Raw genomic sequence first — 57,671 nt, 5'->3', positions numbered from 1 at the left:
CACATATCCCTGAAACGCCAGATAACCCGTGACAATCAACGCCAATACGACACACACAATAACAAACTGTTTCATGATATTCCTGATCGATTCTGGTTTAAGTGTCAAGGTATGGGTCAGACAAGACAGAAGCCGTAGAGTGTTGTTATACAGCCCTGAAAACCACATAGCGTAATAGAGACCAGAGTAGTATAAACTAGCCTGCTTTCTCAACACTAAACGAGTCATTCCACAGTGCTCAGCCCTCAACTCATCAACTGGCTGCTTCTCAGCTTTCTGGTTATCACCTGGGGCACCTCATTTATGGTGACCTCCATCGCCATTGCGGGCGGATTGTCACCGCTGACGATCACTCTGCTCAGGATCGCGCTGGGTGCAGGGGTGATTACGCTGTTTGCCTACTCCAGAGGTTTACGCCTCCCTTTCAGCGCCAAAAGCTGGGGAAGTTTTATGATTCTGGGGTTGTTTGGCAGCGCCCTGCCATTTCTGCTGATCTCCTGGGGGCAGCAAACAGTGCCATCGGCGACAACCGGTGTACTGATGGCGGTAATGCCATTTGTCACGATGCTGATTGCCCACTATTTTGTTGAGGGTGAGCGCTTCAACCGTTATAAGATGATGGGGCTGATTCTCGCCTTCTCCGGGGTAACCTTTATACTCAACCCCTTTGCCGCCGGGAGCGTGGACCTTTTGGGGGCGCTGGCGATTCTCACCGCCGCCAGCAGCTATGCACTGAATACGGTGCTGATCCGCTTACTCCCTAAATTCAACCCGCTGATTGCCGGTTCAGGTATGCTGCTGTGCGGCCTGCTGCTGATACTTCCTTTTATATTATCAGATGCACAGACTATCATTGACGAGCTGCGTTATGTCGCTGGGCCAGACGCTTTAATGGCCGTTATCTGGCTGGGCTGTATGCCCGCGGGTGTCGCCTCAATTGTCTACTTTATTGTCGTTAACCGGGCAGGCCCCAGCTTCCTCTCTAACTGCAATTTCCTGATACCGGTGGTGGCATATTTTGCAGGCACCCTTATTCTGGGAGAAGCGGTTTCCTCAAACAGCCTGATCGCATTGATCGGCATTCTCACAGGAATCGGGCTGACCCGGGTGAGCCGGTGACAGATGACGATAGATTAATGCCTCTTTATCACGAAATAAAAACCGCTGCTCAAGGGTTGCCCCCAGTGACTCCGCCAGTTTTCTCGAAGGCAAATTTTGCTCAAAGATCAGACTGATCAGGTGCAGCTGCGGAAGGCATTCAGCGGCCATCTGTCTGACCGCAAATGCCGCTTCGCGGGCATACCCTTTACCTGAATACCCCGGCACCAGCGACCACATAATCTCTGGCTCGGGCCAGTCTCCCGGATACCACAGGCCAACAACTCCCACCACAGCACCATTGTCTTTCAGTTTTAGGGTATAGGGGCCATAACCGTGAATCTCCCAATGACCAATCAGCGCAGCAACAATCCGCCAACTCTCCCCTTCACTGAGAGGATGTCCGGTGGTATAGCGGGTGGCTTCAACATCTTTATAAAAATTGTGCAGTGAAGGCCAGTCTTCAATGGTGACCTTTTCCAGACTCAAACGGGCGGTGTTGATCGATTCAGGAATACTATAATTCACTCTTACTCCTTACCACAGAGGTAATATGTCTGACGATGCTGTTTGCTCCCTACTCTACTAAAGAGCCAAATCCGGCACGAGCTTAATTTTAAACTTCACGCTTTAGATAACGGTATAATTATCAGTATCTGCAGCGTCTCTGCAATACAACACAGATTTTGCAGCAGTTATATGATAAAAAACAACTTTAAAGGACTAGAGATCGCGTTATGGCTCAGACAGCAGCACTGGTACAAACCCTGAAAAAACAGTTAAAGGCTCAGGGCAAAACCTATCTTGATGTAGCCCAGGCTCTGGATCTGAGTGAAGCCTCGGTTAAACGCCTGTTCTCTGAACACAACTTTACCCTACAGCGGCTTGAGATGATCGCTGAGCTGGCTGGGCTGGAGTTAACCGGGCTGTTCCGGCTGATGGCGCAGGAGCAGCAGCGGCTGACTCAACTAACCCGCGAACAGGAACAGGAGATCGCCTCCGATCTCGAATTGCTGCTCGTCACTGTCAGTGTTATCAATGGCTTTTCCTTCTGCGATATCATCTCTCACTACGATATCACCGAACACGAATGCATCCAGAAACTGGCTAAGCTGGACCGGCTACGGATTATCGAGCTTCTGCCAAGCAACCGAATAAAGCTACTGATCGATCCAAACTTTACCTGGCTTGCCAATGGTCCAATTCAGCAGTTTTTCCAACAAAAAGTAGAACAGGATTTCTTCCAGTCCCGGTTTGATAAAAAGCATGAAAAACTGATCGTACTCAATGGGGTACTGACACCGGAAGCCAACCTGGCGATGCAGAAAAAAATGGAGCGTGTTGCGGAAGAGTTTAACAGCCTGCTGCGTGATGACTCTCCCCTGCCAATCGATCAGAAACATGGTAACACCATGGTTCTCGCGATCCGGCAGTGGCAATACAGCCTGTTCAAAAACTATCGCAAGAGCTAGTCCATACTTTTTTCAGACGCGCTAATTCAACCACCCGTATCATTATCTGATACTTCAACGGTTTAACTACTTCTGCTGGCGCACTGCCGCCATTATCCCCTCTGACTTCCAACAAAGGAACTTCAGAGGACCGATATGAACATCAGAACATTCCTGGGCACCGCAGCCCTCAGCGCCATACTGACACTGACAACAGTGGCGGCACCGGCAGATGCTGCCGGGCTGCTAAAGCCGGTTAATTCATCTCTACCTGAACTCAGCATCCGTGAACACCATGTCAATGTCGTGCTTGAACACAGTTATGCCGTGACCACTGTAGAACAGATTTTTCATAATCCATCTGCCCAGGCGTTAGAAGCGATTTACAGTTTTCCGGTGCCGGACCATGCCGCCGTGGGTGAGTTCACCTACTGGATTGACGGTCAGCCGGTCACCGGCGAAGTGGTAAAAAAACAGCAGGCCAGAACCATTTACGAACAGGAGAAACAAGCGGGGCATGAGGCCGCCCTGGTAGAGCAAGACAGTTATAAAACCTTCGATATCAGTGTCACACCGGTGCAGGCCAACAGCGATGTTCGCATAAAGCTTGTTTATATTCAGCCAGCCCATCTGGATTCAGGTGTCGGCCGCTATGTATATCCGCTTGAGGATGGCGGTGTCGATACTCAGAAGAATGCTTTCTGGAGCCGCAATGAAGTGGTCGATGAAAAATTCAGCTTCAATATGCGCCTTGCCTCAGGTTACCCAATCGACTCTATCCGCCTGCCCCAGCACGCTGAGGCTGCAATTCAACAGATCACCCCCAACCAGTGGCAGGTCTCGATGGCCAGTCAGGGCGGAGCATTGCCAAAAACTGATCCGTCCTCTGACCCATCTGCTGATCAGATCCCGGAAGCATCCCAGCCACTATCCGCTGAACAGATCAGTGCTGCAGGCATTGTCCCTGCAGCAAGTCTGAACCAGGATATTGTCGTTTACTGGCGCCACAGCCAGAACCTGCCCGGTACACTGGACCTGATCAGCTATAAAAAGTCAGGCACCACACCCGGCACCTTTATGATGACCCTAACCCCGGGGGATGATCTCGGCGTGTTGCAGGGAGGCCGTGACTGGGTATTTGTTCTGGATGTGTCCGGATCGATGCAGGGCAAATACACGACACTGGTTGAGGGTGTTCGCCAGGGATTGGCCAAACTCCAACCCAATGACCGTTTTAAAGTGGTTTTATTTAACAACGCAGCCACCGATTTCTCCGGTGGATTTAAGCCCGCAACAGCAGAAGTGATTACCCCCCTGCTGAATAAGCTTGAACAGTATCAGCCTGGCAGTGGCACTGATCTCTATTCAGGTCTCGCGCAGGGCTTAAAAGGATTAGATACTGACCGCAGCACCGCCATGATTCTGGTCACCGATGGCGTTGCCAACTTAGGTGTCACTGAAAAAAAACGCTTTCTTGATCTGCTGGAAAAAGCAGATGTCCGACTATTCACCTTTGTCATGGGCAACAGTGCAAACCGTCCCCTGCTGAACCGTATGACGGAGGTATCCAATGGTTTTGCCATCAGTGTCTCTAATGCTGATGATATTGTCGGCCAACTGATGCTGGCAACCAGCAAGATGACCCACCAGGCAATGAGAGATGTTGAGTTGAAAATTGATGGCGGCCGGGTCACCGACCTGACCCCTGAACAGATCAACTCACTTTATCGGGGTGAGCAACTGACAGTCCTCGGCCATTACCGACAACCAGGACCGGTGCAGATCTCACTGACAGGCAAGGTTGGCGGTCAGCAGCGCCACTACACAACAGAGATAACCCTTCCCGGGGAAAGTTTACTGCACCCCGAACTGGAACGTATCTGGGCCTTTGCCACTCTCGAAAATATGCAGGCTAAAATGGATTACCTTGAAGAGGGTGACAGCAGCAATGAAGATACTAAACAAGCGATGACTGACCTGGCCGTTCAATATGATCTGGTAACCGACTACACCTCAATGCTGATCGTCAGGGACGAGGTGTTTAAACAGCTGAATATTGAGCGTAATAACCAGCAACGGGTTGCGAATGAGAACAACGCCCGGCAACAGCGGCTGCAACAACCGGTCACGAGTCAGCGGGCTGACAGCAAGAAACCGATGTTCAATCAATCTCATCACCGGGCATCACTGGGTGGCGGCGGCTCAGGTGCGATTGGCCACTGGATTCTGCTGTTAATCGGCGCATCGCTGTTGATTCAATACCGCAACCGTCGTCGGGCACCGTGAGATGCTAATGAACACTATATCAATCAAACCGTTCGCCAACCCAAAGCCTCCCGCGCAAGCGGGGGGTATCTTCCAGTTTCCCTGGATAACCCTGGTTCTGTTACTGTTGTGCCTGCCGCTGAGCCTGTCAGCAGAACTGTTTCAACTGGGCTATGCTGACCGTTCCCTGATACTGGAGGGTCAGCTATGGCGCTTAATAACAGGGCATCTTTGCCATACATCGCTCAGCCACCTGAGCTGGGATCTGCTGGCATTTACGCTTGCTGCGGGCTACCTGGAACTGAATTCACGCAGCGCATTACTGGCATCACTGTGCGTGGGAGTTGTCAGCGTCGATGCCCTGCTTCTCTCCCCCTGGTCAGGAGTGAGCAGCTATGCAGGGTTATCCGGGCTACTATTCGCGCCGTTGGTTCTCAGTTTGTTTATCTTTGCCCGGAAGCAGCAAGCGTTAAATGGCTGGTTACCCATGCTGATCTGTCTGGCAAAGCTGATATGGGAGCAGTTCAGTCAACAGGCGCTGTTAAGCCAGAGCCCCTGGCCACCGTATCCAGCGGCGCACCTGGCGGGTGCGTTGGCAGGGTTGTTCGTGCTGCTAGCATCGACGGGCACAGCAGCATTAAAACAGCGCTATCTCCGCCGCCGTTAAAAAGCGGAACTCACCCGGCCTGAGATCCGGATCCAGTGTTAAGGCGCCGATACTTTCCCGGTGTAACGCCGTTACCTCGTTATCAAAATAACCAAACATCCGCTTCACCTGATGATAACGCCCCTCATGAATTGCCAGACGGGAGTTATAGTCGTCAATTCGTTCCAGTTGCGCGGGTCGGGTGGTGATATTTTCATAACGGAAATAGATCCCCTTCTGAAACACCCCTTGTGCTTCGTCAGACACAGGATCTCTTGTCGTCACGCGGTAGACCTTGGCAACTTTTGATTCGGGTTGGGTGACTCTGCGGGACCAGTTGCCATCATTGGTCAACAACATCAGGCCGCTGGTTTTCAGATCCAGCCTTCCCGCCAGATGCAGGCCCTGGCGCAACGACTGAGGTAACAGCTCTATGACGGTTTTGTGTTCAGAATGTACTGTCGCACTGACGATACCAGCGGGTTTATGCAGCATCAGATAACGGCTCTGAGCCTCCTGAAGCAGCTTATTGTCCAGCTCAACCCGGATGAACCGATCAATCTCCCGATGCGCATCGGTGATAATCTCACCACCGACCCGGACCCTGCCCTGAGCCAGCAGCACTCTAACCCGCTGCCGGCTATAAGGCGTTTTGAGCTGTAAAAACCTGGAGAGCTGCATCGGCGCTACTCAGGAAAATGACTGAAAGATAACGGTATAAATCTAGGACGCAGTACTTTCTTCATTCGCCAGGAAGAACCAGGTTTCCAACACCGAATCAGGATTCAGAGAAACCGAACTGATCCCCTGCTCCATCAGCCATCTTGCCAGATCTGGATGGTCAGAGGGGCCCTGACCACAGATTCCGATATATTTCCCTTGCGCCTTGCATGCCTGGATAGCCATGGCCAACAGTTTGCGTACCGCATCGTTACGTTCATCGAAGAGGTGAGCAATCACGCCAGAGTCCCGATCCAGTCCAAGAGTCAGCTGAGTCAGGTCATTCGAGCCGATGGAAAAACCATCGAAATATTCAAGAAATTCATCAGCCAATAGCGCATTTGAGGGTATTTCACACATCATAATCACCCGCAAACCGTTTTCACCCCGGTTCAGGCCGTTTTCTGCCAGCAGGTCTACCACCTGTTTCGCTTCACCCACCGTGCGTACAAAAGGAATCATCACTTCGACATTGGTCAGCTTCATCACATCGCGTACCTGCTTCAGCGCCCGGCACTCAAGCTCAAAACACTGCCGGAACGATTCAGCAATATAGCGACTGGCTCCACGGAAGCCCAGCATTGGATTCTCTTCGTGGGCCTCATAGGCTTCACCACCGATAAGATGCCCATACTCGTTGGATTTGAAATCCGACATCCGCACAATCACTTTCTTGGGATAGAAAGCAGCGGCCAGTGTAGATATGCCCTCCACCAGCTTGGCAACGTAAAACTCTATCGGGCTTTCATAGCCCGCAATGCGGCGCTCTATGGTGCGCTGCAGCCCAGCGTCCTGCTGATCAAACTCAATCAGCGCTTTCGGATGGATGCCGATCATACGGTTGATAATAAACTCCAGACGCGCAAGACCAACACCGGCATTGGGCAACGACTGAAAATCAAATGCGCGGTCAGGGTTGCCAACGTTCATCATGATGTCGAACGGCAGAGGCGGCATAGAATCGATTTTGTTAGTCTGATGCTCGAAATCCAGGCAACCTTCATAGGCTCGTCCCGTATCACCTTCGGCACAGGAGACGGTCACCTCCTGACCTTCCGTCAGTCGTTCGGTGGCATCACCGCAACCGACAATCGCCGGAATACCCAGTTCACGGGCAATAATCGCTGCATGACAGGTACGTCCACCCCGATTGGTTATAATCGCAGAAGAACGCTTCATTACAGGTTCCCAGTCCGGGTCGGTCATATCGGTGACCAGCACATCACCGGGCTGAATCTTATCCATATCACTGAGACTTTCGACAATGCGCACCGGTCCACTGCCGATACGATGTCCTATAGAGCGGCCTTCCAATAAAACATTACCGGTTTCGGTGAGCAGATAACGCTCGATAACCGCGTTTTTATCCCGGCTCTTAACGGTTTCAGGTCGTGCCTGAACAATATACAGCTCACCATCATCACCATCTTTAGCCCACTCGATATCCATCGGACGACCGTAATGCTGCTCGATGGTCATCGCAATTTTTGCCAGTTGCTGCACGTCATCATCATTGATGGAAAACTTCATTCGCTCTTCAGGTGCCACACTGACAGTTTGAACGGCACTGGCGGTGGTACCTTCAGCACCGTATATCATTTTGATCGCTTTACTGCCCATACTGCGGCGCAATATGGCCGGAGCACCCTGTCTGAGAGTCGGTTTGTAAACGTAGAACTCATCCGGGTTAACAGCCCCCTGGACAACTGTTTCCCCAAGGCCATAAGCTGACGTGATAAACACAACGTGCTGAAAGCCCGATTCCGTATCCAGTGTAAACATGACGCCGCTGGCACCGGTTTCACTGCGAACCATACGCTGAACCCCGGCCGACAGGGCGACGTCGTGATGTTCAAAACCATGGTGAACCCGATAGGAGATTGCCCGGTCATTGTAGAGCGAGGCAAAGACCTCATGGATGGCCGCTTTAATATTTGCCAGACCACGGATATTCAGGAAGGTCTCCTGCTGACCGGCAAAAGAGGCATCGGGCAGATCTTCGGCGGTTGCCGATGAGCGGATCGCAACCGCCAGATCGTCGTGACCGCCCATCTCTTCATAGGCCTGTTCAATAGCCTGGTCGAGGGTTTCAGGAAATGGGGTTTCCAGGATCCACTGACGCACCTGGTTACCGGTCGCTGCGAGCGCATTAACATCTTCAGGATCAAGCTGAGCGAGTTTATCGCTGATCTTCTGGTCCAGATTATTGTGTTTCAGAAAGTCACGGAATGCGGACGCTGTGGTCGCAAACCCACCGGGAACCTTAACGCCTGCACCAGACAGTTCTGAGATCATCTCGCCAAGTGAGGCGTTTTTTCCACCTACCTGCTCAATATCATCCATACCCACCTGATCCAGACGAACGATATAATCCTGCAAAGCTCCGCACTCCTTCAAATTTTAGTGATTAAGGCGCATCATACTGTAATTCTTCGCTGAGGTCAGTGTGTTGACGAAGATCCTGATTGATTCATCGCTACGCTATACAGCACGCACAGATGCCGTAATAATACCCCCGGATAAATACATTTTTGTGACGCGAGACAGCTTAACCTTATGAAAAGAACAGCTTTTTTTATATCTGATGGTACAGGTATCACAGCGGAAGCACTGGGCAATAGTTTGCTCGCGCAGTTTGGTTCAATTCAGTTTAATAAAGTGACGCTGCCCTATATCGATACCATTGAAAAAGCGGTTGAAGCGGTCGACATTATCGACCAGGCGGGTAAAACCGACGGACAGCGACCGATAGTGTTCGATACGGTAGTGGATGAAGCCACCCGTGAAATCATCTCCACCAGCACCGCGTATAAGATCGATGTGTTTTCAGCGTTTCTGAAACCGCTGGAGCTGGAGCTGGGAAGCCACTCATCCTACAGCGTCGGTAAATCCCATTCGATTAATGAAGTAAACAAATATATGGACCGTATCGAATCGGTAAACTTTGCGATCGATAATGATGATGGCGCCCGCACTCAGCACTATGATAAGGCGGATATCATTCTCACCGGGGTCTCCCGCTGTGGGAAAACCCCCTCCTGTCTCTACATGGCACTTCAGTTTGGCATCCGGGCAGCAAACTACCCCCTGACCGACAACGACCTCACACAGACAACCTTGCCTGAAGTGCTGGAGCCCTTCAGAAATAAGCTGTTCGGTCTGACAATTGATCCGTTTCAGCTGGCGTCAATCCGCCATGAACGCCGTCCAAACAGTCGTTACGCGTCACTGGACCAGTGCGAAGATGAGGTGCGGATAGTCGAACGGATGTTCCGCAAGCAAAAGCTGGCGCACATCAATACCACTCACTTTTCAATTGAAGAGATAGCCACCCGTATTATCGCCCAGATGGGCCTTAAGCGACGGATTGGTTAACCCGCATCACGGTTAACCTTTCCCCGGCTATAGGAGAACCAGGCAGCCAGAAAACTGTAACCACAGGCGCTGGCAAAGCCGGCTTTCACGACAATCAGCAGATCCGGATAACGTTCCGGCATGATCTGTTCACTGCCCAGCAACACGCTCATCAGCAGCATGATAATCGCCATACTGAACATATTCCCACTGGTGCGGGACAGGTTCAGCAGCGCCGAAGCGATACTCAGGCGCTCTTTCGGCACCGAACCCAGCGCTGCATTATTGTTCGGCGTTGAGAATAATCCAAAGCCTACTCCCAGCAATACCAGCGCCACGATCACATGATTTAATGAACTGTCCGCCCGCAGAAATACCAGTACTGCAAATCCCGCACTAAAGAACAAACATCCTACCGTCGCAATCAGACGAGGCTCAAAACGATCCGACAGCCGACCGGCAAGCGGCGCCAGACATGCCATAATCAGTGCTTGTAACAGTATCATCTGCCCTGTTTCACTGGGTGACAATCCCTGCAGATATTGCAGATAGAGACTCAGCAGAAACAGTACCGGATAGTGCGCTGCATACATCAGAAAGCTGGCCATCAAAGAACGATTCATCACCCTGTTAGCAGCTAACAGCGAAAAACGCACCAGTGGAAATTCGCAGCGGTTCTGCTGTCTGACAAATACAAACACCAGGGCGATCCCTGCAATCAGCATCAGCCAGTTATACAGGTTTGGCAATCCGGATAAGCCGAACAACAACAGTGTGGACAGAGCAGCAAACAATAGCGAGCCAACCCAGTCCAATGGGTTAGACTGCTGTTCATCACTACTGTCATTCCTGATATAGATAACGGCCAGTATCAGCGCAACCATCGCCAGGATAACCGGCCCCCAGAAGACACTTCGCCAGCCGAGATGATCGGTCAGCCAGCCACCAAAAAGAGGCCCACAGGTCAGTCCCAGATAAACAGAGGTGGCCGTCAATCCCAGTGCGGTCCCCCGATTAGAACCACTGAAGACGGCAGCAATAATCGCCATAGCAGTTGCAAATACCAGACTGCTGAACAATCCCTGCAGCACCCTTACGAATAGTAGAAATTCAACAGAGTAGACGGCAAACACCAGCAGCGATGCGAGTGAAAAACCCAACGCACCGATCAGATAGATCGGCTTTCGGCCAATGGAGTCGGCCACTCTCCCCGCCGGCAGTAACAACACGATACTTCCCCACAACGTGGCGGTGGGAATCCAGCTCAGCCATACCGCATCAGCCTGCAAAGCATCAGCCATGGCTGGCAAGGCCATATTCACGGCAGACAGTGACATCGGCACCAGAAACAGCGCAATACAGATACTGATAAGCACATACCACCGAGCCCGGGGGTTATCCTGATAAAACGATGTTTCAGTATTTACAGTTTCGATATTCGCAGTCACGGTAGCACCTTTTAATGGGACCGGAAGTATAGCAGGTGATAATTAAGATATTCACTAATTTCCAGTGAACATTTCTAAAACGCAATGTAAAAATGACTCACCAATAGTCCATTTATTTAGCCGATTTTTCTGACAGAAACTTTATCGTGAAGCTTTCATAAGCGGCTTCTGAGAAGCGTTTTGTCAGACTCAGAATAGTCGCAGCGAGAGAGTATCAGACTATCGCTCATCAGTAGATTATAACGATGACTGCATACGAGATTAATCACATGTTAATGCGTTTAGCATGGGTGGCCAGATTCGCTGATATATTCAAGTCTGGAACGCCAAAATGTGGCGGGATATTACAAATCTGTGTAATATCCCTGTTCCAGAATCAGGCAGAAATCCTCAGCTTTTTTCCAGGCTTTTGCCTGGTGGTCTGCATTGCCGAACTTTTGGTAAACGCTGATATTCTGGAACGTTTTCATTAATCGACTTTTAGAGATACAGGACAGTTTGCAATGAGTCTTGCTGATAAGGTTTTGGCAGTAAACAATGATCTGCCGATCCGTACCGACCTACCGGTACACAGTGGTAAAGTACGTTCCGTTTACTGGCTGACCGAAGCCGACAGTCGACGTCTTATCCAGGAGAAAGGGTATGATGTTGCAGCCGATGCCCCCCTGGCGATCATGGTCATCAGCGATCGGATCTCCGCTTTCGAGTGCATCTGGCATGGCGAAGGCGGTATGAACGGTGTACCCGGCAAAGGTGCCGCACTGAATGCTATCTCCAATCACTGGTTCAAGCTGTTTCACGAAAACGGTCTGGCTGACAGCCATATCCTGGATATCCCCCACCCATTCGTCTGGATTGTTCAGAAAGCAAAACCCGTCATGATTGAGGCGATCTGCCGCCAGTATATCACCGGCTCTATGTGGCGTTCCTACGCCAAAGGTGAGCGTGAGTTCTGTGGCATTCAGATAGCCGACAACCTGCAGAAAGATCAGAAACTGCCTGAGCTGCTGATTACACCTTCCACCAAAGGTATTCTCAAGGGGATTCCTGGCGTGCCTGAAGTAGATGATGTCAACATCACCCGTGATGACATCATCAATAACCATGAAGCCTTTCAGTTCCGTTCGAAAGAGGATATCGCGGTTTACGAAAAACTGCTGAAAGAAGGCTTTGATGTCATCAGCTCTGAACTGGAAAAGATCGACCAGGTATTCGTCGATACTAAGTTTGAATTTGGTTACGTGACTGATGCCTCAGGCAACGAAAAGCTGATCTATATGGATGAGGTGGGGACACCTGATTCATCCCGCATCTGGGACGGCCCATCCTACCGGGAAGGCAAAGTCATCGAAAACTCCAAAGAGGTATTCCGTCAGGAACTGCTCAACTACTTCCCTGACCCGGATATCCTGATCAATAAAGATCGGATGGAAGAGCGTTACGCCCTGGCTAAGGACAACGCCCTCCCTGCAGAACTGTTACAGAAAGTATCTGACACCTATGTCGGCATTGCAGAGAAGATTATCGGCGAGAAACTACCGCTGTCTGATAACCCGAAAGCAGAGATCATTGAGATTCTGCGCGACCAGTACGCTCTGATCGACTGATCATCGTCCCCTGATTATCAGGGGGCCGCAAGACAGTAACGCCGCATAACGATATGCGGCGTTTTTTTATACCTCGTTTTCATCCTTCAGAGAGATAACAGGCTCCGTGCCTTCAACATCCAGCTCAACCATCATCGGCTTACAACACACCGAGCAATCTTCAAAATACTGCTGATTACCCGCTGTGCAATCCACAACTAACTCGACCGGTTCCCCACAGTAGGGACATGTACGGGACACCGCTTCCAGACTTTGCATGATTGACACCTCGCAATTCAAGTTAAGCTCTTAAGTCAGCTCTTAAGTCAGCTCTTAAGTCAGTTTTTAAGCCAGCTCTTAAGTTAGCAGACAGACTGAACCGTCAGCAGCTGACCAACAGGATTACTGGCCCCTGTCAGCACACTGCAATATAATCCCCCTATCAGCTTAGCTGGTTTTAAGCGGTTACGCTGAACCGAAATATTCCCACCCCATCACGATCAGGAATCCACTATGACCTTTACCGCCTGGCTTTCACTATTTGCAGTCTGCTGCCTGGGTGCAATGTCTCCGGGCCCCAGTCTGGCGGTAGTATTGAAGCAAACGGTCGGTAACAGCCGCCAACATGGTCTGGCTGCCAGCTGGTTTCATGCAGCGGGGGTTGGCCTCTGGGCATTCGCAACCATCTCAGGACTGGCTATTCTGGTAGCCCAGTCAGAGATCGCGTTTAAGGTGATCACCTGGCTGGGGGCTGGCTATCTGGCCTGGATCGGCCTCAAAGCGATCAGAGCCGGACGAGCTTCTTCCTTCAGCGTAAACCCTGGCGATAAAACCTCTGTACTGAAAGCCGGCATTGAGGGAGCGACCATCTCAGTGCTGAATCCTAAACTGGCGATCTTCTTTATCGCCCTGTTCTCACAGTTTGTCAGTCCGGATGCAACGATAGCCGATCAGATGATTATGACGGCGACGGCCACGCTGGTCGATGGCCTGTGGTACAGCGTCGTTACATTAGTGCTATCCCATGGCCCTATTCTTAAAACCCTGCAAAACCGCAGTCAACTGGTCAACCGCCTGACCGGTGGAATACTGATTGCGCTGGCCGCCCGGGTTGTGACTCTCTGACGCAGATAAAAGCCTTAGCCAGACCGCCGCGACGCAGCTGGTTAGTGGCTCGACGCGACTTCGTCGCTTGCTGGAAAAAGCGATGGTTCCGTGGATTGAGATGAGATATCAGGAAAGAGATAAACCCCTCCCCTTTTTCGTGAACGATGCGATGAAAAGGGCTTTATAAAAAGGGCTCTGACCCTGTGGTAGAGTTTATCACTCGCCCTGATTGTTGAGTCGTATAACCCACTCAGACCTGACGCCCGCATTTACGGTTGGTCTGGAGCACAGTGGAAAGCTAATCCGACAACCTGTCGCTTGTTAGAAAGTTACAGCACTAAACTGTAATACTACCGTGTAAATACTGAGCCGCATTACCTGATATTAAAACCCTGTCGCCAGAAACGACACAGTTGAGAACACCTCCACGACGGGAAGCCTGGTAGGCCACTAACTCCTTCTTACCCAGACTCTCAGCCCAAAGCGGAGCCAAACCCGTGTGAATTGAGCCGGTCACTGGATCTTCATCGCCACCATTCGCTGGCCAGAAGTACCTTGATATAAAATCATAATGACTGGATTCGGATCTGGATGTAACGACGACATCACGGGGCTTCAACCGCTTCAGGGTCTCGTTATCTCGTAGCACAGACAACACGTCAGATTCAGATTGATAAATCACGAAATAGGCTTGCGAGTTACAATAAACCTCCTCCGGTGGGATAGAGAGGCCGTCTATCAAGGCATCCGGGATAGACTCAACGCTCTCAGGTCTGGTATTCGGAAAGTCCATCTGCACCTGATCTGATTCGGTTTTCGTGACCAATAACTCCCCAACTGCCTCAGCTGAAAATATAAGACTCGTTAAGCCGGGACTTTTGTTAAACAACACAAAGGCTGAAGCCAGAGTTGCATGCCCACAAAAAGCAATTTCAGTCAGAGGTGAAAACCAGCGGATCTGGTACGCTGAGGGATCTGCTGATACCAAAAAAGCGGTCTCAGAGAGGTTGTTCTCCGCCGCAATTGACTGCATCAAATCGTCGGAGAGCCATTCATCAGTGATGATCACAGCGGCTGGGTTTCCACCAAACACAGCATCTGTAAAAGCGTCTACTACCGTTATTTCAAGTTCCATATTACTTCTCTGACTACAGTGATTTCTAACGTAAAGGGTTGGTAAAGCTGGAGTCAAAGCCACGATAGCGGCGACACCACAGTCACTTGTTATTCGCTAATTGTGCCATTCGTTAGTGTGACTCTTAGGCCTTATATCTTCGAGTTCGGGTAACTCGTTCACAGCTAATTTGCATTTCCTGCATTTCCACCCCCTGCTATTAGTAGTGACAGGTACAAAACCTCTTTGTATAAAGCAGAAGTAATGAGCATTGCATCCAGGGCACCTACTTTGGCTATGTTTCCACCATCTAAAATATAAGTAGACGAGAAAAAGTAAAGCCACAAGACCCAAAGGCGGAAATATTATTGCAGCGATTGACGATGGTATACCGACGACCAGAAAGACTTTGTTTAGCTTCTTCAGTTTGTCGTATTCCTCGACTATCTTCCGAAGACTATTTTCTACTTCAGGCATTCAACACCAGCCTATAACACCGTGTTAAGGTTCGACAAACAAGCGTGCCATACTTGAGCTAAGCGAAACCGGCACGCGTTTCGAGTCACTCTTAAACACTTTATTATGGCGCTGCACTCTGCGTTAGTTCTTGTATGTCGATTAGGTCGACTTCCCTACCCAATATTCGCTTGTACTCGATTAAGTGATGAACAGGGATCACTGACAGTAGGATGCCTTGATAGTCTTTTTCAACAGACGCTGAATAATCAATTTCAAGCTGATACCAAGAACCGTCTAAAGCCGATTGTATCTTTGTATTTTGAGATAAACCGATTTCAATTTTTTGATTTTGGTAAACCAACTGGAAATACTCCAGATCCCAACCGTATTCAGTATAACGGGTTAACGGTTTAGATATGAATTGAGATACGTGAGCCAAGACCCTGTTTGCATCAGAGTTATGGATATAAAGGTCAATGTCTGCAATTTCACGGCTGCCACCGTGAATAGTTGCAGCTAGCCCACCGACAATTTGGTACTCAATGTTTTCTCCATCCAAGAGCCCTTTCAGCCACTTCAAGGCTACTCTCACTTTCTCACTCATCTAATTCCCTTAGCTGCAATTAAAGGGCTTTGGGCCCTTTAATTTTGGTATTGGCTAACGCCTTGCTTTGGGGCAGCTGAAACATAGCGAAGCGGCGTGTAAGCTGTCCCAGCCACGAAGTGGCGACAACAGCGACTTGTTATGTGTTGTTGCCAAAGCCATGCTAAGAACTACCTTTTACTAGCCAACGCCAGCAATAATATATTGCGGCCAGCAAACCCAATGTGGCTATTAATGTTAATAGTGCGCCAGGAATCAAAACACCCGTTGCACACTCTGAGGCTGGAAGCGCATCACTACCAGACCTGTAAAAAGCAAAAAGACCAAACTCTTCTTTGTGACCACATGCGCCATCCCATACTTCGGATGAAACAGTAAATAAAACCATCAACGCAAATACCGCGATGATTGAGATTATTCCAAAGGCCACTCTTCCTTTCATGACTCACCGCCAGGACACATAACGCCTCAATCAGCCGACGCGTTAGCGGTCGGCTGCATTGATTTGTTAGAGCTGCACTCCATAGTAGTTTCGTAAGATAATGGCGTATAGCCACAATATTTTTCCATGAGCTGCAAAAACTCTTTCATTTCTATAAGCGAAGCATTGGTCTCTTCACAGCTAGGAGCAGCGTGCATTTGCATAAAGTAAAGCTCCATTTGGTTTCTGTAGTTTGGCATTACCGAGAACAAATACTTACCGCTTTCATTGCTGGATATTGATAGTTGATTTTCGTTTCCGGGCTCAGCTCTAAGGTTGATGGAAGCAATATTGTTATATACACATTCCCAACCGCCTTCATATGCTGGTTTCACTGGCAAACGCAAACCATGGAGGGTATCGCACCCGGCAATTAAAATCAGTGTGAAAAGTAGTATGTATTTCATAGGAGCTCTAACGCCTTGCACACGGGCCGAAGTGTAGGCGCGAAGCGCCGAAACGGAGGTCCGAGCCCAGCTTGCTGGGCTGCTTTGCGTGCTGCAACTTGTTATGTTTTTGCGATTTACTCACCTTTGGCACCCCTTACAGCTTTAATCACCAGTGCTGATACAACGGAAACAACTAGCCCTGTGAAGAAGTAGATTGCCAGTAGTGCAGGAGTAACCACCATATACTGCTCATGATAGTTTTCATCATTACAGAGCCCTGACTTAGGATCGATACCCCCCCCCATATCCAAACATGCATCAGTGACTATGAAATCATGAATTAGGTAGATTGCAATTAACCCTAGAGCAATGCTTAAAATGATATCAGTGATTTTTATGCTCATAGCTTCCCTGAAACATAACGCTGAGCTAAAGGGCGCCAATGGAGCGCAGCGGAATTGGCGTCCATTTTGAGCGTTGTGTTATGCATTTGATGCCTCAACTGATAACGACATCAAACGACTCCACCGCTCAGTAAGCGCCTGAAAGACTGCCTCCGCAAATTCATCGGTTTCATGTTCATAGACCGGCTCAGGCCACCAGTCATTGAAGCAACCATTGCCTCCAAGTGGAATATTCTTATATTCCTCAATAGCCATATTTATCTTCTTTTCTGCGAGTGCATTTTTGCACGCTTCTAAATGAACCATCCTAGGATCTTTGTAGTTGTGCTCTTGGCAAAACTTTAGAAGCGCATTTGTTGCCTTTAACTGAACCTCTAGCCACGCAGTTGGTGAACTCTGTTTCATATACTTTTTACGCATAACGCCCGCAACACAGGCGAGGAGCGAAGCAACGAAGTCCAGCCAGCTTGCTGGCGAATGTGTTTGCGCTTGTTAGGGGTTTGTATTTAACCATTGCTCTTCTCCTCCTCAGCAGGGGGGCGAACATATTGAAGCATTTCTTTATTTATAGCCCCAAACTCTTTGTAATTTGATCGTGCTTGATTAAGGCTTTCTTTGTTTGCTCCACCAGAAAAGTTCGGATCATCATATTGCACATTATCATCTTCCCAGTAACAAACAGGACACACATAAAAAGAACCAGGGAAAATATCATCTCCTGGCAGTGTTCTATTTTCGCAACAAGGACACTGGTGATTCATTTACTTTTCTTTTATCCCCTAACGCCCAGCTAAGCCGCCGAAACGGAGTTGATTGTTTTGTGCGAGCGTAGCGAAAAAGCACAAAACGAGCAACGCAGTGGAGGTCGGTTTGAGCTGTTTGTTAAATGGCATTGTTTGATATCACCACGCCGCCAAACGCTTTTACAAGCTCAGTAGTTGCATCAATACCACCACTTGGCCATGCGAGCTGTTCAAATACTATTTGACCGCTACCGTCTGCATCTATTTCGATTGATTTAAACTCTAGCTCTGCCGATTCCAATGCATCGAACCAAGAGCCAAAATCCCATGGCAATTCGATGTTTGGATTCGACTTCCATTTTGCCAACATCTCATCTGCTTCTTCCTTTGTAGGATTAACAAAATGGCTATTCACTTTATCACCCATGATCTCTCTCAATTTGGCCTCATCAAAAGAGCCGTCCGATTTCGACTGCGCAATGTATTCGAATGCAGCTCTTAAAAGAGAGCCTTCAGAATTCTTAATCTCTTTGAATTTTATCTCTGACATTTGGATTGCCATTTAACGCCCGGCACAGCGGCAGTTTTGGAGCGACGAAGGAGCGGAAAAACTGTCCGACTGCTGCCGCTTGTTATGTGCCTCACTGTAAATTAATTTCATTTCTGGCTGACTTTATAATCTCTATATTTTTATCAAAGGGAAATTCAATTTTATGTTTTTCCCAGCGTTTTTTAGATAAATCTAATGCCTGCTCGATTGAATCAAGGAAGAAATTTGCAGAGACAATATAATCATCTGTTTCGGCGATGTCTTCTGGAACAGCAACTTGAATCATGAAGCCTTGTTCTTTTGATGAAAATCTACCAGTTCTTAAACCGGTGTGTTTTGGCTTCATGAGACTACCAGGAAAATGGAATACTACATTTAAAAAAGGCTTGGATTCATTACCTGAAAAATAACTCCAAATTTTTTTAAATGATTCATCACAAGGGAGGGTTTCAGGGCCACCCATCACAGCTCCAATCGATATCGTCATAATCTTCCTTTATTGCACATAACGCTCAAAGCAGCGGCGCGCGTTAGCGCGTCCAGCCCGAAGGGCGATGCTGCCTTTGCTTGTTATGAGTTGTTGCTGGCAATGAAAGTAATTATTTGTTTGCACCAATTATTGCCTCAATTTCAGTTTTAAGCCTGCTAATTAAAGCCCTTTCCGAATCAGTATCTTCAATAGCCCCTTGACGCTCTGCGGCGTATTGCAAACGCTGCCTAGCTATTTCCATCTTTTCTAGGATTTCTTCGGCTGATTTCGGTATCGGATTTATCCATGGCATAACCGTGTAAAAATTCTCAGCACCTTCTAGGGATAGCCTTCTGATCAATTCTACAGAGTTCATATTATTTTTGACTCATAACGCCGTGGTCACGGGACCAATGTAGTGGAACAAACATGTGGTAAAGAGAGCGCAGCGAACCAAATGTTTGTGGAACGTAATTGGTTCCCGTGCACCACATTGTTAGCCATTAGTGGCACTGTAACTCGAGCTGGAACTGGTTTTTATGTTCTGGACAACGAAAGAAGTAAACCAGCCCAACATCTCCCCACATAATATTGGCTTCATTTTCTGAATCTATCTGGGCGTAAAATATCATTTGTGAATTGCATTCAGGACAGACAGGTCCAGCTTCACCTTGAACAAAACGAGGATAACCACCTAAAAGCGTTGCATAGTCATTTAAGCACCCAGCTCTCTCTACAGCTTCCTCATACTCTTCCCAAGGCGAATCATCATTGATCTTGCAACATAGATCACTTAGTTCATCGGATGCAGAATCAAGACCTTCCCAGTCAGGGAGAACTTCAACTGGAGAGGTTATTACCTTACAAGGCGTGGGCGCGAACTCATCATTCGAAGCTCGCGCTATGTTTACAATTTTGCTACTTGAAGGCTCATCGTACAGCCTTACCAACCATTGACCCTTTTCTTCATCGCCGAGGCCCCATGGAAAGCACTCATTGCAATAATAGAAAACGAAGAGCTGCTGTTCTATTTCATCGTGAATTTGGTTAATAAAAGTTAGCTCTTTCTTACAGGTTGGGCACGAGGGCCAAGTGTCTCCTGCCTCAGCGTAGGGCGATCCACCAAACTTAGTGTGGCAGGAAGCAGCTAAAGCTGCGTCATTAGCTCTTGGTTCTAGTTTTATTGCCTTTTTAACCAAAGGTTTTAACAAGCTATCCAGTTTTTCTTTACTCATATCTCTCCCTGGTATTGGCTAACGCCCGGCTCACCGAGCAAATTTTTGATGGCGGCTTTTGTGCGTATTTTTGCACAAAAGGTGACAGCGAAAATTTGTCCGGTGCAGCCGTTTGTTATGCCTTGATTCCAAGGACTTCTCTAAGTCTAATAGCATTGGCACAATTTCCGTTTATGTGTTTTTTGCCGTTTTCAATAAATGGCAGTTGTTGCCAATCTTCACCGCCAACGCAACCTACGAGGCTACTTTCAAAAACGAAGTCTTTGAAGTTTTTTGCTAGCTCGACTCCGTGCCCATCACCATCATCATGGCTTAAATAGACAACAGGTTCCGCTTCAGGGGAAGACAAATCAATTGCCAAATAATCGCCGTTTCCTACCTCATGAAACGCAAGCTTGTTGTGCCAAACAACATCATATGGGTCTTCTTTGTTTGGAAAACACTCTTCGACCCAACCATTCTTAGATTCATTGAAATCATAGAGCCAATCTAGTGACCAATGCCTGTCACCCGAGAAAATCTCCGACAATTCGCCTTCGAGCTCAAATTTATCAGGAAGAAACCAGCGGTACTCAACTTTTCTTGAGAAGTTAAGCAGAACCTCTTTCAGCGACTTAGGCAAAGGAAAACCTAGCTTTTCCTCTAAGGCAGCAATCTCTTTTTCAGTTGCTGGTTCTTCTATAGTGAAGGCTTGGATATCACCTCCGATAGCTTTTACTGCATTGGCGAAGGTTTTCCAGTTGTCTATGATTTCGCTATATTCCATGATTCACTCTTCTGAGGCATAACGCCTACATTTGCGGCTGGTTTGGAGCGCAGCGGAAAACCGGTCCGCCAACATGTACTTGTTAGGCAATTTCATTCACTCCACTTGGCCTTAATGTGTTTTCCCGAGCCTTTTCCAAAGCTCTTTCGATCGAGCATTTTGGCTTTAAACTCGAAGTCTTTGCTGATTTTCACAATTAGAAGTTTGCTGAAATTACCGGCCCGCTTAACTAGCACAGAATTGTCGGTCTTAAATGGGCTAATTGTTTTTATTTCGACAAAATCATTTCCTAATTTGCCGTCGGAGCCTTGTGTATACGGTTTATGTCTTTTGATTCCGTATTTCGCTTCACCATATAGCTCGCCAAGCTCTCCATAAATTGGCAGATGCCGACCTGTTACTTCGAAGTAATTTCGGGCGCTTTCAATCAATTCACCTAGCAACTCCCAAAGCTCTAGAGTTGTTGGGTTCTTTGGCCCACTATCAGAATCCCAGCCCGCTTCATCGTCAATAAACTCTTCGATGTTATCCCAATCGCCATGCTCCCAAGGGTTATATCCACAAGCAGCAGCATCCGCTATCTGCTCTGGGCTATAGCCCTCATTATGCATGTCGTGCAGAAAGTCCCAGTCGCTCATATGTTCCTCTTGCCTAACGCCTCGCCTCATCGGGCGAGCGGTAGCGAGTTCCGATGCAGGCGCTTGTTAGCACATAACTCGTCACAAATTAAATAGCATATCTCGTAGCCTGTTCAATATCCCCGCTTTTTGCAGTGTACTCTGAGAACCAATGTATTCGTTCATTTGGCCAACCAATTCCTCATCATTAACAAATTCGTCATCCACGCCGAACTCATGAAAGTAACGGTTTAACTTACAAGCACCAATGGTAAATGCACCTTTTGCGCTTCTATCGATATATACACGACCTTTTTTCAAGATGTGCTCATCATAATTATCAAACAATGGATGGACTATTTTGAAAGCACCTGAAGATCTCGGGTATAGATTAACGTTACCCGAAAACGTATCAACCGCTTCATTCATAACCTCTTGATTTCTTTTAATTTCATTGCAATCAGCACAGATAACACAAAGGTTTTTTGGTTCAAACATAAAAGATAAATACAAAGACTTGGGAGCTATATGCTCAACATGAGCGTTGCTTGCAGATCTTAGAGATACATCACCTTTACAATAAGCGCAAATTCCCCTCTGTTCGGTTCTGTAAAAACTTCTAATTTTACTGCGAATAGGCAATAATTCGTTTGCACCCCAGTCCGAATGAGAGAAAGTATCTAATTGACGTTTACTTTCGATGAGTGCGTTATCATCTCCGCTGAAACAAATTATATTATTAATAAGAGGCATAGTGTTTAACTATCTCCTCTACCGCTTTAACAAGTTCTAAGGTTGGATCATCGCGGCTAATTGCGTTACATAATGCCAACAATTTATCCAACTCCTGAACCTCATTCTTACCAGCCGCTTTCCTACTCTTTATTTTGGATAGCAGAGAAAATGCCAGCCTAGTTATATATTCATTTCTTGAGCCTGGGGCATCAAAAAGTTCTGCTAACTGAAAATCAGAAGATCTATCATTGAAATACGACGATGGGAATATTTCGTTCTTTGTTAACGAAGTTACAAAACAATTTTTCCCCTCTAACTGAGAAACTATCTGAGGCGAATGTGTTGCAATAAAGAACTGACAAGATCGATATTGAGAAAATGTTCTGATTAATAAAGACATAAACTCTTCTTGCCACTTTGGATGCAGACTAATCTCAGGCTCATCTATAAATATCAATGAAGAATCATTTATATGCCCGGCAATACCCAACATCATAACCAGCATACATTGTTCCCCAGAGCTGGCGCGACGCAAAGACATATCACCATACTCTCTCTTATGTAACTTCATATCCATAAGACGAATCAAATCATAATTTAGAAGAATATTAATAGACTCTAAAAACCCAATATTGTGGAAGACTTCCTTATTAATACTAAATGCTTCACCATGATAAAAATCTATATCAACTGATATCGCTTTTTCATAAATAAAGAGATCACCCAAGTCATCTAATGCCTTTCTTATTTCGTAGACATCCTTTTCATTTACTTCGTTTAAACTTTCCAAGGCTCTCGGTCCAACTTCGATACCAAGATCTTTGAGCCATGCAATCTCGAAGCTATTTATTTCTGAACTTATTCTATCTACTTTAATTGAGTGCTTATCTAATCTGAAATTCGGTTTAAATATGAGCCGCGCTTCTGGAAGAAACCCTAAAGTGTGGAATACATCTTTTAGCCTGTCATAACCTTCGTTTTTGAGAAACCTTTCCAGTATTCCCTTTGTGGCAGAAGATATTAGCGAAATCGATGAGATCCCATAGGGCCCGCCAGATCTCATTCCAATATATCTATAATTTGTTCTAACAACAGATTCTTTTATTCGATTCTTCGGCGGCAACTTAAATTTATCAAATGGGCTTGTTGATACAGCAATGACACGACGTTCGTTTCTGTTATATGAATCAAAGTCATTGAGGTATTCATAACCTTGAGGTGCTTGGTCAGTTCTCACAAATTCACTAACCATGTTTGATAGCAAACGACTTTTACCTACACCATTCTTTCCTACGATGACAGTAAAAGTGTTCTCATAGTAATCGCTCTCATACGGGATAGTTAAGGGAACCATCCTTTTCTCGTGCTTGAACTCCGTTATTGGAGAAATATCCATTGTATTCTTTCTCATCGCTAAATGTATGGATCACATAGGGTGCTAACGCCCCAATCACCGGGCCAGCGGACTGGAGCAATTTTTGTGGTAAAATGGAGCGTAGCGACACCACAAATAATTGCGCAACGTAGCCTGGCTCCGCGTGCATTGGATTGTTATACATTTGCCGCCTTTTTGGGCTGATTTTGTAGAAACAAAACCAAGTTCCTAACAGAAGTAACCTGGTTGAAATATGGATTCCGTTCTGGGTTACCTGTTTCAATACCCATTCTATCTGCTACAGCCCAATATATATCATCTAAGTCATCAGGGTCTAAATTATAGGTTTCAGCAAACAAATCATCAGATGAGATTGGAAAAGGTTTACCATCATACTCACCCAAGTAAGACTGAACTTCATTCCACACTTCGCGCATGATCTTCGTATCGGTATTTCGGTAATCGAAAGATCTAGCGTAAGCGCAAATATTCGGACCTCCACGCTCACGAGCTATTTTACGCATTCTATAGTAGTCAAACACCATATAGAGTGATCCGACAGCAACAAGAAAAAGAATCAAGTACAGTGCTACCATTTCTCACCTATGTATAACGCCCGCGTAATAGGCGCGAGCTTGCGAGCGTCCTTATTGACGCGTTTGTTATATTTTTTCAGGCTAAACTCTTTGCGAGAGTTTCAAGATCATCAACGACGGCTGTCAGCCCCAGTGGGTTAGTCGGATGTTCATACATGTGCATCACATGACTACTCCTGTTGTCTAAGACAGCCTTCGGCAATCTACGCTCAAGCTCATCTCTGATTAGTATGGCGTCAATCTTATGTTTAGAATCGTAAAAACTCATTAATCTTCTAGTGGGTTCTCGGTCCAGTTCGTTAAATTTATTCCACGCCAAACTCTTTTCTTCCTCAGAAGTAGACATACGCACTGCCTCCATTCTTTTCATAGATAGCTGATCGCTGTGTATCCTTTCTTGAGCAATCATTTCTCTAAGTTCACTTACGATATCCAAAGCAAGTTCGCGTAGCTCCATATTACTCAACCTACTATGCTTGGTCGCAATACTTGTAGTTGACTCCGAAGATCTAACAGCTTCGATTACCTCTTCTTCGGCGCCAAAAAGCTTCAACAGACTAGATAAGCTAATCATGTGAAAAGATTTACCTTTAGACTTTTCCCTGTACTCATCAACGAGCTCGAATCTTGGGTATAGTGGCTTTTTGCCACTCTTATGCCACCAGTCCTGTTTTTCATCTCCGGTTACAAAGACGAGGTGACAAGCTTTTTCCTCGGCAAGCTTTAGTATTTCGTACCAGATTAATAGATCACCAGCTTGGTTCTCCTCTTTTCCACTATCCTTGTATCCTGGGGGAATGCGTAAAGTGTTTCTGCGCTCCAAATCTTTTGCAACCACATCATCTTTTATAAATCTATCATCAAGGACTCTATCTTTTAAAACCTCGTGATACATTTGGCTTACAGGATCATCCCATCCCCACGTTTGAATTACTTTTATAGTTTTCTTAATCTCGTCATTGTATTTTGATATTTGCGCCTTAAGATTTTCTTCCTGCTCTTCTAGCGATTTAAACTCGTCAAGCTCACTAAGCAAGGGATGCGCACCAACAAACTGGTAATTTTGATTTAGCTTCTTTTGTAGTGACTCGTTCATGTCAGAAAGCTTTTTGGCTCTATTATCTAAAAACTCTCTAACCGCTTGAGCCGGCAAAAACAGTTTGTCACTAGCAACTAAGGTTTCATAGATCTTCTTTATAGCGGCTAGACTTTTAACTCCCGTTGTAAATGGAAGCAATAGAACATTTGTATCAACTACAAAAAGAGAATCTTCCTTTATGTCTTCAACAGACTGAAGTTTAAAAGTGAACGCATCTGCTGGGCTTATGAATACGCTTCTTTTTCTGAACCTTAAGTCTTCTTCCAATGTAGGATTCTCCTAGAAATATAACAGTAAATTATAGTGCCCTTTGGCACTATAACTCCCAGGCACTATAATTCTGGAAATTCGATAGACCAAAATTCACATTTATTTTATATATCAGCAGGTTAGCAATAATCACGAAAGGCAGTTTACAGAATTATAGTGCCTGTAGAGGCTGCATCCATGCCAATAACATTGGCCTGATCATAATACCTCTTTCAGTTAAATCAAAGAGTTAGTTCAATATTTTCAGTGTTCAAGGGAAAGGGGGTCCCCTGAATTGGGATAATTGACATATAAGCACCCGCACACTACTGTATATAAAAACAGTAAAAGAGATTCTGTCATGGATGACATTAGACACAAGATACCCAACAAGCCCACTCGCTTTATGGTGCAGCTTCGCCAACATATCCGCATAAATGGCCTGGCCTATCGAACTGAACAAACGTATGTTCACTGGATCAAACGGTTCATCTACTTTCACAACAAACAACATCCCAAAGATATGGATGCAATACATATTGAAGCATTTTTAAATGACCTTGCTATCAATAAACATTGCTCTGTAAGCACACAAAAAATCGCATTAAATGCCCTGATGTACCTATACCGTAAGTTTCTGGCTGTTGAAGTATCTCATCTTAGTTTCTCCCCGGCTCGCACTCATCGGAGGTTGCCCGTTGTCTATAGCAGAGCAGAAGTCTCTTCTATTCTTTCAAACCTAAAAGGGGTTCACAGGCTTCAGGTAGAACTGATGTATGGCACAGGTTTACGTAGCGCCGAACTACTGTCTCTCAGAGTTAAGGATATAGACTTCGAAAGTAACAATATTTTTGTCCGCGCTGGCAAGGGAGATAAAGACAGAACAACGATGCTACCCCAAAGACTCATCCCAGCACTTAAAAATCAGATAACAGAAGTTGAGCATCTCCATCAATCGGATATTGCCCAGGGATTTGGAGAGGTTTATATGCCTTACGCTCTCGACAGAAAATACCCGGGCGCGGCCAGAGAAACAGCATGGCAGTATCTCTTTCCTTCAAGCCAAATTGGCCGTGATCCTCGCACAGGAATTCTTCGGCGTCATCATCTTCACCCTTCCGCATTACGAAAGCAGGTAACTCGGGCTGTCAAAGCAGCAGGGATTAACAAACCAGCTAAAACCCATAGCTTTCGACACAGTTTTGCAACTCACCTCTTAGAGTCAGGCTATGATATTCGCACAATTCAGGTATTGCTGGGCCATTCCGATGTAACAACTACCCAAATTTATACTCATGTAGTAAATCGTGGAGGAAACGGCGTCATCAGCCCATCAGACAGGCTATAAAAACTTAAATTAAGAATACAGAACAGGCATATTCTCATTAAAGGGTTCAAAGCCCTTTATTTCGTCAATAGTTATCTTCGACATACCTGTTCTACAGTTCCAGACACGCATTAAAAAGGTTCTTCGCGTGTTATGGAGAAGGATGTAGAAAGTGTTGATAACTTTCCGGTTTAAGTCTGGTAAGTGCGCTCTCCAGATATGTAAAATCTCTGCCAAGCGATCTTTTGTAGGCAGTAAAAGCTGAGCTCCTGACGTTGTAGGATACGGCTCCATAACCGGTGGGCGGAGGTCTTGAAAAGTATAAGGAAATGTATCCAAAGGTCACACAGAAGACACGGAGTAACACTATTTATAAGGATTTCTCTGTGCTCTCCGTGTCCTCTGTGGTGAGTTTCTTTCAGGCTGTTGTATCGCTCCACAGAATATCAAATATGCTGGCATCCTTTCCCGATAAAGCGCGATGAATCTAAAAAAAGCCGATGCTTCCGCACCGGCCTTTTATTAACTGATCAGCTACGTCTGACTACTCATCAGCCATCTCAACGTTATGGTAGATATCCTGAACATCTTCCACATCGTTGAGCAGCTCAAGGAACTTCTCAAACTGCTCAAGGTCTTCACCCGCCAGCTCGGTATAAGTCTGTGGGATGAAGGTAATCTCCTCCACTTCCATTTCCAGATCCGGGTACGCTTCAGTCAGAGCCGTTTTAGTTTTGAAGAAGTCAGTATGGGGCGCGTAGACGGTGATGTTGCCATCTTCACTCTCGATTTCAGCCACATCAACATCTGCTTCCATCAGCAACTCAAGGATCTCATCCTCGTCGTCATGGGGAAATACAAACACGGCACGGTGATCAAACATATGTGCAACGGTGCCCTGACCGCCCAGTTTTGCTTTACCCTTATTGAAAGCAACACGGACATCACCAAAAGTGCGGTTATTGTTATCGGTAAGACAATCAGCGATGACCATGCATCCGCCTGGGCCAAAACCCTCGTAGCGCGTAGGAACGAAATCCTCTCCTCCACCGCCTGCGGCTTTATCAATCGCCTTTTCGATAACATGCGCCGGCACCTGATCTTTTTTCGCTTTCTCGATAATACGACGCAGCGACAGGTTACCCTCAGGATCTACGCCACCATTTTTAGCGACAACATAGATCTCCTTACCATATTTAGCATACAGTTTGGATTTAGCTCCCTGAGTCTTAGCCATGGAAGCCTTACGAACTTCAAACTTTCTTCCCATTGGAAAATCTCTTTCTTACATTAAGACAGGGGCTCATTTTAATCGCTCGCCCGTCTAAGCTCTAGTGTGTGAATCCTGATTGTTAACAAATAGATCAGTTAACAGGGGATTAGTTGATCAGGATACAAAAAACGCGCCGTGGGCGCGTCTTTACATATCACTGAATAAACTCAGTCTTCGGCAGCCGCTTTCGGTGCTTCGAGATTTTCATAGATAAGGATCGGGTCGGACTCGCCGTTGATCACGCCCTCATCAATAACAACCTTGGAGATTCCCTTCTGAGATGGCAGGCTGTACATAATGTCCAGCAAGTTCTCTTCCAGAATGGAGCGCAGCCCCCGGGCACCGGTCTTTCTTTCAAGCGCCTTGGTCGCAACGGCTTTCAGCGCATCTTCGCGGAAATCCAGATCAGCGCCTTCCATACCGAACAGCGCTGAATATTGCTTCGTCAGCGAGTTTTTCGGCTCGGTCAGAATCTGAATCAGGGCATCCTCATCCAGCTCAGTCAGCGTCGCTATCATTGGCAGACGTCCGACAAACTCAGGGATCAGACCATACTTCACCAGATCTTCAGACTCCAGGTCGGCCAGCACATCGGTAATCTTGCGGGTCTCTTCCTTACTGACAACGGCCGCATTGAAGCCGATTGAGCTCTTTTCACTACGGTGTTTGATCACCTGATCCAGACCAGCAAATGCGCCACCACAGATAAACAGGATATTGGAGGTATCAACCTGCAAAAACTCCTGCTGTGGATGCTTACGACCACCCTGAGGCGGTACTGAAGCCACGGTGCCTTCAATCAGTTTCAGCAAGGCCTGCTGAACCCCTTCACCACTGACATCGCGGGTGATAGATGGGTTATCTGATTTGCGGGAGATCTTATCGATCTCATCGATGTAGACAATACCCAGCTGGGCTTTCTCGACATCGTAATCACACTTTTGCAGCAACTTCTGAATGATGTTCTCAACATCTTCACCCACATAACCAGCTTCGGTCAGTGTTGTTGCATCGGCAATGGTGAACGGCACGTTCAGCATTCTTGCCAGCGTCTGAGCCAGCAGGGTTTTACCGCTACCGGTTGGGCCGATCAGCAGGATATTACTCTTACCCAGCTCAACATCGGTATCACCGGCGGTTTGCTGGAAACGCAGACGCTTGTAGTGATTGTATACCGCAACGGAGAGTACTTTCTTGGCCCGTTCCTGACCGATTACGTACGCATCCAGATTGTCTTTAATTTCAGCCGGAGTCGGCAGGCGATCGCCCTCTTCCTGGGCTTCTTCCGCGTCCTGAATCTCCTCTTTGATGATATCGTTACACAGATCAACACATTCATCACAGATAAATACAGACGGGCCTGCAATCAGTTTCTTAACTTCGTCCTGGCTTTTTCCACAGAAAGAGCAATACAGCAACTTGCTGTCATCGCTTCCTCCCTGTCCGTTGATATCGTCCGACATTCAACTACCTCTGTTTGTCCCGGCCATGCCCGGCCCGGACTTTTGATTTCTTTCGTGTGCCACGCACATTATAGCGGATAATGTGCACCGCTTTGAATCAAACTTCAAGTGCGGTGCTATCACGACAGGCAATACGGGACTGCTAACTGTCCCGATCACAGCCGTATTAACGGCTGCTCAGCACCTGATCGACCAGACCGTAAGCAACCGCCTGTTCGGGAGACATAAAGTTATCCCGGTCGGTATCCTTACTGATGGTCGCCATATCCTGACCGGTGTGATGAGACATAATGGTGTTCAATTTATCACGAATCGTCAGGATTTCCTGAGTGTGGATCTCGATATCCGTAGCCTGCCCCTGATAACCGCCCAAAGGCTGGTGAATCATCATCCGCGAATGCGGCAGACAATAACGCTTACCTGCGGCACCACCGGTCAGCAACAGAGCGCCCATACTGGCCGCCTGACCGATACACATAGTGCTTACATCGGGCTTGATGAACTGCATAGTGTCATAGATAGACAATCCTGCAGTGACTGAACCACCCGGTGAGTTGATATACAGGTGAATATCTTTATCCGGGTTTTCCGATTCAAGAAACAGTAACTGAGCAACCACCAGGTTAGCCATATGGTCTTCCACCTGACCCACCATGAAGATAACCCGCTCTTTGAGCAATCGAGAGTAGATGTCGTAAGAACGCTCACCACGGGCTGTCTGTTCAACAACCATGGGTACCAGACCGCTATTAGTAATTACTGTAGGGCCATTATAAAAATCCGACATTTGAATTCTCTCCTAATCCTTAACAAACACGCTTAGCGCACGTCCAGAAAAAAAAACGGCAGCCGACCTAAGCCGACAACCGTTCTTTTATAAACGCAATTAAGACGAAGGGCAATTACGCCTCTTCTGATTCTTCTTCTGCTGCGGGTGCAGCAGGCTTGATTGCGTCTTCATAGCTCAGCTCGGTTTCGCTTACCTTAGCAGAATCCAGCAGCAGATCCATCACCTGATCTTCCAGAACCAGATTGTTAATCTGATTCAGCATCTCCTGGTTGCTGTAGTACCAGTCGATCACCTGCTGAGGCTCCTGATAAGTCGCAGCCAGCTCTTCAACAGTGGTGCGGACACGATCTTCGTCAACCTTCAGTTCGTTTGCTTTGATCACTTCAGCGACCAGCAAACCAACCTTAACACGCTTTTCAGCCTGTTCTGCAAACATCTCTTTAGGCAGCATGTTAGGATCGATATTGGCATTCTCGCCACCAAACTGCTGGATAGCCTGACGACGCATTGCATCGATCTCGCCATCAATCAGGGCAGCAGGTACATCAATGGCGTTGATCTCTACCAGCTTACCGAATACTGCTTCTTTCAGCTTGGATTTCAGCGCCTGAGTCAGTTCGCGCTCCATGTTCTTGCGCACTTCAACTTTGAAGCTGTCAACGGTCTTCTCTTCGATACCAAACTTAGCAAAGAACTCTTCGTTCAGTTCTGGCAGCACCTGAGCAGAAACCTTGTTCACTTTAACGTTGAACTTAGCATCTTTACCTTTCAGGTTTTCAGCGTGGTATTCCTCAGGGAAAGTAACATTAACCTCTTTCTCGTCACCCACCTTAGCGCCTTCCAGCTGGGCCTCGAAACCAGGAATCATCGTGTTGGAACCCAGCACCAGATCCATACCGGTTGCGGTGCCGCCATCGAAAGCCTCACCATCGATAAAACCTTCGAAGTCGATGTTCAGCTGGTCGCCTTCAGCCGCAGCTTTATCAGCCTCTTCAAAAGCAGCTTGCTGCTTCTGCAGAGTTTCAATCATCTGATCCAGATCAGCATCTTTAACCTCAGCGGAGTTTTTAATAATCTCAACGCTGGAGAAGTCAGCCAGAGCGATCTCCGGGTATACTTCAAACGTAGCTGTGTATGAGAAATCCTCACCCTCTTTGTCGTTTTTAAATTCGACATTCGGGCCACCGGCAGGGGTCAGGTTTTCCTGCTGAATCGCTTCATAAAAGCTCTGCTGCACAACTTCCCCGATCACTTCCTGACGGATGCCCTGGCCGTAGCGTTTTTTAACCACTTTAACCGGCACTTTACCAGGACGGAAACCGTCCAGACGAACAGTACGGGCTGTCTGCTGAACACGCTTAGCTACATCGCCGTCTACACGATCAGCAGGTACGACAACAGTCAGCTGACGCTCAAGACCAGTAGTGGTTTCTACGGATACTTGCATGGAATTCCTCACAAAATTATTTGTATCGTTACAAATCTGAAAATTGACCCGCTGCTTACCCTCATGCTTCAGCACAAAGCCCGTAACAACAGGTGCCAGAATTTCTAAAGGCGGAAATTGTCCGGGAAGCGGCACTATTAGTCAAGTGAAAAGCGTTGAATATCAACGTACACAGAACAAACTGCTAACAGATTGAAATAGTTTTAAATACAGGAAAGAAAACAGGAATAGATAAACAGGGGAAATGGGGTGGACGATGGGGCTTGAACCCACGACCGCCGGAATCACAATCCGGAGCTCTACCAACTGAGCTACGCCCACCACAGGCATATTGATTGAGAAAGTCATTGGTGCGAGTGGGGAGACTCGAACTCCCACACCGTAAGATACTGGTACCTAAAACCAGCGCGTCTACCAATTCCGCCACACTCGCAAAACTTTCTTTTGCCATCTGTTTTCTGGTATCAGCGTACCATGAATCCGATGACTCTGTATTGGGGTGGACGATGGGGCTTGAACCCACGACCGCCGGAATCACAATCCGGAGCTCTACCAACTGAGCTACGCCCACCATTGCAATACAGCTTTCTGTCAGACCTTTTTGGCGCGCCCGGCAGGGGTCGAACCTGCAACCGCTCGCTTAGAAGGCGAGTGCTCTATCCATTGAGCTACGGGCGCCTGACACTGCCCGACCTTGTTAGAAGCACTATCTGCAACCAGGTGCGTCATGACCCTCCCTTCAAGGTGGTGCGCATAATATATATCGCTTTATACCCCGTCAACACCCTTTTTTAAAATTTTAACAAAATAAACCACTTAGCAATTTTCTGCTATTACGACCCACAAACACAATCGCTCCATTAAAAACCGGTTTTCAGTCGCCTGCCCGGGCCTGCCTTCAATAACCACTGAGGAACAAAGTCTGCCCGGCGGATTTCCCCTTGGAGGATAGGGGCAACCATGAGACAATCCGCGCCATCAAAAAATGACTGAGGAAAACATTCGTAAGATGAGCGCTCAGATAATTGACGGCAAACAGATTGCCCAAAATGTTCGCGAACAGGTTGCCGCTGGGGTAAAAGCCCGCATTGATCAGGGCAAACGCCCCCCCAGTCTGGCAGTAGTACTGGTAGGCTTCGACCCCGCCTCGCAGGTTTATGTCAGAAACAAGAAGAATGCGTGTAAAGAGGTCGGCATTGAGTCCGTCTCTTACGACCTGCCCGCCGAAACCACGCAGCAACAACTGCTTGATCTGGTCGATGAGCTGAACAGCGATCCTAAGATTGACGGCATACTGGTCCAGCTCCCTCTGCCAGACCATCTGGAAGCCAATGAGATTCTTGAGCGAATCCGCCCCGAAAAGGATGTCGATGGCTTCCATCCGTTCAATTTAGGCCGCCTTGCTCAGCGACTCCCAGCACTTCGCCCCTGCACCCCGAAGGGGGTCATCACACTGCTGCAATCAACAGGTGAACCGATACGGGGTAAAGATGCCGTCATTGTGGGGGCTTCTAATATCGTTGGCCGCCCCATGACACTTGAGCTACTGCTGGCAGGCTGCACGACAACCACAACCCATCGTTTTACTCAGGACCTGGCCAGCCATGTGCAGCGGGCGGATATTGTCGTTGTCGGGGTTGGTATTCCAGGCCTGGTTAAGGGTGAATGGATAAAACCGGGAGCGATAGTTATCGATGTTGGCATCAACCGCCTGGAAGATGGCCGTCTGGTAGGCGATGTTGAATACGATATTGCTGCGCAACGGGCTGGCTGGATTACCCCCGTACCCGGCGGCGTTGGCCCTATGACCGTCGCCACTCTGATGGAAAACACACTGGAAGCTGCAAATAACCACAGCTGAGTCCAATCGCTTTGAAAAAGGCCTTTTATCCTCCCAGTGGAGACCATAAAAGGCCTTTTTTTATTGGGCTGATGCAACATTAACCTCAGGCCTGGGAAAAATCAGCAAACAGATCAAACATTAACGGAACCAACAGCATCCGTTTACATCACTATATTCAGGAAATTTTCAGGTTAGTATGCCACTATCTTTTGGCAACAACCGTTAACAACCGTTTTTGGCAACAATCTTTTACACACTAGCGACACAATTTAATACACCGGTCTGACACCGGAAACACCGCCACCCATGCTGAGCAAATCTGTTTATGAATAGTAAAAAAATCATCCTGATCGTTGTCATTGCCGCCCTGATCAGCGCGTTCTTCCTGCTGGACCTGGGCAGCTACCTGAATCTTGGCTATGTGAAATCGCAACAGGACAGTTTACAAAGCTGGGTAGCCAATAACCGCCTGGCAGCGCTTGCCGCGTTTATGCTGATCTACACCGTTGTCACCGCCCTGTCTCTTCCCGGTGCGGCGGTTATGACACTGCTCGGCGGCGCGATCTTCGGCCTGTTTACCGGTTTACTGCTGGTCTCATTTGCCAGCTCAATCGGTGCGACCCTGGCGTTTCTGATCTCCCGGTATCTGTTACGGGAACCATTGACCAACAAGTTTTCAAAATATATCGATCCGATCAACCGGGGGATTGAAAAGGACGGGATATCCTACCTGTTCACCCTTCGTCTGGTGCCGCTGTTCCCGTTTTTTGTTATCAATGCGGTTATGGGGATGACCCGGATGAAAGCGGGCACCTTCTATTGGGTCAGTCAGTTAGGGATGTTGCCTGGCACCGCTGTTTTCGTCAATGCGGGTACTCAGCTTGCGGCCATTGAACAACCCGGGGATATTCTCTCCCCCAGCCTGATCCTCTCTTTCTGTTTATTAGGCGCCTTCCCGTGGATCGCAAAATCCATTGCCGATGCGGTCAAACAGCGGCGCGTTTACACCGGGTTTAACAAGCCGAAGAAATTCGACACGAATATGGTGGTGATAGGTGCTGGAGCTGGCGGGCTGGTAACCTCCTATATTGCGGCGGCAACCAGGGCAAAAGTCACCCTGATAGAACGTCATAAGATGGGAGGTGACTGCCTCAATACAGGCTGCGTGCCTTCAAAAGCCCTGATCCGCACCACCCACTTCCTCGCAGATATACGTGACGCTGAACAGCTTGGCATCCGAAAAGCGGCTGTCGAATACGACTTCGCGGAGGTTATGGAGCGGGTGCAACGGATAATACAGACCATCGAACCCCATGACTCCATCGCACGTTATGAATCACTCGGGGTCGACTGCGTTACCGGAGAGGCGTTTATTCGCAGCCCGTGGGAGGTTGAAGTTAACGGCAAAACCATCACCACCCGGAACATCGTGATTGCAACCGGAGCCCGCCCGACAATCCCTCAGATCCCCGGCATTGACAAGGTCGATCCACTGACGTCGGATACCGTATGGGGACTGCGTCAGCGCCCTGAGCGATTGCTGATACTTGGCGCAGGCGCTATCGGTTGTGAACTGGGACAGTGTTTTGCCCGACTGGGTAGCACAGTTTCAATCCTCTTCCGGGGCAATCAGGTGCTGACCCGGGAAGACCAGGATGCCGCCGCCGTGGTCGAAAAACGCTTGATAGAGGATGGTATCAGGATCTGCTCAGGCCACACACCACTCCGCTTTGAAGTCGCCGCCAAAGGATATGAACTGGTGTGCCGCCACAATGACCAGGAAAAACGTATCGGCTTCGATAAACTGCTGGTGGCAACCGGTCGTAGTGCCAATGTCACAGGCTTTGGTCTGGAAGACCTGGGTATCACAGCCCAGCCCGGCGGCACCATTCAGGTAGATGATTATCTGCGCACTCGATTTCCCAATATACTCGCCTGCGGTGATGTCATAGGTCCCTATCAGTTCACCCACGCAGCCAGTCATCAGGCCTGGTATGCCGCTGTCAATGGACTGTTTGGTCAACTGAAACGGTTCCGCGTGGATTACCGGTTTATCCCATTTACCACCTATACCAGCCCCGAAGTGGCCCGTATCGGTCTGAATGAGAAACAGGCCATCGATAAAGGCATCGCCTATGAAGTGGTGCGCTACAACCTGGAAGAGCTGGACCGGGCGATCACAGACGAAGCGGCATACGGTTTTGTAAAAGTATTATTAAAACCCGGCAGCGATAAGATTATCGGAGTGACACTGGTGGGTGAACATGCCGCTGAGATGCTTCCCGAATTCGCCCTGGCGATGAAAAACAAACTGGGGCTGAACAAGATCCTTGGTACCCTGCATGCGTACCCTACCCTGAATGAAGCCAACCGCTTTGTTGCCGGTGAGTGGAAAAAGCAGCATGCGCCGCAAAAGGTACTTGGCTGGCTGGAGAGATTTCACAGCTGGAAACGTGGCTGACCACTCCCCCCTGAAACAACGTTCTTTAAGACCAAAAAAAGCCCTGAACTTCAGGGCTTTTAATATACAATATCAATATATTATAAGATTTATATAATGTTATTTATAACACAAGTTCTTTGGTCGTCTCATTCACCAGAATCACTTTCCGATGCGGGAACGGAATCTCTATCTCATTCTCATCCAGCGCTTTCTTGATCTGCTCCGGCACAGAGTAAAGCAGATCAAAATAGTGCTCGCCTTTACAGAATGGCCGCACCAGAAAATCAACCGAGCTGTTATTCAATGTTTCGACTTCAACAAAGGGGGCTGGGTTCTTTAACACATGGGGATGGTTTGCCAATACTGCTTCGATCACTGAACGGGCAGCATCAGTACTTTCAGCATACGCCACCCCAAAGCGCATATCGACACCCCGGATATCATAGTGAGAGTGATTGATAATCTGATCACCCCAGATCTGCGAGTTAGGTACGATGATCTGCTGATTATCAAATGTCTGCAGTATCGTAGTAAACATATCGATCTCTGTCACCTTACCAAAGCGCCCTGCCGCCTCAATAAAATCATTCACTTTATAGGGACGAAAAATCAGCAGCATTACCCCGGCTGCCAGATTCGACATTGCCCCCTGTAGTGCCAGACCGACCGCCAGACCTGCCGCACCCAGTAACGCAACAATCGAAGCGGTCTGCACACCAAAGCGATTCAGTACTGCGATCATCACAAACGCAATGATCACATAGCGGGCCACGCTGCCGAGGAAACGGAACAGCGTATCATCCAGATGCTTATTCTTTTTACTGGCAGCCACAATGAGCTTATTCACCCTGCCCGCAAACCATAAGCCCAGCAGCAGGATAACAATTGCCAGAAGAATATTACTTGCCCAGTCAATCGCGACTGGAAAGTATTGGTTCATATCAATTTTTTCTAATAACTCCGACATCGTTTAATTTTCCCTTGTTTATCTTCCCTTAGGAGGCGAAATACCTGCATAACACTTCAGGCGCAAAATGCGAGTGAATAACAGTGGCGATGCGAAGTCAATCAACAGCCCCCTCTCCCTTGAAAAACGCGAGGGATGACAATGTAGAACTAAAGTAATTTAGCTGGAATATTGTTTAACGACCCTACTGTCCAGTACACTTACCTGATTACCTGAGTTAGCAATCTACAGCGCATTAATAATCTGTACTTCCCACAAAAGATCCGCCAGATAGTTATCGTGTTCAGATTAAGGACAACCTTTGAGTAGCAATCATCCTGTAAAATCCCTGTGGTTACAGCTTTGGAACGTGATTAAACCATTATCAGAGCTTAGCGATCATAAGCGCCCACTGGGGTTTCTGGCGATCTCCGCATTTTCGGTAACATTGCCGGCGCTGTTTGGTGCCTGGATCGGTCAGCTTTCAGCGGCCATGTTAGCCTGCATGGGGGGACTGGTGATTCTCTACATGCGCCAGACAGACATTTCCCGCCGAATGATGATACTGGCAACCTGCGCTTTTGGCTTTGCCCTGAGTTTTGCGTTGGGAGTTTTAACAAGCTTCAACCCATTCCTTTCCGCAGCGACCCTCACTCTGACCGCATTTCTGGTTACAACGATCTGCCGTTATTACGCTTTACCACCCCCCGGTACACTGTTTTTTATCGTAGTAGCATGTCTGGCCAGAACCCTGCCATTCGACCTTTCACTAGCGGCAGAGCGAACGGGGATTCTGATGTTCGGAGCCATGAGCGCCTGCCTGCTCGCACTCATTTACAGCGTCTACCAGGTCTTTTTTTCGAAAGATTATGTCAATCGGCCGACCGAAGCCGTGGACAATAACATCATCGCGATCACAATTGAGTCTCTGGTGATCAGTCTGTTTGTCGGTGGTGGTTATCTTCTGGCGATCATGGCGGATCTCGACAACCCGTACTGGGTGCCTATATCCACGGCAGCGATTATGCAGGGCGCCACTTTTCGGGCAATATGGCACCGCAATGTTCATCGGATAGTGGGCACAACGATTGGTATGGGAATCGCCTGGGCGATTTTTTTACTCGCCCCGGGCCCATGGGAACTGGCGCTGCTGATTTTTATACTGAGCTTTTTTATCGAGATTCTGATAACCCGGAACTATGGCCTGGCAGTGATATTTATCACCCCGCTGACGGTGATATTTGCCGATATAACCATCGCAGGATCAGACACCGGTCACCTGATGCTTTCACGCCTGCTGGATATTATTCTGGGCTGTTTGATTGGTTTCGCGGGTGGCTGGGTCATCCACCACCCTAAATTTGTCCGTTCAGTCAATAAAATACTACCCCAGAGGTAAGCTACTGATAAAAGCTAAAAACATCAGTGCTAAAAAAAGAGGCTCCTCACCGGCAGCCCCTTTGCTTAAGCCATTAAGAAAACGATGCAGATCAGCCCCAGCCGGAGACCGCCTTCACTTCCAGAAAGTCTTCCAGCCCCCAGACACCGCCTTCACGACCATTGCCTGACTGTTTATAGCCGCCGAATGGTGCCCCGGCACCTAAGCTCGTACCATTGATCTGCACCATACCGGCACGCAACCGGCGCGCAACCCGCGCAGCCTTCTCGCTATCCTGAGTCTGAATATAGTCAGTCAGGCCATAGGGGGTATCGTTGGCAATCGAGATAGCTTCCTCCTCTGTATCAAAGGGGATAATGGTCAGCACCGGGCCAAAGATCTCCTCCCGGGCGATACTCATCTGATTATTGATATCGGCAAACACGGTCGGTTTAACGAAATAACCTCTTTCAAGCCCCTCTGGCTTACCCGGGCCACCCGCCACCAGCCGTCCACCCTCTGCGATACCTTTTTCAATCAGGCCCTGAATTTTGTCATACTGCTGCTGCGACACCACCGGACCGATATGCCGACCCTCGACACTGGCCCGATCAACGGCGGTCTGACTGGCTATTTCAGCGGCAGTTGCTACCGCCTGATCATAAATGGAACGCTCCACCAGCATCCGGGTAGGCGCATTACAGGACTGACCACTGTTATTGAAACAGTGACGTACGCCTCGCACCACCGCCTTATCGTCGGCATCGGCAAAGACGATGTTCGCACCCTTGCCACCCAACTCGAGTGCCACGCGCTTCACCGTATCGGCCGCATTTTTAGAGATAGCGATACCGGCACGGGTTGAACCGGTAAAAGAGACCATATCCACTTCAGGATGCCCTGTCAGAGCAGAGCCGACGCCAACACCGTCACCATTCACCAGGTTAAATACGCCTGCCGGGAAACCGGCCTGATCGATCATCTCAGCAAACAGCATCGATGACAGTGGTGCAATTTCCGAGGGTTTTAACACCATGGTGCAACCGGCAGCGAGTGCCGCAACCACTTTCAGGGTGACCTGATTCATTGGCCAGTTCCAGGGCGTTATCAGTGCGCATACCCCGATGGGTTCATGCAGAATACGGTTATCCGGTGCGTGGGGCCCCAGTGGTTGGTCAAACTCATACGATTTCAACGCCCGGATCAAACTTTTGATGTGCCCGGAACCACTACCGCACTGCGCGGTGCGGGCCAATGCAAGCGGCGCCCCCATCTCCACAGAGATCGCCTCAGCCATCTCTTGCGAACGTTCATTGTAGATTGCCTGCAATTTTTCAAGCAGCGCCAGACGCTCCTCTTTTGACGTTTGGCTCCACTGATCAAAAGCCCCCCGGGCTGCGGCTACCGCCGCGTCAGCATCGGCCTCCCCACCCAGTGAGATCACCGCGCAAACTGCTTCAGTTGATGGGTCAATTACCTCAAAGTCATGACTCTGAGCCGGGGCAGTCCACCGGCCATCAATATAAAACTGGCGTTTATCAGACATCTTTGCTTTTCCTTTATCGTACAAATTTCAAAAACACAGAGACAGGTATAGCGCTGATAAACACCCCGGCGCAAGGGGTAACACCCATTACTGTCAAAATGATGAGTGCTCCCCTCCGCTCAGACCGGCTTACAGGCCGAACTTGCCATTGCTGTTTTGCCACTGAGATTCAGGCGGAATCGTTTCAATGGTATCCCAGTGCTCTACGATCAGCCCGTTATCAACCCGAAACAGATCATAAAAAGACACATGCTTGCCCAGGAACTCTCCTTCACTCACCGCCAGCACAAAATTATGCTCACCCAGAATCTTATGGTTTTGAGTATAACGCAACGGCGTGCCCTGACGAGCCAGTTCACCCAGTGCGGCCCCAAGATTTTGCAGACCATCGCCAATGGCCGGGTTATGCTGAATATAGTCACCCTCGGCAGGACCAATAAAGCTGCCAGTTTTAGCCATCTCGCCCTCAATCAGAATGGTTTTCACAAAATCGGCAACCAGCGTTTTACTCGTTTCAGTATCGATGGCTGTATCGATCCCGGTAGCGCCATCCAACTGGGTCCGGCCTCCGGGGTTCGGCTCAGCCTTCTGCACCAGATTATCCCAGTGCTCTACGATCAGGCCGTTGTCAAAACGAAAGATATCAAACCCGACCTTTGGCCCGAAAAAATTATAGTCCGTATGGGTGAATACAAAATCACCGTCCTGAAACACCCTGACCGTATTAACCTTCGCACTCCCTTCAGGCAGGGCCTGCAACACTGCCCCAAAACCGGCCAAACCGTCGGCCACCGCCAGGTTATGCTGGGTATAGTTGTGCGCATTAATATAAGCGATGGGCTCCAGCGCACCTGTTTCAATGCTTTTCAGCAACTCAACTACTTTCTGTTTCTGTAACATCTTCTCTACCCCTTTATTATCAGCAGCTAAAGCGGGTGTGGCAGTTATCGCCACAGTCAGCACACTCACTGCACAGCCTGAGTGAAATACTGTCCTGATACTGGTTTTCATCAATAACTCCTGCTCAACAAACAATGTTTTTACGTTGCCTCAAACCTGAGCCTATTATCCCGGCTTCACCGACTGGTAACGAGGTAGCAGATCGCCATATAATGATCAAAATCGAGCAAAGCTTATTCAGAGACAGATTTGTATGCCCAGCCAGCGGCTCGCCAGCACGATCAGAAAGACGCACTTCAGCAATAGTCGCCTGAATGCACTGGGTATCGAGTTACTTGATCTGGATGATATTCGGAATAAGCTTTCGCATAGCCACTATTCAAGACCGGAAAGAGTCGATTTTGAACTGTTGATGCTGGTCACTTCCGGACAGGGTGTCCATACCGTTGATTTCACCGACTGGCAGCTCAGCACGGGTTCTCTGGTGGTTGTCAGGCAGGGACAGGTGCAGCAATGGCATCCGCATCAGTCGTTTACAGCTGAGCTTATTCTCATCGACCCAACCGCCCTGCCAGGCTCTGTCCCGCTGATCAGCAGCAAGGAGGCAGCGCTCTATAAACGGCTCGAGTGGCGTACCTGCACTGCACTTGATCAGGCCATGCAGAAGGAGTTTAGTAACAGCTTCAGACTGCTGCGGGATGATATCAGCCGCTTCGATAACAGCGATCTGGAGCAGGCACTGTTTCGTCACCAGCTTCAAACGCTGCTGCTACGACTGGCACGCTGGCAGCGGGATCTTGTCCCCCCTGTGGTTGTCCACCAGCAGGGCTATAAAACCTACCGTTTATTTCAATCGCTTCTGGAGCAGCACTTCGCCCAGCAACATAGTCTGAAGTTTTATGCCAACAGGCTGGGGTATTCTGAAAGTACTATCAGCAGAGCCAGCCACTCTGTCGAAGGACGTAGTGCGAAAGCGGTAATTGATTCAAGAATCGTGCTGGAAGCCAAACGCCTGTTAGTACACAGCGATCTATCGGTAACAGAACTGGCCCACGCTATGGGTTTTTCCGAAGCCACAAATTTCATCAAATTTTTCCGGCGTCATGCAGGCGTCACTCCCCTGCTATTTCGTCAGCAAAGGGCCATCTGAAAGTAACCTTACATAAATAAAGGACTGAAAATGGCTTACCCACGCCTTTAGCACCTAAATAAAAGTAGTAATCCTAATTTTTTATACCTTAGTGCGTTATATCTATTGTCAACGCGCGGTACAAAAGTAGAAAATAGCCGCCTTATAAAATTTTGATAACGAGAATAACCATGCACTACTTGTTGCTGGGCCTGATTATCCTCGCCTTTGTACTGATCGTCTTTGAAGATGTTGTTCATCTGAACAAAGCAAAGTCGACGCTGTTTATCGGTACGCTGGTGTGGATTCTAGCCTTCGTTTTCCCTGAAAAATCACCTCAGGCAATACAGGAGGCGCTCAACGAGCAACTCCTTGATATCGCTATATTGTGGCTATTCCTGATGGCCGCTATGACCTTTGTAGCCTACCTCAACGAAAAAGGTCTGATTACTCAGTTGGTATACCGGTTATTGCCCAGCCAGCTTAAACTCAGCACGCTGATGATTCTGATCGCTTTGCTGGGCCTGATGTTTTCATCCCTGGCGGATAACATCACCGCTTCGCTGATCATGCTCTCGCTGCTGGCCTCACTAAAACTGGAAACCAAAGATACGCTGAAGTTCGCCGCACTGATTGTCTTTGCGGTTAACTCCGGTGGTGTATCGCTGATTACCGGTGATGTAACCACACTGATGATCTTCCTTAACGGCAAGGTGTCGATTCTTAATCTGATGCTGCTGATCCTGCCAGCCATGGCCGGAGTGGCTATACTGGCGCTGATTCTGATGCAGGGCAGCAATGAGATGATCACTCTGCCCAAATTTAAGCGCCCTATTGCTGCTGGCGATAAACTGATCGCCGCCCTGTTCCTGCTGACCATTATCAGCACTCTGGCAATGAGCGTGCTGTTTTCCGTTCCACCAGTGCTGACCTTCCTGTTTGGTCTGGCGCTGATGTTTATTGTCCATCGTATTATCTTCAGAAAAGAACAGAACCCTAACGTTCTGGAATACGTCCGCGAGATCGAATTCGATACCCTGCTGTTCTTCCTTGGGGTACTGCTGTTGGTAGGCATGTTGAAAGAGCTGTCGATACTGAAGCTGCTGCCAGAGCTCTACACGATGATGCCAGCGGTGGTAGCCAACTATGTCATCGGTATTCTGTCAGCATTCGTGGATAACGTACCGCTGACGGCTGCAATCCTGCAATCAGATATTCCGATGACCAAGGGTGAATGGCTGGGGCTGACCTATGCGGTCGGTGTGGGCGGTTCAATTCTGATTGTCGGTTCAGCTGCCGGTGTAATCGCACTGAGTAAGCTTGAAGCGCTCTCCTTTATCACCTATCTGCGCTTCATCCATTGGCTGCTGGTTGCCTATACCTGCGGTTATCTGGCGGTGATGGGTCTGACTAAACTGCTGCTCTGACAGACAGCCAATCCAGCGGGGCTATCTGTCCCGCTGGTTTCTGAACGCCCCCGGGCTTAAGCCGACTCTCCTTTTAAAGAAACGGGAAAAGTAAGCCGGATCTTTAAATCCCAGATCATAAGCGATCAGCGAAGCCGGTGCGGCGGTGTAGATCAGAAACCGCTGCGCTTCCAGAATCAGCCGGTCCTGTAACAGCTCGCTGACACTTTTCCCGGCCACCGCTGCGCAGGCCCGATTAAGTCCAATCGGAGTTGTGCTGAGCATCTCGGCATACTGGTTTGCTGACAGGTGATCCCGGTAGTGCAGTTCAATCAGCTGACATAACTCCTTATAGCGCTGCTCATAGCGGCTGCCTACATCAGAACGACTGTAGGCCGAGTGCAACTTGCGCCCGATACGGATCAGCAATGAGAACAGCAACCACTCAAACATCAGCGCCTTAGCAGGCTGATTATCAAAATACTCCCGTCTCAGCTCCTTAACCTGCTGATCAATCAGTGCCTGATCAGGATCGCTCTCCGATAAAGGGATAATCAGCGCTTTACTCAACAGCTCCTCCTTAAAGGGAAAACGCCGCTGAAACTGCTCATCCAGCATCAGCAGTTGCGACACCGTCACAACCGCTCCCTCTGTGGCATCCTGATCAAACTCAAACCCATGCACAACACCCGCCGGGATAGTAATCAGGCAGGGGCCTGACTCCACCTGCTCCAGTCCATCGATGTGGATTCGGGCGCTACCTTTACGCACATAGATAATCTGAAACATCTTCGGATGGGTATGGATATTGATGGTCCAGTCAAACAGTTCTGCCCGGGTACGGATATCCTCAATATGGATAAATTCCGGATCACCCAGCGATTGCTCTTCACTGTAGAGCGAGTAGGTTGAGATCAGCCTGTCAGCCGTAAGATCACTGTTAATTTTATTCATGACTTCTATCACTAAGTGCATTTACAGATAGTTTAACTGTTATAAAAGTACAATGCTTTGCTCAGAATATCCATTTTTTAAGTAGGTTATTGCACCTACACTGAATACAGTTCCAATAACAGCAACGTAAAGATTGTGAGGAGTGCGAATGTTCAGATTTAACCCCTATTCACCCGAGATCGATGCTGATCCGTTTCCGGCATACGCCACCCTGCGGGCGGAATACCCCTGCTTCTGGAGCGAAGATGCTGAGATGTGGGTATTGTCCCGTCACAAGGATATTGTGATGGCACTGAATGACTGGGAGACCTTCTCCTCAGCCAAAGGTAACCTGGTGAACGAACTGCCAGGCCGCGCAGGATCAACTCTGGGTACCACAGATCCACCCCGTCACGACCGTCTGCGTGCGCTGATTCAGAAAGCGGTGACCAAACGGGCTCTGGCGCATCTGATGGCGCCGGCACAATCCGTTGCCCAGAAGCACCTGGAGGCTCTGAAAGGCCGTGATCAGTTTGATTTCGTCGCTGAGTTTTCATCAAAGTACACTGTAGATCTGATCGTCTATCTGTTTGATCTGCCACCCGCCGATCTGGAAATCGTTCGGGACAAAGCGGTGATGATGGTACAAACGGATCCGGTTACCCGCCAGAAAGGTCCTGAGCATCTGGCCGCTTACGAGTGGATGCGCGAGTATGCTGCTAATCTGGTACAGGAACGCAAGAAGAATCCCGGCGAAGATCTGCTAAGCCAGTTCATTCTCTCCGAGATTGATGGCGACAAACTGAAAGATGAAGAGATTCTGCTGACAGTAACCACGCTGATTATGGCGGGTATCGAATCCCTGTCTGGCTTTATGACCATGCTGATCAAGAATATTACCGATCATCCTGAAGTCCGTGAAGCACTGGTAGCGAATCCTGACCTGATTCCCGATGCGATTGAAGAGAGCCTGCGTTTCAACACCTCGGCCCAGCGTTTCCGCCGCTGTGTAATGAAAGAGACGACGCTGCATGGTCAGACCATGAAGCCGGGCGATTTTGTTATCCTGGCATACGGCTCAGGTAACCGTGATGAGGAGGTGTTCCCCAATGCGGATGTCTATGACCTCAGCCGTAAACCCAAAGGCCATCTGGGCTTTGGTGGCGGGGTTCACGCCTGTCTCGGAACAGCCATCGCCCGTCTGGCGTGTAAAGTCGCGGTAGAAGAGTTGTTGAAAGCGTTCCCTAACCTGTCGAAGGTTGACCAGGAGCTACGCTGGATGCCATCAACTAACTTCCGAAGCCCGCTGGAGTTGCAGGTTAAAGCTTAAGATTTTATATAATCATAAAAAAAGCCCGCCTCAGTCTCACTGAGGCGGGTGCTATTTGAGGACCGTATCTATGCCAACCGTTAATTATGTAAGTTTTGATGGTCAGTCTACTCAGTTGGAACTGGCCGAAGGTATGACCATCATGCAGGGCGCTGTCATGAATGGCGTTGAAGGGATTGAAGGTGAGTGCAGCGGTTCCTGCGCCTGCGCCACCTGCCACTGCTATGTTGATGACGCCTGGCTGGCGAAGCTGCCGGAGATGTCTGAAAACGAAGATGAGATGCTCGACGATACCGCCTCTGAGCGTAAGCCTAACAGCCGCCTCAGTTGCCAGATCAAAGCCACTGCTGAACTGGATGGCATCGTCATCCATATGCCAGAGGAGCAGGAGTAATGACGGGTGTGGTCATTGTAGGTGGCGGTCATGCGGGCTATCAATGCGCTGATTCACTGCGACGCGCAGGCTATGACGGTGAGATTACCCTGGTCGATGGTGAAGGCCATCTGCCCTACCAGCGCCCGCCTCTGTCGAAAAGCCATCTGCTCAACGACACCGGCGAAGAGGCACTGCTGTTCCGTACTCAAAGCTACTATGATGACCACAACATCGGTTTGAAACTCGGTCATCGGGTCACCGCAATCCATCGTGCTGATAAACAGGTTGAGCTGGATAACGGTGAAACACTGGGCTACGACAAACTAGTGCTGGCGACTGGAGCAAAGCTGCGACAGCTTGACCTGCCCGGCGCGGCTCTGAACGGTGTGGGATACATTAAAAGCCTGGACGATATCCGTTATATCCAGTCTCACCTAAACCAGACGGAAGACACTGTTATTATCGGTGGTGGCTTTATCGCCCTGGAGTTTGCCTCAACCGCCGCAAAGCTGGGAAAGAAAGTCACGGTACTGGTCAGAGGTCAGCGCATTCTGGCGAATGCCGTCACCCCTGAACTGTCTCAGTATATGCTCGATATCCACCACCAGCATGGGGTTGATATCCGCTTTGGAGCGGAAGTGGACCATATTGCCGATGATGGCAACGGCAATGTTGAAGCGGTGCGTTTGAAAGATGGTACGCTATTGCCCGCTCAACTCGTACTGGCGGGCATTGGCGTCACCGCCGATACCGAGCTGGCAGTCGAAGCTAAACTGCTCTGTCACGATGGTGTGGTGGTGGATGCCCAGTGTCGTACCAACGACCCGGATATCTTTGCCGCAGGCGATTCCGCACGTTACAACAACCCCTTCACCGGTAGCGAGATCCGCCTGGAATCGGTGCAGAATGCCGTGGATCAAGCGAAAGTGATCGCCCAGGTGATCGCAGGTCAGGATGCAGAATACCATTCAGTACCCTGGTTCTGGTCCGATCAGTATGATATCAAACTGCAGATGGTGGGTATCCATGACGGCTACACCCACTTCTATCAACGGGGCAGTCAGGAGGATGACAAGTTTTCGCTGTTTTTCTTCCGTGATGACCGGTTGATTGCCATTCACACGGTCAACCGCCCTGCTGATCATATGGCCGGTCGTAAGCTGATTACTGCCGGGGTATCACCCACGCAGCAACAGATTGAAGATGCAGGTTTTAAGCTGAATAGCCTCGTGAAAAAGTAACCCTCACTGCCTGAAACAATAAACCCGCTTATGCGGGTTTATTCGTTCTGTCCCTTTTGCAGACTGAAAGCAGACACTAATCCTCTGCCAGGATAACATCCAGAGGGAAAGGCCCCATGCCAAACACCAGCTTATGAAGCTGTAGCTCCTCTACTTTATAAAACATCTGATCCTGGCTACTAAGATAATCAAACTCTTCCCGTATACGGTGCAGATTATTCTGTATCTGCAAAACACTGCTTTTGCTCATCAGCCGACTGGCGGTTGTAAAGGCATATTCAGGGTCTTTCTCATGATCCAGACAGTGCGCGATATAACGCTTATTAATCCCCTTAATCAGACCGGCCAGCTTACCTCCCATACGCCACCGAATTGGCAGAGAAACAAGAAACCGAAACCCGCTACCAGACCTGAGCTCAATAATCCCGAGCTTCTCAAGTTCTCGAAGATGCAGATATAACCTGGCCTGATCCATCTCCATCAGACTCCCAACGGTTGGAATATCCACCTGAGAGACCAGCAATATCAATATCAGAAACAGCTTTTTATCTTTAGCCAGCGCAGCTTCGACAGACTCAGGCAAAAACTCCGGTATCTGACTGAAACGCTGTTGCATCTGAATCAGCTCATCGATGCTTATGCCGATGATGGAGCATATTTCCAGAAGCCGGCTCATCTTACAGTCTTTCTCTTTAAACAGGCGTTTGATAGACAGCTCGCTCATATTCATCTCTGCCGCCAGTCTGGCATAGGTGAATCCCCGGGCTTTGAGTGCCTGCTTAAGCAGGGTAAACAGATTTTCACGCTGCTGGTGTTCATCACCGCTGACACAGGCATCACTCTGTACAACGGACGAAGAGAGATCATTCATAGATATACCAAACCGCCCCAAAAAGTATCATAAAAAGATACCTTATTTTATAAGAATAGAAACAGGGATCAAATATAGCACAATACGACAACACCTCACATAAGGAGTTTGTTATGACCTCAATATTCAAAAAAACGCTCTGTTCTGCTGTGACAATCTTGTCATGCGCAACACAGTCCGCCGTCGCAGCACCTGAAATCGCCTGGAGCCAGAGCGGCTTTGATCAGCCTGAATCGGTGCTGGTCCACCCAGACGAGCCCCTGTTATACGTTTCCAATATCAACGGAACCCCGACAGAACTGAACGGCAAAGGCTACATCAGCCTGCTTTCTGATGATGGCAGCATCATTCAGCATGTATGGGTTAATGGAATGGATGCCCCCAAAGGGATGGCGATGGATGCTGACTATCTCTATGTGGCTGATATGCAGCGTCTGCATATTATCGATTATAAACAGGGCAAACTGATCAGATCCATCACTGCCGAAAGCAGCTCCATGCTGAATGATATCACCATCGATGACGCCGGCACTGTCTATATCAGCGACCTGACAGGAGGTGGTATTTACCGCTACCGTAACAACACCCTGACACAGTGGATTAGCAGCAATCAGTTGCCTCATCCGAACGGACTGACCATTAAAGATGGCGCGCTGATCGTTGCAACCTGGGGTGAAGGGATGAAAGAGGATTTCTCCACTGAGACGTTGGGAGGACTGGTTTCGATCAACCTCGAGACCGGCACTCTGACACCTTATAAATCAGCCCAGCAGTTTGGCAACCTGGATGGCATCGCCTCTGCCGGCGACTCACTGATTATCAGCGACTGGCTGAACGGCAAGATTTTTGAGTTCAAAAACAATGCCGTGCAACTGCTCATGGAGACCGGTAAGCACTCGGCAGACATCTCCACAAAAGGCGAATATCTCTATATTCCGATGATGTTTTCACAGCGAATTGAGGCTTATAAAATCCAGCCTTAATAAAGTCACAAATCGATAATTAACATTAACTAACAAATACAATCTATTGTTATTAAACAGTTTTTTTATTATAAAGCTGTAAGAGAACAGCTTTATTGATGTTCAGAAAAAACAACACGTCCATTAAGGAGAGATCGTTTTTATGAAAACGATCTCTCCTGTTTCGATTCACCACGACCTCAAAACTTCAGCTCACCAGGCATCCCTTTTACAACCCGACTATCCCAATATAAATCTAACCTATCGAAGCGATGAGAATATGCAATTTAGTCTCTTTAGCGGGTACTGCTATAACTTTTAGCAACGGGAAAAAAACAGAAACCAACAGCTAAACCCGACTCAGTTAGCTCTGATCTACAGATCAAAAGCCCCCGTATAGAACTATACTTTCTACTTTACCGATCTGATATTAGCCATCCAGAGACTTCAACTGTTAATCAATAAAGGAGTAGATGATGAGCGACAATAACAAAACAGCGACAGGCCAGTGCCCTTTTATGCACGGTTCGAAAACACAGGTTAGTGATCGGGGTACAGCCAATCAGGATTGGTGGCCCAATCAACTCAACCTGAAAATCCTTCATCAGAACACTCCTGAGATCAGCCCAATGGCAGAAAGTTTCTCCTATGCTGATGAGTTTAAAAAGCTCGATCTCTCTGCACTGAAACAGGACCTTTATGATCTGATGACCGATTCACAGGAGTGGTGGCCCGCCGATTATGGCCACTACGGCCCCTTCTTTATCCGTATGGCCTGGCACAGTGCCGGCACCTACCGTATTGGCGATGGCCGGGGTGGTGCCGGTTCAGGCTCACAACGGTTTGCACCACTCAACAGCTGGCCTGACAACGGCAATCTGGATAAGGCCCGTCGCCTGCTCTGGCCCATTAAGCAGAAGTACGGTAACAAAATCTCCTGGGCCGACCTGATGATTCTCGCGGGTAACTGCGCCCTTGAATCCATGGGATTAAAAACCTTTGGCTTCGGCGGTGGTCGCGAGGATATCTGGGAGCCCGAGGAGGATGTTAACTGGGGTGCCGAGCAGGAATGGCTGGGCAATAAACGTTACAGCGGCGAGCGTGACCTTGAAAACCCACTGGCAGCCGTACAGATGGGGCTGATCTATGTAAACCCGGAAGGCCCGGATGGCAACCCGGACCCACTGGGTTCAGCCCGTGATATTCGCGAAACGTTCGCCCGGATGGCAATGGACGACTATGAAACCGTCGCTCTCACTGCTGGTGGTCATACCTTCGGTAAAACCCACGGTGCCGGAGACCCGGAACATGTCGGTCCGGAACCAGAAGCTGCCGGTATAGCAGAACAGGGACTGGGATGGATAAACAGTATGGGCACAGGTAAAGGTGTGGATACCATCACCAGCGGTCTTGAAGGCGCCTGGACAGCCACGCCAACCCAGTGGGATAGCAGCTATTTCGATACTCTGCTGGGCTACGAATGGGAGCTCACCAGAAGCCCGGCAGGCGCTCAGCAGTGGACGCCGAAAGATCCCGCAGCCGCTGACACCGTGCCCGATGCCCATGATCCATCCAGACGACATGCCCCCATGATGTCAACCGCCGATATGGCGCTGAGGGAAGACCCTGAATATCGCCGGATATCCGAGCATTTCCACAAAAATCCCGATGAGTTTGCCGACGCGTTCGCCCGCGCCTGGTTTAAGCTGACGCACCGGGATATGGGCCCGCTGTCACGCTATCTTGGCCCTGAAGTGCCCTCCGAAGAGCTTATCTGGCAAGATCCACTTCCAGCGGTTGATCATGAACTGATCAACAACCGGGATATTGTGGTGCTTAAAGATGAAATTCTGAAATCTGGGTTGTCTGTGTCTCAGCTGGTGAGCACCGCCTGGGCATCGGCATCCACCTTCCGGGGTTCCGATATGCGTGGCGGAGCTAACGGAGCCCGTATCCGCCTGGCTCCACAAAAAGACTGGGAGGTTAACCAGCCTGACGAACTGTCCAGGGTATTGGATACCCTGACGGGGATTCAGACCCGGTTTAACACAACCCATGGAAACACTAAACAGGTCTCTCTTGCCGATCTGATCGTTCTGGGAGGCGCTGCCGCCATCGAGCAGGCCGCCAATGATGCCGGTCAGCCGGTTACAGTGCTGTTTACACCGGGGCGTGCCGATGCTTCTCAGGAGCAGACTGATATCGATTCGTTTGCCCCTCTCGAACCATACGCCGACGGTTTCAGAAACTACCAGAAAGCCCGCTACAGCGTGTCTGCAGAAGAACTGCTGATCGACAGAAGTCAGTTGCTCAATCTCACCGCTCCTGAAATGGCGGTACTGGTTGGCGGTCTGCGGGTGCTGGATATCAATACCGGCCACAGCCGGCATGGCGTCTTTACCCAGCGACCACAAACCCTGAGCAATGACTTCTTTGTCAACCTGCTGGATATGGGGACTAAATGGAAGCCAACCTCTGCAGATGAGACGCTGTTTGAAGGCTATGATCGCCGCACTGGCGAACTCAAATGGACCGCAACCCGGGTTGATCTGATATTTGGTTCTAACTCGCAACTGCGGGCGATCGCTGAGGTCTATGCGCAGAGTGATGCGAAGCAGAAGTTTGTCACCGATTTTGTGAACGCCTGGAACAAAGTAATGAATGCCGATCGTTTTGATCTTAACTAAACCGTTAATCTGCTAATACTAAAGGGCGTACTCCTCATGGATGCGCCTTTTCATTGCACCCGCCTCATTTTTCTCCGTCTTAACATTCTTCCCCTCTTTCTGAATTAACTGACTCCATCACCCACGCTGGAGCACTATCAGCTCACTACCACTTCCGTGATATAGCCCTTAGTTACACCCGGACGTAAGCTCTGAATAGATTTAAGTACAAATTGTTTTGGCTATAAACAACTTTAGATCTGAAAATATAATAATCAAAAGGAGTTACATGCTGATGAGCAAAAAATACCCTTTAAAATCTGCCCTGGCCTGTGCCAGTGTCATGGCCACAATGCTCAGCGGAGGAAGTGTGAACGCAGCATCCACAGTTGACCCACTGGTAGCAGCAGTAGGCCCCGTATCAGATGTACCAGTAGCGGTTCAGAACACCCGCTGGGCGATGTTACAACCCTACTTCAACACCCTGACCTTCCGCAGCATGGATTCACTGTTTACGACCCGTAAGGTCCCCCATTCAGGCACTCCCTCCCCGCTGGCCCGCACCGATAGATCACTCAACTTCAGCTATCAGTTTGATGGCCAACGCTATACGCCGGAACAGTTTCTCGACCGAACCTACACCAATGCCCTGCTGATAATGAAAGACGGTAATATCGTCTATGAGAACTATCGTAATAACAGTGATGCTAAGACCCGCTTTATGGGCTGGTCGATGACGAAATCGCTGACCTCGATCCTGATCGGTTGTGCCCTAGAGGAGGGTCGTATTAAGTCGCTGGATGATGATATCACCACCTACCTGCCTGAGTTGAAAGAGGGAGCCTACAAAGGCGTAACGATTCGTCAGGTACTGGGTATGCGTTCCGGTGTCGATTATGAAGAACGGTATGACTTCGAAAACCCTGGTCTGGCAGCCCGCAACCATATTCTCGCACTGGTGAAGAATGTTGCCCGCTTCGTCGAGCCGGCCAAAACCATCAAACGCGCCCATAAACCGGGTGAAGTATTTGCTTATAAAACCATCGATACCGCAGTCCTGGGTCTGCTGATTGAACGGATCTCAGATGGCGGAAATATCGCTTCCTATATGACCAAACATCTGTGGGAACCAATGGGTGCAGAATCTGATGGTTTCTTCATCATGGATGGACAGCCAGGTGTAGGACGGGAATTCAGCGGCGCAGGCTACAATGCAACGATGAGAGACTATGCCCGTATTGGCAAGATGATGCTGCAAGAGGGACGTATCAACGGCAAACAGATCGTCTCACCAGAGTGGGTCAAACTTTCGACAAAATCGGTAGGCCCTGAAGACCGCGATGGCGGCCCCGGTGGCTATGGTTACCAGTGGTGGACCGTTGCTGACAGCGACGCTTATTCAGCGATTGGTTTACAGGGACAGTTTATCTTCGTTGATCCGGCCAGCAATACTGTGATCGTCAAGCTAAGCTATTTTCCACCAGGTGACGACACCCAGCTGACCAATGAAACATTTTCATTTTTTGCTGCAGCCGCCGCATGGAAAGCGGAATAAACAGTTAACCTGAAACATCAACAGGATTGATCAAGAGGCGGCATTGTCGGTTATAGCATCCGTTATAGACACCGACTACTGCCGTCCTCTTCAGGATTCCATTAACCCTTCAGACTATTTGACTTCATCAAAGCCAGCAGGGCTACGCATCTCAAGCCTGACGCCGTTGTAACTCATCCATGCGGTACTACTCGCTGATATGCTCAGGCACAAAACGATTGAGTTCAGCAACGGAACGGATCACATACAGCGTCTTGTCAGTCGATAAGGTTTCCAGCCTGCCCATAAACGCCTCGTTCCAGAATCGGGGACACAATCGCAGCACTTTATAGCTTTGCATCGTTCCCCTGACAACTGAACTCCCTTCTGGCCAGCCCTCCGGCGTCACCATCAGGCCTTTTAAAAGTCGCTTTGTCACCAGCCAGTAACTGGTCCGGTACGGCAGATCGATATAGATCAGGGTATCAGCGGATTCAAGACGCTTATAAAACGACTCCAGCGGACCAAAGCCATCGATGATCCAGCGATCAGATGAGAGGACTCTTTCATGCGCCTCATCAAACAGCTTGCGCTCCACCAGTTCACCGCTCTTCTGATACACCATAGAATCGAGTGGGTGTAGCGGTATACCGGTCACTGACGCCAGCGCTCTGCTTAACGTGGATTTACCACTGCCGGGCTTACCAAACACTGCAACTTTTTTCACACTGCCTCCATAAAATGAATTATTCCCATGAGGCAGAAACAGAAAACCCACCTCTGAGGGGTGGGTTTGACACTTTAAACGCGCAACAACAAGCCCACCATTCCTAAGGAATGATGATAATTCGTACTGATTGCTGCTTAAGATTCGTTTTCATGGGCTTATGGTTATACATGGGAAGTGGATTGTCAAACGCTGTTAGAACGTGCTTTGCGCTTGCAAAGTAAAATCATGGCTTAGTCATCATTAAGCAGGAATCAAAACAAAAACTCCTGAGCGAAGGTCGTCGCGACTATTCATCCTGAATGTCATCTGAGCTCTGTTTAAGCCCATCGAGAAAAGACTGAGGTAAAGGTGTAATCACCCCTGCTTGCGGCCATTCATTTGAGACAGCAAAGGCATTCAGGTTTTTGATCCGGTTACGGTCCAGTGGATGGGATTGCATCAACTCGATACCCTCACTACTCTCAGATGCTTTGTGCCAGGCGCTGATCGTATCAAACAGATCGGTAGCACCATGGGTATGCCCATAGAGTTTGTACACCGCCTGCAGCGCTTCAATATCTGCCTGCTGCTCCATCTTCCGGCTGAAATGCAGCATCGTATAGACCCCTGCATCTCCCATCACATCAAGATCGCTGACTCCCAGCAACAGCGCTAAAGCGGAGCTGATAGTCACCCCCCGGGTCAGACTGACAATCGGGTCCCGGTGCTTTACATGGGCAATTTCATGAGCCAGCAGCATCGCCAGCGCGTTCTCATTGGGGAGCTTTTCCAACAAGCCTCTGAACACCACGACATTGCCTCCCAGGGTAGCAAACGCATTGACTGTATCGCCAGCGGAATAATACAGGGTTATGTCGATCTCTTCAGGCAGATCCATCACCTTAACGACCCGATCAGTCACCTGCTGCAGGTAGCGCTCTACGTCTGTATCTGTATGTGGCTCAATCGCATAGGAAGCTGAGGCAACCAGTCGTTGTTCTGCTGCAAAAGGGATATAGGGCGCCATAAAACCTGCTGAAAGCCCCAAAATATAGACCACGGCAACAATTAAAATAGCGGCCCCCGTCAGCAGGACTGCCAGCTCCTTCAGAGGATGAACATCGGTGACATTGATCCCCTCCGGAATCTCCCGATGCTCAAACTTCATTGCCCGACCCAGATGCGATCAGTGCTGTGCCATAGGCAAGCACCTCTACCGAACCGATTGCGTTTTTGCGTCCTTTGGAAATGGAAGCAGTTTCGTATTTTACGTTAAACACATACTCTGCCCCCATCGCTTCAGCCTGCTGTTTCATTCGCAACAGAGACTCACGGCGGGCACGATCGAGTAGTGACTCATAGGAGGTCACCCTGCCTCCGAGAAGATTACGCAGCGCGGCGATAAACCGTTTGAAATAATCTACCGAGATAACTGTATTGCCCATCACCAGGTGTTGATCAAACAGCTTATCGGTGGGAGGAAAACGGCTGGCAATTGTCGGCAACTCTCTCAGTTGTTTTTCACGCTGAATGATAGATTTATAGTGCTTTTTCTCCGCCATCTGACCGACCAGATAGCCCAGCGTCATCAGCACCAGAAATATAATCAGATTCGTCATCAGGATTACTCCAGAATAACCGCTGAACCATAAACATAGATCTCAGCAGCTCCCTGAGCGACTGAAGAGGTTGAAAAGCGGACATTGAGTATCGCATTCGCTCCGATCGACTCGGCCTGCTGTTTCATTCGTTCCATCGCCTCATCACGGGACTCCTGCAGCAATTCGGTATAGCCTTTTAACTCACCACCGAAAATATTCTTCAGCCCCGCCATAATATCGCGCCCAACATGCTTGGCCCGTACCGAGCTACCCTGCACCAGACCAAGATGGGTTTTAACCTCTTTTCCCGGCAGTATCTCCATATTGCTGATCAGCATCCTGATCTCCTTTTCTGTTAACCAATGTATGCGCCCTGTCTGAGCCCGGATAAAATTATAAAGGCTAATCCACCATTTATATATGCCGCAAAACCTATAACATTCCATTTAAACACCAGCTCTACAGGCTGGTGACTCAGAGCTTACCATCAATACTCTGAATAACCGCGATATCCACTCTGATGCAGTGGAGCCGCTGTTATGTCGTTGCCACATCCGCAATCAGGTTGCGCAGCCATTGATGGGCAACATTGTGCTGTAGCAGCGGACTCCAGGCCATCTTCAGCTCGAAATCAGGAATATGGAATGGTGGTTTTTTGATGATCAGGCGAGGATTATCAGAGTGTGCAGTCGCTGCACGGGTGGGAACGGTAGCGACCAATCCCTTCTGTTGTGCCATCAACACCGCAGACTGATAATGCCGGGTAAAAACCGTAATCTGGCGCTGATGACCCTCCTTTTCCAGCGCCTCATCAACCCAGCCTAAACGTTTTATATCTTTCGGGGTGAGCCCCATTCCCGCCCCCATGCCGGTTTTACTCACCCAGACGTGTCTGGCCTGAAGATAGGTTTCAAGACAAAAGTTATGGGATATGGGGTTATCAACCGCAAACAGGCAGGAAAAACCATCAGTCCACAGCGTTTTCTGATGGAACGCCTGCGGCATCGTATCAAACCGGTTAATCACCAGATCCACCAACCCCTGTTCAACCTCAGTAAAACTCATATCACTGGGGGTCATGATATCAAGCACGACATTAGGAGCTTGCTTTCGCAGCCGATTAAGCAGCCGGGGCAGCAGTGTTGACTCACCATAGTCACTGGTCATAATCCGGAATACCCGGTCACTGGTGCTGGCGTCGAAAGAACTGCTGGGTTCGATAACCTGCTCCACAGAGGACAGTATCTGGCGCAGTAGGGGTTGCAGCGCCTGAGCCCTTTCCGTTGGGGCCATTCCTTCACTGGTGCGAACCAACAACGGGTCGCCCAGCGTCTCTCTCAGACGACGCAAACCATTACTCATGGCTGGCTGAGTGATTCCCAGCAAGCTGGCCGAACGGGTGACATTGCGTTCCCGAAGCAGCACATCAAGGTATACCAGAAGGTTCAGATCGATCCTATCAAGATTCATACAAAGCCCATCATTCCTGAGTGTTACTATATTCATTCATACTGTGAATACTCTATATAATAACCATTTATTTCCTTTATGTTAACCGCCCACCTAGAATAGATTTCATACCAAATAACAGAGCAGCACACATAGCTGCCAGATGAACGAGAGAAGGAAATACCATGTCTACTCTAAATAAAGATATCGAAACAGTTGCCGCGCTGAAAGAGACCTACGGTTCTGCCTGGAACGCGATCAACCCTGAATACGCTGCCCGTATGCGTGCGCAGAACAAATTCAAAACCGGTCTGGATATCGCTAAATACACCGCCGCTATCATGCGTAAAGACATGGAGCGTTACGATAATGACTCTTCTCAGTACACTCAGTCTCTGGGCTGCTGGCATGGCTTTATCGGTCAGCAAAAACTGATCTCTATTAAGAAGCACTTCAACAGCACTGACCGTAAATACCTCTACCTGTCTGGCTGGATGGTTGCTGCACTGCGCTCTGAGTTTGGCCCCCTCCCTGACCAGTCTATGCAC

General features: G+C 48.7%; 56 protein-coding genes, 4 tRNA genes and 1 pseudogene (1 of these 61 running past the window's edge). 20 read left to right on the top strand and 41 right to left on the bottom strand.

Features of this window, described 5'->3' with window-relative positions; all coding sequences use genetic code 11:
- Positions 1-75 carry the beginning of a DUF1499 domain-containing protein gene (locus tag BMY09_RS12660; RefSeq protein ID WP_091358768.1) on the bottom strand. Its footprint begins 378 nt before the window's first position, so the window shows 75 of its 453 coding nt (coding positions 1-75); the start codon lies at positions 73-75; the stop codon falls past the left edge of the window.
- Positions 76-234: 159 nt separating this feature from the next.
- On the opposite strand from BMY09_RS12660, the gene BMY09_RS12655 reads away from it, so the two are divergent.
- Entirely contained in the window at positions 235-1,119 is an 885-nt protein-coding gene (locus BMY09_RS12655; RefSeq protein WP_245756578.1) for a DMT family transporter, read from the top strand.
- Here the strand turns inward: BMY09_RS12655 and BMY09_RS12650 are convergent.
- Positions 1,054-1,626: a GNAT family N-acetyltransferase gene (locus BMY09_RS12650; RefSeq protein WP_091358763.1), complete on the bottom strand. Its 573-nt coding sequence runs from the start codon at positions 1,624-1,626 to the stop codon at positions 1,054-1,056. The genes BMY09_RS12655 and BMY09_RS12650 overlap by 66 nt on opposite strands.
- A 209-nt stretch (positions 1,627-1,835) precedes the next feature.
- Between BMY09_RS12650 and BMY09_RS12645 the strand changes: the two genes are divergently transcribed.
- The 3 genes from BMY09_RS12645 (at position 1,836) to rrtA (ending at position 5,481) form a co-directional block, all read left to right on the top strand.
- Entirely contained in the window at positions 1,836-2,570 is a 735-nt protein-coding gene (locus tag BMY09_RS12645; RefSeq protein WP_091358759.1) for a transcriptional regulator, read from the top strand.
- A gap of 135 nt (positions 2,571-2,705) precedes the next feature.
- Positions 2,706-4,835: a VIT and vWA domain-containing protein gene (locus tag BMY09_RS12640; RefSeq protein ID WP_091358755.1), complete on the top strand. Its 2,130-nt coding sequence runs from the start codon at positions 2,706-2,708 to the stop codon at positions 4,833-4,835.
- Positions 4,836-4,842: 7 nt separating this feature from the next.
- Entirely contained in the window at positions 4,843-5,481 is a 639-nt protein-coding gene (gene rrtA, locus BMY09_RS12635; RefSeq protein WP_175483531.1) for a rhombosortase, read from the top strand.
- Here rrtA and BMY09_RS12630 read toward each other — a convergent pair.
- Together BMY09_RS12630 and ppsA are read right to left on the bottom strand one after the other, a co-directional pair.
- Positions 5,452-6,141 carry a pseudouridine synthase gene (locus tag BMY09_RS12630; protein ID WP_091358749.1) on the bottom strand — a complete coding sequence of 230 codons (690 nt, stop codon included), beginning with the start codon at positions 6,139-6,141 and terminating at the stop codon, positions 5,452-5,454. The two genes, rrtA and BMY09_RS12630, sit on opposite strands and share 30 nt — an antisense overlap.
- Before the next feature lie 42 nt (positions 6,142-6,183).
- Positions 6,184-8,559 carry a phosphoenolpyruvate synthase gene (ppsA, locus tag BMY09_RS12625; protein ID WP_091358747.1) on the bottom strand — a complete coding sequence of 792 codons (2,376 nt, stop codon included), beginning with the start codon at positions 8,557-8,559 and terminating at the stop codon, positions 6,184-6,186.
- 177 nt (positions 8,560-8,736) lie between these two features.
- Between ppsA and ppsR the strand changes: the two genes are divergently transcribed.
- Complete coding sequence (gene ppsR, locus BMY09_RS12620) at positions 8,737-9,555, top strand: posphoenolpyruvate synthetase regulatory kinase/phosphorylase PpsR (RefSeq protein ID WP_091358745.1); 819 nt, start codon at positions 8,737-8,739, stop codon at positions 9,553-9,555.
- Here ppsR and BMY09_RS12615 read toward each other — a convergent pair.
- A complete protein-coding gene (locus BMY09_RS12615) occupies positions 9,552-10,982 on the bottom strand; it encodes an MFS transporter (RefSeq protein ID WP_245756577.1) in 1,431 nt (476 codons plus the stop codon). The genes ppsR and BMY09_RS12615 overlap by 4 nt on opposite strands.
- Before the next feature lie 503 nt (positions 10,983-11,485).
- Between BMY09_RS12615 and BMY09_RS12610 the strand changes: the two genes are divergently transcribed.
- Positions 11,486-12,589: a phosphoribosylaminoimidazolesuccinocarboxamide synthase gene (locus BMY09_RS12610; protein ID WP_091358742.1), complete on the top strand. Its 1,104-nt coding sequence runs from the start codon at positions 11,486-11,488 to the stop codon at positions 12,587-12,589.
- Positions 12,590-12,655: 66 nt separating this feature from the next.
- On the opposite strand, the gene BMY09_RS12605 is transcribed toward BMY09_RS12610, so the two are convergent.
- Positions 12,656-12,847 (bottom strand): CPXCG motif-containing cysteine-rich protein, encoded by a 192-nt coding sequence (locus BMY09_RS12605; protein WP_091358740.1) that lies wholly within the window; start codon positions 12,845-12,847, stop codon positions 12,656-12,658.
- Between the two features lie 234 nt (positions 12,848-13,081).
- Between BMY09_RS12605 and BMY09_RS12600 the strand changes: the two genes are divergently transcribed.
- The gene (locus BMY09_RS12600) at positions 13,082-13,693 is read left to right on the top strand and encodes a LysE family translocator (RefSeq protein ID WP_091358737.1); all 612 of its coding nucleotides are present in this window, start codon (positions 13,082-13,084) and stop codon (positions 13,691-13,693) included.
- Positions 13,694-14,012: 319 nt separating this feature from the next.
- Here the strand turns inward: BMY09_RS12600 and BMY09_RS12595 are convergent, their stop codons facing one another.
- From BMY09_RS12595 to BMY09_RS12515, 17 genes are all read right to left on the bottom strand, one after another.
- Positions 14,013-14,810 carry a PhzF family phenazine biosynthesis protein gene (locus BMY09_RS12595; protein ID WP_091358735.1) on the bottom strand — a complete coding sequence of 266 codons (798 nt, stop codon included), beginning with the start codon at positions 14,808-14,810 and terminating at the stop codon, positions 14,013-14,015.
- 559 nt (positions 14,811-15,369) lie between these two features.
- Entirely contained in the window at positions 15,370-15,852 is a 483-nt protein-coding gene (locus tag BMY09_RS12585) for a MazG-related protein (protein ID WP_091358730.1), read from the bottom strand.
- Positions 15,853-16,015: 163 nt separating this feature from the next.
- The gene (locus BMY09_RS22045) at positions 16,016-16,294 is read right to left on the bottom strand and encodes a hypothetical protein (protein WP_139203187.1); all 279 of its coding nucleotides are present in this window, start codon (positions 16,292-16,294) and stop codon (positions 16,016-16,018) included.
- 26 nt (positions 16,295-16,320) lie between these two features.
- Positions 16,321-16,740 (bottom strand): hypothetical protein, encoded by a 420-nt coding sequence (locus tag BMY09_RS12580; RefSeq protein ID WP_091358727.1) that lies wholly within the window; start codon positions 16,738-16,740, stop codon positions 16,321-16,323.
- A 116-nt stretch (positions 16,741-16,856) separates the two neighbouring features.
- Positions 16,857-17,126: a hypothetical protein gene (locus BMY09_RS12575; RefSeq protein WP_091358724.1), complete on the bottom strand. Its 270-nt coding sequence runs from the start codon at positions 17,124-17,126 to the stop codon at positions 16,857-16,859.
- A gap of 78 nt (positions 17,127-17,204) precedes the next feature.
- Positions 17,205-17,531, bottom strand: coding sequence for a hypothetical protein (locus BMY09_RS12570; RefSeq protein WP_139203186.1), 327 nt, complete (start codon positions 17,529-17,531; stop codon positions 17,205-17,207).
- 101 nt (positions 17,532-17,632) lie between these two features.
- Positions 17,633-17,887 carry a CPCC family cysteine-rich protein gene (locus BMY09_RS12565; protein WP_091358719.1) on the bottom strand — a complete coding sequence of 85 codons (255 nt, stop codon included), beginning with the start codon at positions 17,885-17,887 and terminating at the stop codon, positions 17,633-17,635.
- 121 nt (positions 17,888-18,008) lie between these two features.
- Positions 18,009-18,419, bottom strand: coding sequence for a hypothetical protein (locus BMY09_RS12560; protein WP_175483530.1), 411 nt, complete (start codon positions 18,417-18,419; stop codon positions 18,009-18,011).
- A 91-nt stretch (positions 18,420-18,510) separates the two neighbouring features.
- On the bottom strand, positions 18,511-18,906 hold the full coding sequence (locus BMY09_RS12555) for a hypothetical protein (protein WP_091358714.1): 396 nt from the start codon (positions 18,904-18,906) through the stop codon (positions 18,511-18,513).
- A 112-nt stretch (positions 18,907-19,018) separates the two neighbouring features.
- Positions 19,019-19,264: a hypothetical protein gene (locus tag BMY09_RS12550; protein ID WP_091358711.1), complete on the bottom strand. Its 246-nt coding sequence runs from the start codon at positions 19,262-19,264 to the stop codon at positions 19,019-19,021.
- Between the two features lie 127 nt (positions 19,265-19,391).
- Positions 19,392-20,123: a DUF1963 domain-containing protein gene (locus tag BMY09_RS12545; protein WP_091358710.1), complete on the bottom strand. Its 732-nt coding sequence runs from the start codon at positions 20,121-20,123 to the stop codon at positions 19,392-19,394.
- A gap of 115 nt (positions 20,124-20,238) precedes the next feature.
- Entirely contained in the window at positions 20,239-20,889 is a 651-nt protein-coding gene (locus tag BMY09_RS12540; RefSeq protein WP_091358707.1) for an SMI1/KNR4 family protein, read from the bottom strand.
- A gap of 92 nt (positions 20,890-20,981) precedes the next feature.
- A complete protein-coding gene (locus BMY09_RS12535; RefSeq protein ID WP_091358706.1) occupies positions 20,982-21,527 on the bottom strand; it encodes a hypothetical protein in 546 nt (181 codons plus the stop codon).
- Between the two features lie 81 nt (positions 21,528-21,608).
- On the bottom strand, positions 21,609-22,259 hold the full coding sequence (locus BMY09_RS12530; protein ID WP_091358703.1) for an HNH endonuclease: 651 nt from the start codon (positions 22,257-22,259) through the stop codon (positions 21,609-21,611).
- Positions 22,246-23,637, bottom strand: a complete 1,392-nt coding sequence (locus BMY09_RS12525) for an AAA family ATPase (protein WP_175483529.1) — start codon at positions 23,635-23,637, stop codon at positions 22,246-22,248. The genes BMY09_RS12530 and BMY09_RS12525 overlap by 14 nt, the downstream gene beginning before the upstream one ends.
- Before the next feature lie 155 nt (positions 23,638-23,792).
- Complete coding sequence (locus tag BMY09_RS12520; protein WP_091358700.1) at positions 23,793-24,212, bottom strand: hypothetical protein; 420 nt, start codon at positions 24,210-24,212, stop codon at positions 23,793-23,795.
- 76 nt (positions 24,213-24,288) lie between these two features.
- Positions 24,289-25,578, bottom strand: coding sequence for a PIN domain-containing protein (locus tag BMY09_RS12515; protein ID WP_091358698.1), 1,290 nt, complete (start codon positions 25,576-25,578; stop codon positions 24,289-24,291).
- Positions 25,579-25,921: 343 nt separating this feature from the next.
- Here BMY09_RS12515 and BMY09_RS12510 point away from each other — a divergent pair, with 343 nt between their 5' ends.
- The gene (locus BMY09_RS12510; protein WP_091358696.1) at positions 25,922-26,908 is read left to right on the top strand and encodes an integron integrase; all 987 of its coding nucleotides are present in this window, start codon (positions 25,922-25,924) and stop codon (positions 26,906-26,908) included.
- A 523-nt stretch (positions 26,909-27,431) separates the two neighbouring features.
- On the opposite strand, the gene BMY09_RS12505 is transcribed toward BMY09_RS12510, so the two are convergent.
- The 8 genes from BMY09_RS12505 to BMY09_RS12470 all read right to left on the bottom strand — a co-directional run bounded on the left by BMY09_RS12505 (position 27,432) and on the right by BMY09_RS12470 (position 32,538).
- Positions 27,432-28,157: a YebC/PmpR family DNA-binding transcriptional regulator gene (locus tag BMY09_RS12505; RefSeq protein ID WP_091358693.1), complete on the bottom strand. Its 726-nt coding sequence runs from the start codon at positions 28,155-28,157 to the stop codon at positions 27,432-27,434.
- Positions 28,158-28,327: 170 nt separating this feature from the next.
- Positions 28,328-29,623: an ATP-dependent protease ATP-binding subunit ClpX gene (clpX, locus tag BMY09_RS12500; RefSeq protein WP_091358691.1), complete on the bottom strand. Its 1,296-nt coding sequence runs from the start codon at positions 29,621-29,623 to the stop codon at positions 28,328-28,330.
- A 166-nt stretch (positions 29,624-29,789) separates the two neighbouring features.
- Positions 29,790-30,410 (bottom strand): ATP-dependent Clp endopeptidase proteolytic subunit ClpP, encoded by a 621-nt coding sequence (gene clpP / locus BMY09_RS12495; RefSeq protein WP_091358689.1) that lies wholly within the window; start codon positions 30,408-30,410, stop codon positions 29,790-29,792.
- Positions 30,411-30,525: 115 nt separating this feature from the next.
- Entirely contained in the window at positions 30,526-31,860 is a 1,335-nt protein-coding gene (tig, locus tag BMY09_RS12490) for a trigger factor (RefSeq protein WP_091358687.1), read from the bottom strand.
- Positions 31,861-32,105: 245 nt separating this feature from the next.
- A tRNA-His gene (locus BMY09_RS12485) sits at positions 32,106-32,181 on the bottom strand.
- A 27-nt stretch (positions 32,182-32,208) separates the two neighbouring features.
- Positions 32,209-32,293 (bottom strand) — tRNA-Leu (locus tag BMY09_RS12480).
- Between the two features lie 62 nt (positions 32,294-32,355).
- A tRNA-His gene (locus BMY09_RS12475) sits at positions 32,356-32,431 on the bottom strand.
- Positions 32,432-32,462: 31 nt separating this feature from the next.
- Positions 32,463-32,538 (bottom strand) — tRNA-Arg (locus tag BMY09_RS12470).
- Between the two features lie 331 nt (positions 32,539-32,869).
- Here BMY09_RS12470 and folD point away from each other — a divergent pair.
- Both folD and BMY09_RS12460 read left to right on the top strand, forming a co-directional pair.
- Positions 32,870-33,721, top strand: coding sequence for a bifunctional methylenetetrahydrofolate dehydrogenase/methenyltetrahydrofolate cyclohydrolase FolD (gene folD, locus BMY09_RS12465; protein ID WP_091358685.1), 852 nt, complete (start codon positions 32,870-32,872; stop codon positions 33,719-33,721).
- A gap of 307 nt (positions 33,722-34,028) precedes the next feature.
- Positions 34,029-36,164: an FAD-dependent oxidoreductase gene (locus tag BMY09_RS12460; protein ID WP_091358683.1), complete on the top strand. Its 2,136-nt coding sequence runs from the start codon at positions 34,029-34,031 to the stop codon at positions 36,162-36,164.
- A gap of 103 nt (positions 36,165-36,267) precedes the next feature.
- Here BMY09_RS12460 and BMY09_RS12455 read toward each other — a convergent pair whose 3' ends face one another.
- The gene (locus tag BMY09_RS12455; RefSeq protein WP_091358682.1) at positions 36,268-37,113 is read right to left on the bottom strand and encodes a mechanosensitive ion channel family protein; all 846 of its coding nucleotides are present in this window, start codon (positions 37,111-37,113) and stop codon (positions 36,268-36,270) included.
- Between the two features lie 301 nt (positions 37,114-37,414).
- On the opposite strand from BMY09_RS12455, the gene BMY09_RS12450 reads away from it, so the two are divergent.
- On the top strand, positions 37,415-38,491 hold the full coding sequence (locus BMY09_RS12450; protein WP_245756576.1) for an FUSC family protein: 1,077 nt from the start codon (positions 37,415-37,417) through the stop codon (positions 38,489-38,491).
- A gap of 91 nt (positions 38,492-38,582) precedes the next feature.
- On the opposite strand, the gene BMY09_RS12445 is transcribed toward BMY09_RS12450, so the two are convergent.
- Positions 38,583-40,016 (bottom strand): aldehyde dehydrogenase family protein, encoded by a 1,434-nt coding sequence (locus BMY09_RS12445; RefSeq protein WP_091358679.1) that lies wholly within the window; start codon positions 40,014-40,016, stop codon positions 38,583-38,585.
- Positions 40,017-40,145: 129 nt separating this feature from the next.
- Positions 40,146-41,027, bottom strand: coding sequence for a nuclear transport factor 2 family protein (locus BMY09_RS12440; protein WP_091358676.1), 882 nt, complete (start codon positions 41,025-41,027; stop codon positions 40,146-40,148).
- Positions 41,028-41,169: 142 nt separating this feature from the next.
- Here BMY09_RS12440 and BMY09_RS12435 point away from each other — a divergent pair, with 142 nt between their 5' ends.
- Entirely contained in the window at positions 41,170-42,066 is an 897-nt protein-coding gene (locus BMY09_RS12435) for a helix-turn-helix domain-containing protein (protein ID WP_091358674.1), read from the top strand.
- 170 nt (positions 42,067-42,236) lie between these two features.
- Positions 42,237-43,472, top strand: a complete 1,236-nt coding sequence (nhaD, locus tag BMY09_RS12430) for a sodium:proton antiporter NhaD (RefSeq protein WP_091358669.1) — start codon at positions 42,237-42,239, stop codon at positions 43,470-43,472.
- 21 nt (positions 43,473-43,493) lie between these two features.
- Here the strand turns inward: nhaD and BMY09_RS12425 are convergent, their stop codons facing one another.
- Positions 43,494-44,405 (bottom strand): helix-turn-helix domain-containing protein, encoded by a 912-nt coding sequence (locus BMY09_RS12425; protein WP_175483528.1) that lies wholly within the window; start codon positions 44,403-44,405, stop codon positions 43,494-43,496.
- Positions 44,406-44,553: 148 nt separating this feature from the next.
- On the opposite strand from BMY09_RS12425, the gene BMY09_RS12420 reads away from it, so the two are divergent.
- The 3 genes from BMY09_RS12420 to BMY09_RS12410 all read left to right on the top strand — a co-directional run bounded on the left by BMY09_RS12420 (position 44,554) and on the right by BMY09_RS12410 (position 47,331).
- A complete protein-coding gene (locus BMY09_RS12420) occupies positions 44,554-45,714 on the top strand; it encodes a cytochrome P450 (protein WP_091358663.1) in 1,161 nt (386 codons plus the stop codon).
- Between the two features lie 70 nt (positions 45,715-45,784).
- Positions 45,785-46,108 (top strand): 2Fe-2S iron-sulfur cluster-binding protein, encoded by a 324-nt coding sequence (locus tag BMY09_RS12415; protein ID WP_091358661.1) that lies wholly within the window; start codon positions 45,785-45,787, stop codon positions 46,106-46,108.
- Positions 46,108-47,331, top strand: coding sequence for an NAD(P)/FAD-dependent oxidoreductase (locus tag BMY09_RS12410; protein ID WP_091358658.1), 1,224 nt, complete (start codon positions 46,108-46,110; stop codon positions 47,329-47,331). The genes BMY09_RS12415 and BMY09_RS12410 overlap by 1 nt, the downstream gene beginning before the upstream one ends.
- Positions 47,332-47,407: 76 nt before the next feature.
- Here BMY09_RS12410 and BMY09_RS12405 read toward each other — a convergent pair whose 3' ends face one another.
- Complete coding sequence (locus BMY09_RS12405) at positions 47,408-48,202, bottom strand: helix-turn-helix domain-containing protein (protein ID WP_091358654.1); 795 nt, start codon at positions 48,200-48,202, stop codon at positions 47,408-47,410.
- A gap of 113 nt (positions 48,203-48,315) precedes the next feature.
- Here BMY09_RS12405 and BMY09_RS12400 point away from each other — a divergent pair, with 113 nt between their 5' ends.
- From BMY09_RS12400 to BMY09_RS12390, 3 genes are all read left to right on the top strand, one after another.
- Positions 48,316-49,185, top strand: a complete 870-nt coding sequence (locus BMY09_RS12400; protein ID WP_091358649.1) for a Vgb family protein — start codon at positions 48,316-48,318, stop codon at positions 49,183-49,185.
- A 455-nt stretch (positions 49,186-49,640) separates the two neighbouring features.
- Complete coding sequence (katG, locus tag BMY09_RS12395) at positions 49,641-51,851, top strand: catalase/peroxidase HPI (protein WP_217647436.1); 2,211 nt, start codon at positions 49,641-49,643, stop codon at positions 51,849-51,851.
- Between the two features lie 274 nt (positions 51,852-52,125).
- Entirely contained in the window at positions 52,126-53,385 is a 1,260-nt protein-coding gene (locus tag BMY09_RS12390; RefSeq protein ID WP_245756575.1) for a serine hydrolase domain-containing protein, read from the top strand.
- A gap of 187 nt (positions 53,386-53,572) precedes the next feature.
- Here BMY09_RS12390 and BMY09_RS12385 read toward each other — a convergent pair whose 3' ends face one another.
- The 5 genes from BMY09_RS12385 to BMY09_RS12365 all read right to left on the bottom strand — a co-directional run bounded on the left by BMY09_RS12385 (position 53,573) and on the right by BMY09_RS12365 (position 57,144).
- Positions 53,573-54,091, bottom strand: a complete 519-nt coding sequence (locus BMY09_RS12385) for a P-loop NTPase family protein (protein ID WP_091358642.1) — start codon at positions 54,089-54,091, stop codon at positions 53,573-53,575.
- Positions 54,092-54,380: 289 nt separating this feature from the next.
- On the bottom strand, positions 54,381-55,241 hold the full coding sequence (locus tag BMY09_RS12380) for a M48 family metallopeptidase (RefSeq protein WP_091358638.1): 861 nt from the start codon (positions 55,239-55,241) through the stop codon (positions 54,381-54,383).
- Positions 55,231-55,692, bottom strand: a complete 462-nt coding sequence (locus BMY09_RS12375; RefSeq protein WP_091358635.1) for a YbjQ family protein — start codon at positions 55,690-55,692, stop codon at positions 55,231-55,233. Before BMY09_RS12375 ends, BMY09_RS12380 begins: the two co-directional genes overlap by 11 nt.
- Positions 55,693-55,697: 5 nt before the next feature.
- On the bottom strand, positions 55,698-56,012 hold the full coding sequence (locus tag BMY09_RS12370) for a YbjQ family protein (protein WP_091358632.1): 315 nt from the start codon (positions 56,010-56,012) through the stop codon (positions 55,698-55,700).
- 199 nt (positions 56,013-56,211) lie between these two features.
- The gene (locus BMY09_RS12365; protein WP_091358629.1) at positions 56,212-57,144 is read right to left on the bottom strand and encodes a LysR family transcriptional regulator; all 933 of its coding nucleotides are present in this window, start codon (positions 57,142-57,144) and stop codon (positions 56,212-56,214) included.
- A gap of 164 nt (positions 57,145-57,308) precedes the next feature.
- On the opposite strand from BMY09_RS12365, the pseudogene BMY09_RS12360 reads away from it, so the two are divergent.
- Positions 57,309-57,671: pseudogene (locus BMY09_RS12360) on the top strand (isocitrate lyase); the annotation flags it as partial.

This window comes from Amphritea atlantica (genome assembly GCF_900111095.1).
GTDB classification, from domain to species: Bacteria; Pseudomonadota; Gammaproteobacteria; order Pseudomonadales; family Balneatricaceae; genus Amphritea; species Amphritea atlantica.
Note: the sequence above shows the minus strand (reverse complement) of the source record. Positions and strands in the feature narration are given on the sequence as shown.

Excerpts from the sequence above, each read along its gene's own strand:
- BMY09_RS12645 (WP_091358759.1), top strand. The coding sequence starts at position 1,836 with ATGGCTCAGACAGCAGCACTGGTACAAACCCTGAAAAAACAGTTAAAG.
- BMY09_RS12640 (WP_091358755.1), top strand. The coding sequence starts at position 2,706 with ATGAACATCAGAACATTCCTGGGCACCGCAGCCCTCAGCGCCATACTG.
- rrtA (WP_175483531.1), top strand. The coding sequence starts at position 4,843 with ATGAACACTATATCAATCAAACCGTTCGCCAACCCAAAGCCTCCCGCG.
- BMY09_RS12630 (WP_091358749.1), bottom strand. The coding sequence starts at position 6,141 with ATGCAGCTCTCCAGGTTTTTACAGCTCAAAACGCCTTATAGCCGGCAG.
- ppsR (WP_091358745.1), top strand. The coding sequence starts at position 8,737 with ATGAAAAGAACAGCTTTTTTTATATCTGATGGTACAGGTATCACAGCG.
- BMY09_RS12610 (WP_091358742.1), top strand. The coding sequence starts at position 11,486 with ATGAGTCTTGCTGATAAGGTTTTGGCAGTAAACAATGATCTGCCGATC.
- BMY09_RS12605 (WP_091358740.1), bottom strand. The coding sequence starts at position 12,847 with ATGCAAAGTCTGGAAGCGGTGTCCCGTACATGTCCCTACTGTGGGGAA.
- BMY09_RS12600 (WP_091358737.1), top strand. The coding sequence starts at position 13,082 with ATGACCTTTACCGCCTGGCTTTCACTATTTGCAGTCTGCTGCCTGGGT.
- BMY09_RS12595 (WP_091358735.1), bottom strand. The coding sequence starts at position 14,810 with ATGGAACTTGAAATAACGGTAGTAGACGCTTTTACAGATGCTGTGTTT.
- BMY09_RS12585 (WP_091358730.1), bottom strand. The coding sequence starts at position 15,852 with ATGAGTGAGAAAGTGAGAGTAGCCTTGAAGTGGCTGAAAGGGCTCTTG.
- BMY09_RS22045 (WP_139203187.1), bottom strand. The coding sequence starts at position 16,294 with ATGAAAGGAAGAGTGGCCTTTGGAATAATCTCAATCATCGCGGTATTT.
- BMY09_RS12580 (WP_091358727.1), bottom strand. The coding sequence starts at position 16,740 with ATGAAATACATACTACTTTTCACACTGATTTTAATTGCCGGGTGCGAT.
- BMY09_RS12575 (WP_091358724.1), bottom strand. The coding sequence starts at position 17,126 with ATGAGCATAAAAATCACTGATATCATTTTAAGCATTGCTCTAGGGTTA.
- BMY09_RS12570 (WP_139203186.1), bottom strand. The coding sequence starts at position 17,531 with ATGAAACAGAGTTCACCAACTGCGTGGCTAGAGGTTCAGTTAAAGGCA.
- BMY09_RS12565 (WP_091358719.1), bottom strand. The coding sequence starts at position 17,887 with ATGAATCACCAGTGTCCTTGTTGCGAAAATAGAACACTGCCAGGAGAT.
- BMY09_RS12560 (WP_175483530.1), bottom strand. The coding sequence starts at position 18,419 with ATGTCAGAGATAAAATTCAAAGAGATTAAGAATTCTGAAGGCTCTCTT.
- BMY09_RS12555 (WP_091358714.1), bottom strand. The coding sequence starts at position 18,906 with ATGACGATATCGATTGGAGCTGTGATGGGTGGCCCTGAAACCCTCCCT.
- BMY09_RS12550 (WP_091358711.1), bottom strand. The coding sequence starts at position 19,264 with ATGAACTCTGTAGAATTGATCAGAAGGCTATCCCTAGAAGGTGCTGAG.
- BMY09_RS12545 (WP_091358710.1), bottom strand. The coding sequence starts at position 20,123 with ATGAGTAAAGAAAAACTGGATAGCTTGTTAAAACCTTTGGTTAAAAAG.
- BMY09_RS12540 (WP_091358707.1), bottom strand. The coding sequence starts at position 20,889 with ATGGAATATAGCGAAATCATAGACAACTGGAAAACCTTCGCCAATGCA.
- BMY09_RS12535 (WP_091358706.1), bottom strand. The coding sequence starts at position 21,527 with ATGAGCGACTGGGACTTTCTGCACGACATGCATAATGAGGGCTATAGC.
- BMY09_RS12530 (WP_091358703.1), bottom strand. The coding sequence starts at position 22,259 with ATGCCTCTTATTAATAATATAATTTGTTTCAGCGGAGATGATAACGCA.
- BMY09_RS12525 (WP_175483529.1), bottom strand. The coding sequence starts at position 23,637 with ATGGATATTTCTCCAATAACGGAGTTCAAGCACGAGAAAAGGATGGTT.
- BMY09_RS12520 (WP_091358700.1), bottom strand. The coding sequence starts at position 24,212 with ATGGTAGCACTGTACTTGATTCTTTTTCTTGTTGCTGTCGGATCACTC.
- BMY09_RS12510 (WP_091358696.1), top strand. The coding sequence starts at position 25,922 with ATGGATGACATTAGACACAAGATACCCAACAAGCCCACTCGCTTTATG.
- BMY09_RS12505 (WP_091358693.1), bottom strand. The coding sequence starts at position 28,157 with ATGGGAAGAAAGTTTGAAGTTCGTAAGGCTTCCATGGCTAAGACTCAG.
- clpX (WP_091358691.1), bottom strand. The coding sequence starts at position 29,623 with ATGTCGGACGATATCAACGGACAGGGAGGAAGCGATGACAGCAAGTTG.
- clpP (WP_091358689.1), bottom strand. The coding sequence starts at position 30,410 with ATGTCGGATTTTTATAATGGCCCTACAGTAATTACTAATAGCGGTCTG.
- tig (WP_091358687.1), bottom strand. The coding sequence starts at position 31,860 with ATGCAAGTATCCGTAGAAACCACTACTGGTCTTGAGCGTCAGCTGACT.
- folD (WP_091358685.1), top strand. The coding sequence starts at position 32,870 with ATGAGCGCTCAGATAATTGACGGCAAACAGATTGCCCAAAATGTTCGC.
- BMY09_RS12460 (WP_091358683.1), top strand. The coding sequence starts at position 34,029 with ATGAATAGTAAAAAAATCATCCTGATCGTTGTCATTGCCGCCCTGATC.
- BMY09_RS12455 (WP_091358682.1), bottom strand. The coding sequence starts at position 37,113 with ATGTCGGAGTTATTAGAAAAAATTGATATGAACCAATACTTTCCAGTC.
- BMY09_RS12445 (WP_091358679.1), bottom strand. The coding sequence starts at position 40,016 with ATGTCTGATAAACGCCAGTTTTATATTGATGGCCGGTGGACTGCCCCG.
- BMY09_RS12440 (WP_091358676.1), bottom strand. The coding sequence starts at position 41,027 with ATGAAAACCAGTATCAGGACAGTATTTCACTCAGGCTGTGCAGTGAGT.
- BMY09_RS12435 (WP_091358674.1), top strand. The coding sequence starts at position 41,170 with ATGCCCAGCCAGCGGCTCGCCAGCACGATCAGAAAGACGCACTTCAGC.
- nhaD (WP_091358669.1), top strand. The coding sequence starts at position 42,237 with ATGCACTACTTGTTGCTGGGCCTGATTATCCTCGCCTTTGTACTGATC.
- BMY09_RS12425 (WP_175483528.1), bottom strand. The coding sequence starts at position 44,405 with ATGAATAAAATTAACAGTGATCTTACGGCTGACAGGCTGATCTCAACC.
- BMY09_RS12420 (WP_091358663.1), top strand. The coding sequence starts at position 44,554 with ATGTTCAGATTTAACCCCTATTCACCCGAGATCGATGCTGATCCGTTT.
- BMY09_RS12415 (WP_091358661.1), top strand. The coding sequence starts at position 45,785 with ATGCCAACCGTTAATTATGTAAGTTTTGATGGTCAGTCTACTCAGTTG.
- BMY09_RS12410 (WP_091358658.1), top strand. The coding sequence starts at position 46,108 with ATGACGGGTGTGGTCATTGTAGGTGGCGGTCATGCGGGCTATCAATGC.
- BMY09_RS12405 (WP_091358654.1), bottom strand. The coding sequence starts at position 48,202 with ATGAATGATCTCTCTTCGTCCGTTGTACAGAGTGATGCCTGTGTCAGC.
- BMY09_RS12400 (WP_091358649.1), top strand. The coding sequence starts at position 48,316 with ATGACCTCAATATTCAAAAAAACGCTCTGTTCTGCTGTGACAATCTTG.
- katG (WP_217647436.1), top strand. The coding sequence starts at position 49,641 with ATGAGCGACAATAACAAAACAGCGACAGGCCAGTGCCCTTTTATGCAC.
- BMY09_RS12390 (WP_245756575.1), top strand. The coding sequence starts at position 52,126 with ATGAGCAAAAAATACCCTTTAAAATCTGCCCTGGCCTGTGCCAGTGTC.
- BMY09_RS12380 (WP_091358638.1), bottom strand. The coding sequence starts at position 55,241 with ATGAAGTTTGAGCATCGGGAGATTCCGGAGGGGATCAATGTCACCGAT.
- BMY09_RS12375 (WP_091358635.1), bottom strand. The coding sequence starts at position 55,692 with ATGACGAATCTGATTATATTTCTGGTGCTGATGACGCTGGGCTATCTG.
- BMY09_RS12370 (WP_091358632.1), bottom strand. The coding sequence starts at position 56,012 with ATGCTGATCAGCAATATGGAGATACTGCCGGGAAAAGAGGTTAAAACC.
- BMY09_RS12365 (WP_091358629.1), bottom strand. The coding sequence starts at position 57,144 with ATGAATCTTGATAGGATCGATCTGAACCTTCTGGTATACCTTGATGTG.